Annotated in this window: 52 protein-coding genes and 1 tRNA gene (2 of these 53 cut by a window edge); 42 read left to right on the top strand and 11 right to left on the bottom strand. The window is 64.4% G+C overall.

Annotated elements, in window-relative coordinates; all coding sequences use genetic code 11:
* A protein-coding gene (gene argJ / locus AC1PQG_RS21085) for a bifunctional glutamate N-acetyltransferase/amino-acid acetyltransferase ArgJ (RefSeq protein WP_481119707.1) crosses the window boundary here: on the top strand, positions 1-375 show its final stretch. 864 nt of this gene lie to the left of the window's left edge; the window shows 375 of its 1,239 coding nt (coding positions 865-1,239); the start codon falls outside the window, past its left edge; it ends in the stop codon at positions 373-375.
* Between the two features lie 20 nt (positions 376-395).
* Here the strand turns inward: argJ and AC1PQG_RS21080 are convergent, their stop codons facing one another.
* From AC1PQG_RS21080 to AC1PQG_RS21070, 3 genes are all read right to left on the bottom strand, one after another.
* Positions 396-1,610: an ABC transporter permease gene (locus AC1PQG_RS21080; protein WP_481119706.1), complete on the bottom strand. Its 1,215-nt coding sequence runs from the start codon at positions 1,608-1,610 to the stop codon at positions 396-398.
* A gap of 9 nt (positions 1,611-1,619) precedes the next feature.
* Positions 1,620-2,855, bottom strand: coding sequence for an ABC transporter permease (locus AC1PQG_RS21075; RefSeq protein WP_481119705.1), 1,236 nt, complete (start codon positions 2,853-2,855; stop codon positions 1,620-1,622).
* 195 nt (positions 2,856-3,050) lie between these two features.
* Positions 3,051-4,085, bottom strand: coding sequence for a PEP-CTERM sorting domain-containing protein (locus AC1PQG_RS21070; protein ID WP_481119704.1), 1,035 nt, complete (start codon positions 4,083-4,085; stop codon positions 3,051-3,053).
* A gap of 486 nt (positions 4,086-4,571) precedes the next feature.
* Between AC1PQG_RS21070 and AC1PQG_RS21065 the strand changes: the two genes are divergently transcribed.
* Positions 4,572-5,264 carry an acyltransferase gene (locus AC1PQG_RS21065; protein ID WP_481119703.1) on the top strand — a complete coding sequence of 231 codons (693 nt, stop codon included), beginning with the start codon at positions 4,572-4,574 and terminating at the stop codon, positions 5,262-5,264.
* Positions 5,265-5,281: 17 nt separating this feature from the next.
* Here AC1PQG_RS21065 and AC1PQG_RS21060 read toward each other — a convergent pair whose 3' ends face one another.
* From AC1PQG_RS21060 to AC1PQG_RS21035, 6 genes are all read right to left on the bottom strand, one after another.
* Positions 5,282-6,478: a glycosyltransferase gene (locus AC1PQG_RS21060; protein ID WP_481119702.1), complete on the bottom strand. Its 1,197-nt coding sequence runs from the start codon at positions 6,476-6,478 to the stop codon at positions 5,282-5,284.
* A 125-nt stretch (positions 6,479-6,603) separates the two neighbouring features.
* A complete protein-coding gene (locus tag AC1PQG_RS21055; protein ID WP_481119701.1) occupies positions 6,604-7,119 on the bottom strand; it encodes a hypothetical protein in 516 nt (171 codons plus the stop codon).
* 71 nt (positions 7,120-7,190) lie between these two features.
* On the bottom strand, positions 7,191-8,693 hold the full coding sequence (locus AC1PQG_RS21050) for a hypothetical protein (RefSeq protein ID WP_481119700.1): 1,503 nt from the start codon (positions 8,691-8,693) through the stop codon (positions 7,191-7,193).
* A 2-nt stretch (positions 8,694-8,695) separates the two neighbouring features.
* Positions 8,696-9,901: a type II secretion system F family protein gene (locus AC1PQG_RS21045; RefSeq protein WP_481119699.1), complete on the bottom strand. Its 1,206-nt coding sequence runs from the start codon at positions 9,899-9,901 to the stop codon at positions 8,696-8,698.
* Positions 9,898-11,607: a GspE/PulE family protein gene (locus AC1PQG_RS21040; RefSeq protein ID WP_481119698.1), complete on the bottom strand. Its 1,710-nt coding sequence runs from the start codon at positions 11,605-11,607 to the stop codon at positions 9,898-9,900. The genes AC1PQG_RS21045 and AC1PQG_RS21040 overlap by 4 nt, the downstream gene beginning before the upstream one ends.
* A 10-nt stretch (positions 11,608-11,617) precedes the next feature.
* Positions 11,618-13,462 (bottom strand): type II secretion system protein GspD, encoded by a 1,845-nt coding sequence (locus tag AC1PQG_RS21035; RefSeq protein WP_481119697.1) that lies wholly within the window; start codon positions 13,460-13,462, stop codon positions 11,618-11,620.
* Positions 13,463-13,771: 309 nt separating this feature from the next.
* Here AC1PQG_RS21035 and acs point away from each other — a divergent pair, with 309 nt between their 5' ends.
* From acs to AC1PQG_RS20985, 10 genes are all read left to right on the top strand, one after another.
* Complete coding sequence (gene acs / locus AC1PQG_RS21030; protein WP_481119696.1) at positions 13,772-15,730, top strand: acetate--CoA ligase; 1,959 nt, start codon at positions 13,772-13,774, stop codon at positions 15,728-15,730.
* 345 nt (positions 15,731-16,075) lie between these two features.
* Entirely contained in the window at positions 16,076-16,267 is a 192-nt protein-coding gene (locus AC1PQG_RS21025; protein WP_481119695.1) for a hypothetical protein, read from the top strand.
* Positions 16,268-16,319: 52 nt separating this feature from the next.
* Positions 16,320-19,073, top strand: coding sequence for an ATP-binding protein (locus AC1PQG_RS21020; protein WP_481119694.1), 2,754 nt, complete (start codon positions 16,320-16,322; stop codon positions 19,071-19,073).
* A gap of 74 nt (positions 19,074-19,147) precedes the next feature.
* Positions 19,148-19,522, top strand: coding sequence for a response regulator transcription factor (locus tag AC1PQG_RS21015; RefSeq protein ID WP_481119693.1), 375 nt, complete (start codon positions 19,148-19,150; stop codon positions 19,520-19,522).
* Positions 19,523-19,566: 44 nt separating this feature from the next.
* Positions 19,567-21,732 (top strand): 3'-5' exonuclease, encoded by a 2,166-nt coding sequence (locus tag AC1PQG_RS21010; RefSeq protein WP_481119692.1) that lies wholly within the window; start codon positions 19,567-19,569, stop codon positions 21,730-21,732.
* A 10-nt stretch (positions 21,733-21,742) separates the two neighbouring features.
* Complete coding sequence (locus AC1PQG_RS21005) at positions 21,743-23,164, top strand: DUF294 nucleotidyltransferase-like domain-containing protein (RefSeq protein ID WP_481119691.1); 1,422 nt, start codon at positions 21,743-21,745, stop codon at positions 23,162-23,164.
* 78 nt (positions 23,165-23,242) lie between these two features.
* Positions 23,243-23,506, top strand: coding sequence for a DUF4212 domain-containing protein (locus AC1PQG_RS21000; RefSeq protein ID WP_481119690.1), 264 nt, complete (start codon positions 23,243-23,245; stop codon positions 23,504-23,506).
* Positions 23,507-23,518: 12 nt separating this feature from the next.
* The gene (locus tag AC1PQG_RS20995; protein ID WP_481119689.1) at positions 23,519-25,546 is read left to right on the top strand and encodes a sodium:solute symporter family protein; all 2,028 of its coding nucleotides are present in this window, start codon (positions 23,519-23,521) and stop codon (positions 25,544-25,546) included.
* 65 nt (positions 25,547-25,611) lie between these two features.
* Positions 25,612-25,702, top strand: a tRNA-Ser gene (locus AC1PQG_RS20990).
* Positions 25,703-25,764: 62 nt separating this feature from the next.
* Positions 25,765-26,220 (top strand): flagellar basal body-associated FliL family protein, encoded by a 456-nt coding sequence (locus AC1PQG_RS20985; protein ID WP_481119688.1) that lies wholly within the window; start codon positions 25,765-25,767, stop codon positions 26,218-26,220.
* A gap of 6 nt (positions 26,221-26,226) precedes the next feature.
* Here AC1PQG_RS20985 and AC1PQG_RS20980 read toward each other — a convergent pair whose 3' ends face one another.
* Positions 26,227-27,123, bottom strand: coding sequence for a LysR family transcriptional regulator (locus AC1PQG_RS20980; RefSeq protein WP_481119687.1), 897 nt, complete (start codon positions 27,121-27,123; stop codon positions 26,227-26,229).
* A 202-nt stretch (positions 27,124-27,325) separates the two neighbouring features.
* On the opposite strand from AC1PQG_RS20980, the gene AC1PQG_RS20975 reads away from it, so the two are divergent.
* From AC1PQG_RS20975 to AC1PQG_RS20945, 7 genes are all read left to right on the top strand, one after another.
* Positions 27,326-29,014: a DUF1302 domain-containing protein gene (locus AC1PQG_RS20975; protein ID WP_481119686.1), complete on the top strand. Its 1,689-nt coding sequence runs from the start codon at positions 27,326-27,328 to the stop codon at positions 29,012-29,014.
* A 27-nt stretch (positions 29,015-29,041) separates the two neighbouring features.
* Positions 29,042-30,394 carry a DUF1329 domain-containing protein gene (locus AC1PQG_RS20970; protein ID WP_481119685.1) on the top strand — a complete coding sequence of 451 codons (1,353 nt, stop codon included), beginning with the start codon at positions 29,042-29,044 and terminating at the stop codon, positions 30,392-30,394.
* A gap of 149 nt (positions 30,395-30,543) precedes the next feature.
* Positions 30,544-31,656 carry a WD40/YVTN/BNR-like repeat-containing protein gene (locus tag AC1PQG_RS20965; RefSeq protein ID WP_481119684.1) on the top strand — a complete coding sequence of 371 codons (1,113 nt, stop codon included), beginning with the start codon at positions 30,544-30,546 and terminating at the stop codon, positions 31,654-31,656.
* The gene (locus AC1PQG_RS20960) at positions 31,653-34,052 is read left to right on the top strand and encodes an efflux RND transporter permease subunit (RefSeq protein WP_481119683.1); all 2,400 of its coding nucleotides are present in this window, start codon (positions 31,653-31,655) and stop codon (positions 34,050-34,052) included. The genes AC1PQG_RS20965 and AC1PQG_RS20960 overlap by 4 nt, the downstream gene beginning before the upstream one ends.
* 10 nt (positions 34,053-34,062) lie before the next feature.
* Positions 34,063-35,094, top strand: a complete 1,032-nt coding sequence (locus AC1PQG_RS20955; protein ID WP_481119682.1) for a universal stress protein — start codon at positions 34,063-34,065, stop codon at positions 35,092-35,094.
* Positions 35,095-35,241: 147 nt separating this feature from the next.
* Positions 35,242-36,666, top strand: coding sequence for a methyl-accepting chemotaxis protein (locus AC1PQG_RS20950; protein WP_481119681.1), 1,425 nt, complete (start codon positions 35,242-35,244; stop codon positions 36,664-36,666).
* Positions 36,667-36,728: 62 nt separating this feature from the next.
* The gene (locus AC1PQG_RS20945; RefSeq protein WP_481119680.1) at positions 36,729-38,408 is read left to right on the top strand and encodes a sigma 54-interacting transcriptional regulator; all 1,680 of its coding nucleotides are present in this window, start codon (positions 36,729-36,731) and stop codon (positions 38,406-38,408) included.
* Between the two features lie 15 nt (positions 38,409-38,423).
* Here AC1PQG_RS20945 and AC1PQG_RS20940 read toward each other — a convergent pair whose 3' ends face one another.
* Entirely contained in the window at positions 38,424-39,605 is a 1,182-nt protein-coding gene (locus AC1PQG_RS20940; protein ID WP_481123039.1) for a sensor domain-containing diguanylate cyclase, read from the bottom strand.
* Positions 39,606-39,959: 354 nt separating this feature from the next.
* On the opposite strand from AC1PQG_RS20940, the gene AC1PQG_RS20935 reads away from it, so the two are divergent.
* The 23 genes from AC1PQG_RS20935 to dnaB form a co-directional block, all read left to right on the top strand.
* Positions 39,960-40,283 carry a 2Fe-2S iron-sulfur cluster binding domain-containing protein gene (locus AC1PQG_RS20935; RefSeq protein WP_481119679.1) on the top strand — a complete coding sequence of 108 codons (324 nt, stop codon included), beginning with the start codon at positions 39,960-39,962 and terminating at the stop codon, positions 40,281-40,283.
* Between the two features lie 38 nt (positions 40,284-40,321).
* Positions 40,322-41,251, top strand: a complete 930-nt coding sequence (locus AC1PQG_RS20930) for a catechol 2,3-dioxygenase (protein WP_481119678.1) — start codon at positions 40,322-40,324, stop codon at positions 41,249-41,251.
* Positions 41,252-41,260: 9 nt separating this feature from the next.
* Positions 41,261-41,518, top strand: coding sequence for a phenol hydroxylase subunit (locus AC1PQG_RS20925; RefSeq protein ID WP_481119677.1), 258 nt, complete (start codon positions 41,261-41,263; stop codon positions 41,516-41,518).
* 24 nt (positions 41,519-41,542) lie between these two features.
* Positions 41,543-42,535 (top strand): aromatic/alkene monooxygenase hydroxylase subunit beta, encoded by a 993-nt coding sequence (locus AC1PQG_RS20920; RefSeq protein ID WP_481119676.1) that lies wholly within the window; start codon positions 41,543-41,545, stop codon positions 42,533-42,535.
* A 9-nt stretch (positions 42,536-42,544) separates the two neighbouring features.
* Positions 42,545-42,814, top strand: coding sequence for an MmoB/DmpM family protein (locus AC1PQG_RS20915; protein ID WP_481119675.1), 270 nt, complete (start codon positions 42,545-42,547; stop codon positions 42,812-42,814).
* 14 nt (positions 42,815-42,828) lie between these two features.
* The gene (locus AC1PQG_RS20910) at positions 42,829-44,349 is read left to right on the top strand and encodes an aromatic/alkene/methane monooxygenase hydroxylase/oxygenase subunit alpha (RefSeq protein WP_481119674.1); all 1,521 of its coding nucleotides are present in this window, start codon (positions 42,829-42,831) and stop codon (positions 44,347-44,349) included.
* Between the two features lie 57 nt (positions 44,350-44,406).
* The gene (locus AC1PQG_RS20905) at positions 44,407-44,763 is read left to right on the top strand and encodes a phenol hydroxylase subunit P4 (protein ID WP_481119673.1); all 357 of its coding nucleotides are present in this window, start codon (positions 44,407-44,409) and stop codon (positions 44,761-44,763) included.
* 10 nt (positions 44,764-44,773) lie between these two features.
* Positions 44,774-45,829 (top strand): 2Fe-2S iron-sulfur cluster-binding protein, encoded by a 1,056-nt coding sequence (locus AC1PQG_RS20900; RefSeq protein WP_481119672.1) that lies wholly within the window; start codon positions 44,774-44,776, stop codon positions 45,827-45,829.
* A 162-nt stretch (positions 45,830-45,991) separates the two neighbouring features.
* On the top strand, positions 45,992-47,452 hold the full coding sequence (locus AC1PQG_RS20895; RefSeq protein WP_481119671.1) for a 2-hydroxymuconic semialdehyde dehydrogenase: 1,461 nt from the start codon (positions 45,992-45,994) through the stop codon (positions 47,450-47,452).
* A 23-nt stretch (positions 47,453-47,475) separates the two neighbouring features.
* A complete protein-coding gene (gene dmpE, locus AC1PQG_RS20890; RefSeq protein ID WP_481119670.1) occupies positions 47,476-48,273 on the top strand; it encodes a 2-oxopent-4-enoate hydratase in 798 nt (265 codons plus the stop codon).
* The gene (dmpH, locus tag AC1PQG_RS20885) at positions 48,270-49,073 is read left to right on the top strand and encodes a 2-oxo-3-hexenedioate decarboxylase (RefSeq protein ID WP_481119669.1); all 804 of its coding nucleotides are present in this window, start codon (positions 48,270-48,272) and stop codon (positions 49,071-49,073) included. The genes dmpE and dmpH overlap by 4 nt, the downstream gene beginning before the upstream one ends.
* Positions 49,074-49,089: 16 nt before the next feature.
* On the top strand, positions 49,090-49,308 hold the full coding sequence (locus AC1PQG_RS20880; RefSeq protein ID WP_481119668.1) for a tautomerase family protein: 219 nt from the start codon (positions 49,090-49,092) through the stop codon (positions 49,306-49,308).
* Positions 49,305-50,231 carry an acetaldehyde dehydrogenase (acetylating) gene (locus AC1PQG_RS20875; RefSeq protein ID WP_481119667.1) on the top strand — a complete coding sequence of 309 codons (927 nt, stop codon included), beginning with the start codon at positions 49,305-49,307 and terminating at the stop codon, positions 50,229-50,231. Before AC1PQG_RS20880 ends, AC1PQG_RS20875 begins: the two co-directional genes overlap by 4 nt.
* Positions 50,231-51,283, top strand: coding sequence for a 4-hydroxy-2-oxovalerate aldolase (gene dmpG / locus AC1PQG_RS20870; protein WP_481119666.1), 1,053 nt, complete (start codon positions 50,231-50,233; stop codon positions 51,281-51,283). Before AC1PQG_RS20875 ends, dmpG begins: the two co-directional genes overlap by 1 nt.
* 67 nt (positions 51,284-51,350) lie before the next feature.
* Entirely contained in the window at positions 51,351-52,286 is a 936-nt protein-coding gene (locus tag AC1PQG_RS20865) for a catechol 2,3-dioxygenase (RefSeq protein WP_481115808.1), read from the top strand.
* Between the two features lie 14 nt (positions 52,287-52,300).
* Positions 52,301-53,056 (top strand): SDR family oxidoreductase, encoded by a 756-nt coding sequence (locus AC1PQG_RS20860; protein ID WP_481119665.1) that lies wholly within the window; start codon positions 52,301-52,303, stop codon positions 53,054-53,056.
* A gap of 10 nt (positions 53,057-53,066) precedes the next feature.
* The gene (locus AC1PQG_RS20855) at positions 53,067-53,498 is read left to right on the top strand and encodes a tautomerase family protein (RefSeq protein WP_481119664.1); all 432 of its coding nucleotides are present in this window, start codon (positions 53,067-53,069) and stop codon (positions 53,496-53,498) included.
* A gap of 296 nt (positions 53,499-53,794) precedes the next feature.
* The gene (locus tag AC1PQG_RS20850; RefSeq protein WP_481119663.1) at positions 53,795-54,592 is read left to right on the top strand and encodes an aldolase/citrate lyase family protein; all 798 of its coding nucleotides are present in this window, start codon (positions 53,795-53,797) and stop codon (positions 54,590-54,592) included.
* Between the two features lie 156 nt (positions 54,593-54,748).
* Positions 54,749-55,132, top strand: a complete 384-nt coding sequence (gene rpsF / locus AC1PQG_RS20845; protein ID WP_481115804.1) for a 30S ribosomal protein S6 — start codon at positions 54,749-54,751, stop codon at positions 55,130-55,132.
* Position 55,133: 1 nt separating this feature from the next.
* The gene (priB, locus tag AC1PQG_RS20840; RefSeq protein WP_481119662.1) at positions 55,134-55,478 is read left to right on the top strand and encodes a primosomal replication protein N; all 345 of its coding nucleotides are present in this window, start codon (positions 55,134-55,136) and stop codon (positions 55,476-55,478) included.
* Positions 55,450-55,719: a 30S ribosomal protein S18 gene (gene rpsR, locus AC1PQG_RS20835; RefSeq protein ID WP_153162030.1), complete on the top strand. Its 270-nt coding sequence runs from the start codon at positions 55,450-55,452 to the stop codon at positions 55,717-55,719. The genes priB and rpsR overlap by 29 nt, the downstream gene beginning before the upstream one ends.
* A 15-nt stretch (positions 55,720-55,734) precedes the next feature.
* A complete protein-coding gene (gene rplI / locus AC1PQG_RS20830) occupies positions 55,735-56,184 on the top strand; it encodes a 50S ribosomal protein L9 (RefSeq protein ID WP_481115802.1) in 450 nt (149 codons plus the stop codon).
* Between the two features lie 99 nt (positions 56,185-56,283).
* On the top strand, positions 56,284-56,932 hold the beginning of the coding sequence (gene dnaB / locus AC1PQG_RS20825; RefSeq protein ID WP_481119661.1) for a replicative DNA helicase. Its footprint extends 755 nt past the window's final position; the window shows 649 of its 1,404 coding nt (coding positions 1-649); it begins with the start codon at positions 56,284-56,286; its stop codon lies off the right edge, out of view.

The raw sequence follows: 56,932 nt of genomic DNA, 5'->3' as shown, positions 1-56,932 counted from the left end.
ATCGAAGGAGGCAAGGACCGCGAAGAATGCCGCAAGGTGGGCTACGCAATCGGCCATTCGCCGCTGGTCAAGACCGCCTTCTTCGCGTCCGACCCGAATCTGGGCCGAATTCTGGCCGCCATCGGCTATGCCGGTATCGGCGATCTGGATGTGTCGTCATTGCGTGTCTGGCTGGCCAGCAACGGCGAGGAAGTGCTGGTGGCCGAAAAGGGCGGGCGCGCTGCAAGCTATCAGGAAGAAGCAGGCGCACGAGTCATGGCTGCAGCAGAGATCACCATCCGGGTCGATCTGGGCCGCGGAGAAATTGCAGCTACCCTTTGGAGCTGCGACTTCTCCTATGACTACGTGAAGATCAACGCGGATTACCGCTCTTAACCGTAGTTGACGGCCCCGCGTCAGACGTTCTGGCGCAGGGCATCGACGACCTGTAGTCGGGTTACCTTGAAGGCCGGCAGGATTGAGGCCAGTACGGTTCCAAGGAACCCGACGCAGCCCGATGTCAGAAGCGTCATCGGCACGATGCGGATGAACGCGGTATAGCCCACGTTGGCATTCGGAGGCGGTGGCATGGGGATGCCGATGGCGGAGATTCCCAGCGCCGCCATTACGCCGAGAAAAACCCCGATCACGGCACCTGCGAGACCCAGGATGGCACTCTCGGTAAGGATCAACTGAATGATGTCCCTTGAGCTGTTGCCGAGCGCCTGCATGGTGCCGAATTCGCCCTGACGCTCGAAGACGCTCATATTGACGCTGTTGGTCACCGACAGCAGTACCATCAACAAGATGATCAACTGCAGAACGCCGAACTGGCGATCGTAGAGTTGAACCGTCTTTTCGTAGAAATCGGACAGGTTTTTCCAGCTGCGAACGTCGTATGGGCTGCCTTGGAGTTCGGCGCTCAATTCGGCAAGGACCCGGTCAGTATCCTGGGTCTTGTGTAGCGACACCACGAGCATGTTGGCGCCCTTTGTGAACATCAGCTCCTGGGCGGCAGCCAGGGGAATGCGGACCGCCCGTGCGTCGAAGTCCTTGGAGAAGCTCTGGAACACACCAATGACTTCAAAGTCCTGGGTGTTCATTGCGCCTTCCGCCGCCGACAGGACGAGCGTGATGCGGTCACCGGGCTTCAGTCCCAGTGTTCTGGCGACACCTTGGCCGACGAGGATGCCTTCGTGATCGCTATCCTTCAGGTGGCGTCCCTCGGAGATCATGATGAAGCTGCCGAGCTTGGTTTCCTTGTCCGGCTCGACCCCTTCCCCGATGATCGAAAGATCCCGTTTGCCGTTGTTCAGCAGGCCTGAGAAATAGATGCGTCCCATGACCTGATCGACACCTGCATGTTTCTCGATGCTGGAGGCCAGTTTGGCTGGCGTGTCGATGAGGTAGCGTTCGGGGGAGCGGGTGCCCTTTTCCACGAAATCCTTCTTGAAAACCTGCAGATGCCCGGTTTGCGAGTGGATGATGACCTCGCCCAGTTGGATAAAGGTGTCTTGCACGAAGCCGCCCGCCAGGATCAGGCCGATGACGCCGAAAACAATGGCCGCAAGGGTCATCGCGGTGCGGGTTTTTTGTCGGAGTACGTTGCGGAGCGCGAGCTTGAGATACATAGGCGGCTCCTAGCGCTGGTGACGCAGCGCGTCCACGATGTTCATGCGTGATGCCTTCCAGGCCGGGACGATGCTGGCCAGCAGTGTGGTGAGAACGGCCATGGTCATCGCTTCAGCGAGGATTCTCGAGTTGATGTTGATCTGGGCTGTGAATCCGCGAGCCATCCCCGGTGCCGGTGGCATGGGGATCCCGAAGTGGGAAATGATGGCTGCAAGGGTGGAGCCGATGGCGATGCCGATCAGCCCCCCGATAACGCCAAGCAATAGGCCCTCGAGCAGGAATGTGCGCAGCACCCCGCTGGCTTTGACACCCAGGGCCATGACGGTGCCGATTTCGCCTGTCCGTTCGATCACCGCCATCGACAGGGTATTGCTGATCGACAGGATAATGATGAATGCGATCAGCAATTCCACACCGCCAATTTGCCTCGACATCAGGGCAACGCTCTTCTTGTAGAAGTCGGCCAGCTCATGCCAAGCCACGAATTGTATATCGTTGCGTTGGTGGGCGGCCTTGGCTTGACTGATGAATGAGTCGGTGTCGTCGGTGTGCTTCAGAAGGATGAGCCAATTGGTGGCTCCGGTGACTTTGGATAGTTGCTGGGCAATTGGTAATGGTGCGCGCAGGAAGGCATCGTCGTAAGCTTTGGTGGATGTCATGAACAGGCCGCGGATCCGGCATTCGACGGCGCTTAGACTCCCTTTCTTGCTGGCGCTCAGCAGCACCACCGTGTCTCCGGCCTTCACGCCGAGATTGGCGGCCAAGCCTTCTCCGACGATGATTCCCTTGGGCTCGTCCGCGGAAAGCGCTTCTCCTTCGACGATGTGCAGATCCTTGCTGAGATCCCGTTCTCGCACGGGATCCACGCCTTCACCCGAAAACCCGATGCTGGCGTCCCCATGGCTGATCAACCCTGTGAAGACGAGACGGGGTGTGACGGTCAGGACGCCAGGGGCTTGGCTGAGTTGCTCGAAAAGCGGGTCGTTCTTTGGAAGCAGGTAAGAGTATGGATCAGCGATGCCCTTCTCGAAATAACCTGGGCGTACCACCTGGACATGGCCTAATTGGGCCCGGATGGTGGTTTCACGGATGTTATCGAAGATCCATTGGACGAATCCGCCCGCCAGCATGAGCGCGATAACCCCCCCGGAAATGATCGCCAACGCAAACAGTGAGCGCCGACGCTGCCGAATGACATTTCGGGATGCAAGTGTCAGATCGCGAAGGTAGATATCTAGCGACATGTTGATCGGGTGCGGCTTGTCGAGACGGAGATCGCCATTGTATAGACTCTGTGCATGACCTGATCAACCGCTGGGCTTGGGGCTGAGTCTCTTGCGGAGCTCATGGAGCGACATAAATGAAAAAGCCGCCCGGTTTGAACCGGGCGGCTTTTGAACTGCAGGAGAAAGCTGCCCTAAGGGCTGCCGCGATCTCTCTTAGGCCTTGCGGCGGCGCAGGGCGCCAGTCAGAGCGAAACCAAGGCCAACCAGGGCCAGGGAACCGGGTTCAGGCACCTTGTATTGGAACGAGGTGACGTTGGTCGTCTGGAACTGGAAGTCGCTGTTGCGGCTAAAGGTCGTACCGTCGTTCGCAGCAATAACGCCGTTGGTGTCGCCGAGGGCGCCACCGTATTGCGGCGTGTAGCCGACGATTTGGTCGGACGGGTTGGCTTGCGAGAACGGATCAACCAGCTGGCCGGTATCACTCACGTCGCCGCCGTCAACAAGGGACATCGACGTGATGTTGGTCTTGAAGAAGTTGCTATCGATAAAGTCACCAACCGATGCGCCGATGTCTACCACCAGCGAGCTTTGACCGTTACCCTGGATCGACTTGATACCAGGGGCGTCGTTGGCGCCGAAATGGTCCAGGTCGGTGATCGGGGTCGGATTGCTCGGGATGAGACCCAGCGAAACCAGCAGATCATTGATGAAGGTGGTGTTCTGGAAAGTTCCGGAGCCGCCGACGATCGTGCCTTGCAGGATCTTGATGCCGTCACTGTAGCCGGTGCCGGTGATGTCGTTGGCCGTCTGGACAGCGTTGTAGTAAATGGAAACCGTGCCGCTGATCGGGCTCAGGGAAATGTTGGCCGCCCCCACGCTGGTGGCAGTCGCAGCTTCCTGGAAGCTGGCCTGGACGGTCCATTGGCCGACCGGAGTGTAAGTGCTGGAAGAGCCACCATTGTTATACACAAAGGTGTTCAGCTGGGCTTGGTAGTAGCTCTGGAAGACAGCGGTGCCGCTGGACAGGGAGCTGTTCAGGGATGCGATCGTTTGGCCCGTGGAGCCGCCGGCGCCAACGGTGACGGCGTTACCGGCCAGCCAGTTCAGGGAGGTGACGGAAATATCGCCGAACGCACCACCGGCCCCATCGGGGTCGATGGTGACGGTTTGAGCGGAAAAACCTGCGTGCGCTTGGGACGCGGCCCCGATGACAGCCAGGGCTGCTGCGATTTTAAGCATTTTTTTCATGGAAGCTCTCCAGTTGAAAACGGTGTTGCGTAAAAGTTAGGCAATCTCTTTTGTTCATCGCCTTGCAAAGACTTTAAGCGAGAGCCGTGCCAGAAAAAAAATTCCATTTGTTTACAGCTGTGTAGATGTTTTGGGAAGGTGCAAGAGCGTGTGTCCGACGGAGGTTTGTAAAATTTTTCGACATGCTGACGACGTGCTGCCGGGCTAACAGGGACTGACTGCGAGCCCGCACGCTGGCGAGGTGCACGTGGCCTTGTACTGCGCCGTCAGCCGTCGCTTGTTCCCATCGGCCAATAGTCATTGGTATGGGTCATTGGTATGGCGTGTGTGCAGCCTTGCCGGCATGCGCTATCCTGCATGCCAGCGTGCTTGGTGCGGCGGTCCGGAGGCTCGGATTACCCACTCGGGTGAGAATGTTGGTGATGGGGCAGGTCAATTCGCCCGTGGCTTGGCCTCGTCTGACAAAGTGGGGTGGAAAGGAAGGCGATGCGCAAAGTTACTGTTTTACCAATTTTGGTTTTCTTTGCCTTGTTGTCTTTCCCGTTGCTGCTGACCGGAGGCTGTGCATTCCTCCTGATGAAATGGCTTGATGGCCGTTTTGGGGGGGAAATACTGCTCGCGCTGTTGGTGGTGTTCGTGTTTCTTGTTCTGACTGTGGTGGTCTATCGGGCGTATATCAGTCTTTTCCCCTTTCCTGAGGGGGAACTCGCGGTTGGGTCCGCGGAAGAGTTTCGTTATCTCGTGTACATCATGTTCTGGCTGATGGTCTTCTTGCCTGTCCTGCGCTTGTGCATCATTCCCGTGCCGCTGTCGCGGCTGGTCCTGATTGCATTGGGCGGCAAGGTAGGAGAGGGGACGTATTCGTCAGGACTTGTCTTCGATCCCCATCTGGTCAGTATTGGCGCCGGAACCCAGTTGGGTATCGATTGCCTGATCATTCCCCATGCGCAGGCGGCAGGGAAGCTGGCCCACCATCGGGTGTGCATTGGCGACAATGTGACGATTGGCGGCCGTTCCGTAATCATGGCCGGGGCGGTCATCGAAGATGGTGCCGTCGTTGGATTTTGCTCCCTGGTCACCAAGGGTACCCATATCCGGAAGGATGAGGTCTGGGGCGGGGTGCCGGCGCGCTTGATCCGAGCGGCCGGTACTACTTCAGGGCCCCCTGCAGATGCTTAGGTGATGCTGGGCCGTGGTCATGGGATGAGTGTCCTGATGGCTGACGACAGCTGGGTTCTGGGGTTGTAGCGGCTGATGATCCTGGCAAAGGCGGAAGCGTTTGATGCCAGTTCCGGGGCCGCGAGCATCTGCTTGGCTAGCATGCCAAGTTGCCCCCGGACGAGTGCGTCGTTGCGGATGATGGACCCCAGCCCGTTCTTTTCCAGGTAATGCATATTGAGGAACTGGTCCAGGTTTCTCGGTATGCCGAGGACGGGGGTTCCACAGGCGATGGCTTGGTATGAAGTGGGGCTCCCGCCGTTGCAGACCACGAGATCGGCGCGTTTTGCGGCCAGAGTTCCAGGTAAATACTCGGCGCTGAATACATGTGGATGGCTGGGCAGGTGTTTGGCTCCGGCCGTGGCAACCATGATCTGTGCGTCGGTACTGGTTAGTTGCCTGACAATTTCCGGTAATGAATTTTCATCACCAGAGCTGCCCAGGGTGAGGTAGATGATTGGTCGCCCAACGTCCAACTCATCCCACCAAGGCGGTAAGGGTAGGTCGGGAGCCCACTGGATCGGGCCTAGAAAAACGCCATCGGGCAGGTTGGCATCGAGCCCGTACACTTCGGGAATATCGCTGAACAGGGCAAGGTCCGCATCCGTGTAGATGTTGCGGAGATCGTGACCGAGGGATGGCAGGCCGTAATGGCTGCGTAGCGCGTTCATTGGTCGGCAGTGATAGGCGAAGGCAAATGGCCGTGCGATGTCGAAGAGAAGTTGGGAAAGGCCTATACCCAGATACCTGACCATTGGCAGGTCAGGTACGACGAAGCGTGGCGAGAAGGCCGGGCTCCAGTAGGCGTTTGTGATGGTTGCGTAAGGAATGTGCAGGCGACGTGCCGAGATCGAGAGCGTGATCCGGAAGTCCCCGATCACCATATCGGGGCGGTAAGTTGACAGTACTTGTTCGTCTTCTTCCGCGTATTGCAGCAGAGTGGAGAAATCGAATACCGGGCGCCCTTTGGCCAGATTGTCGATGAACTTCGCCTTGCCGGTGGGTTTGAGAAGATGGGTTTGGCCGGGGAAATCGTGCAGGAAGCGGGCGGAGTCCGCAGAGGCCGCCAGGATGACTTGGTGGCCAGCCTCCTGGAGATAGTGCGCCAGCTGCAGGGGGCGGCCCAAATGCGCCAGCGTGACGTCATGGGCCATCAACAGGATCTTCTTGGGCATCACGGCATGTCCTGGAAAGAAGTGAGGCTTGTGAGCCGTCGGCAAAATTCTGCAGGCTTGCGGCGCCTGATGTCCAGCGGGAGCGAGCCGGGGTGCGCGGTTCTCGTCTTCAGCCTCGCCTGTTTTTATTGGGAGCGCAGGGAAACAAGCATGAACCGGCATTCGACGTCCAGGCCTTGAGCTTGGCGGGGCTTGACATCGCCCATGTCGGGGGAGGCAAGACTGCATTGTTGTACGCTGGCCTTTCCGGTCTTCCGGATGGCTGCCAGCAACTCGATGAATTTCTCTTCATGGTCCACCGTGGCATGGATGCGTAGAGGGGTCAGAGCGATCAGCGCTGGCGGTGCATTCCGTTGCCGTTCATCCCGAGCGACATCGGGGCTGAATTCATAGTCGGTGACATCCAATCCCGGTCGTGCCGCCAGGGATTGGATGCTTTCGATCCAGCCCACCCGGTCGGGTGTCGTCGAAAGCTCTCCATGTCGGTAACGGGCCCATGAAGCGAGTGCGTCGTCGGTCATCCGGTTTGTCTTCAGTACCTGCTGGTAACGGGCGTCGAGTTGGGCGAGGCGCGATTCTGCGGCAGTGCTTGCCTGCCGGGCTTCGGCGTACCACTGAAGGGTGGCGACCTGTAGGGCCATGCCTGTGGCAACGAGAAGGATTGCAACCGACACGGGGCGCAGGAGTGGTCGGAAGCGTGGTGGCAGTGACCTCATGGTTTGGGAGCCGGAAATTCCAGACGGATGACGAGACCGGCTGCTTGTGCGTTTTTCTCGAGTACGGCGGGGCTGAGAGGCTGACTGGTCATCATTTCAACGGGGACGTGTTCTGTGTGCAGGTGGGCGTGGGGAATCGTGCCGAGTGCGGTGAGAATGCGCCGCGCATGGCCTGTCCGCTCTCGCGTCCCTTCAGGGGGTAGGGCGAAGTCCAGGGTCAGCGTCTGGCCTGACGCCGACGCCCCCTTTGTGGGATCCGCATTGCCATTGGTGCTCCAGTCGATCCTGCGTAGCACGAAGTCGGGTATCGGGCTCAGGGCGGCGGCCAACTGGCGCAGGGCAGGTTCGGGGCCTGAACTTGCCGTGTCCAGATGTTGAAGTGTCTCCAGGGTGATCTGGAGCTGCTCCAGTCGATGGGGGGGCGTCGGACTGCTCGCCGCCAGTGTCGTCAGGGCTTGTTCGGCGGCGTCGCCGCGGGCTTTGGCGGCTGTGCTCCGTTGCTCCAAGGATTGGATTTCCCACATGTTGGCGATGGCAAGTGCCGCGCAGGCGAGCAGGATGACGACTGCGGTGGCCTGGAGTGCCAGGCCGATCTGGTGAAGCTGGTGGGTAAGCAGGAATCTGGCGGGAGTTGCCTGCACTAATCGGGAGTGCCGGTGGAGCAACTGCAGCAGCATGGGCAGGCAGCCTTCGGCACGAGAGGCGGATTGGGACGTGCCTGGAAGAAGGTGGGCAGGATCCTTCAGGATGAAATGCAGATCGCCGTGGGGAATGGCGGACTCCAGCGCCGGGCTCATATCGTCTTGCGGCGGTGCCAGCAGATAGCACGTGCATTGCGTGTCATGGGCGACGAGACGTTGGTTCAGTAGGTGGCGGTGAGCTTCCCGGGCCTCGGCCATCCATTCGGAGAGCGGTGGAGTGAGGTGGGAGGGCACAGGGTGCAATCGGCTGAGCAGGAGCTTGCGACCATCAAAGCATGAAATTCGAAGACCGGCGGGTGTCTGCAGGGCCAGCAGGAATGTCCCTGGCGTGGCAGGAAGGTGGGGGATGGCGGTGGCTGCGAGAAAGGGCATGGGAATGAGCCGTTTCAGGCGGTGGCCATGGCGTTCAAGGATGGCGAGCCAGGGATCGATGGCCGAGGGGCGGTTCAGGGCAGCGAACAGGACGCGCTCCTCTCGCCTCCCCGATGGTTCGGGGGCGAGGTACTGGTGGGCTACGTAAGGTGTGTCGGGGAATAGCTGCGCCTGCCGACGTTCCCGTAAGCGCCTGCGGTCAGGGCCGCGGACATGGGGCAGGGTTTCGATCCTGAAGCGCTCATCGGGCAGATCCACGAGGAGGGTGAATGCCGTATTCACCGCGGATTCTTCCAGCCACTGTGAAAAAGCCTCCTGGCCGATAGCGTCGGGCGCGAACTGTCCGACATGTTCTGTCGTTCGTCTCCGCAGGCGATAGCAGTGCAGGCCGTCGGGCGTGAGATAAAGGAGTGGCGGGCGGGCCATGGTCAGAATGGCATGTGGGTGATGATGTCGTACACCGGCATCAGGACTGCGCTCATGACGCCCAGGAGCAGGGCGCCGAGGACGAGCGTCAGTACCGGCTCTATGCTGGCCTCCAGACGCTGGATCGCTTCGCGGACGTCCCGGTCGTAGAAGTAGCTGACGTTGGCGAGGGCCGTGTCGATGGCGCCGGTGCTTTCTCCGACCCGCAGCATGCGGGTTACCAGGGGCGGAAACAGGCCAACGGCAATGAACGCCTCCGATACCTGCCGGCCATCCTCGATGGCCCGTCCGACCTCTTGCAACCCGCGTTGCAGGGCCGTGTTGCCGACAACGTCCTCGGCGGTCTTCAGGGCGTCGATGATGGTGATGCCGGATGCGTACATCATGGCGAACAGGCCGGTGAAGCGGGCCAGGATGATCTTGTTCAGGATGGTGCCGATGACGGGCAGGTGCAGGAGTGCGGCGTCGAAGCGCAGGCGCAGCCCGGCATGGGTGCGCAGCGCCAGCCGCACGCCCAGAACGCTGGCCGGTACGCTGCCAAGCAGCAGCCAGCCGTACTCGGAGAGCAGGCCCGACAGGAGGATGAGCTGGCGGGTCTGCCACGGCAGGGGTTGGCCGGTGCTGTGGAACAGGCGGGCGAGTTCGGGTACGACGTAGAGCAGCGCGACGCTGAGTGCGGCCAGGATGACTGTGGTGACGATGGCCGGGTAGATCGCCAGGCGGCGCGAATGGGAAGCCAGTTCATCGTCGCGCTTGAGGGCGTCGGCGAGGGTGTGGAGGATGTCCGGCAGGCGGCCGGACAACTCGCCGGCCCGGATCAGGTGGCAGAACACCGGATCGAAGACGCGGGGATGGCGGGCAAAGGCTTCCGACAGGGTGGCGCCACCTTCGATGGCCTGTACCGTGTCGGCGATGACCTGCCGGAATGGTGGGTGGTGGATGGCGTCCCGCAGGTCGGTCAGGCTTTCGATGATGGGTACGCCGGCACGCAGGAATTGCTCCAGATGGAAGCACAGTTTGATCAGTTCCCGGCGGGAGACGAGGGGCTGGCGACGAAGCGTGTGGGAGGCTGCGGCCGGCTTGCCGTGGAGGAGCTCGAGACCCAGCTCGCGCAGCCGTTGTTCGAGATCCGAAAGGTCGTTGGCCAGCAGGCGGCCTCGGGTCCGCCGTCCGTCTGCATCGAGGGCCCGATAGGTGAAATCGATCATGGCAGGGAGTGGGGGCTCAGGTCGATCACCCGGGCCAGTTCCGCGAGTGTGGTGCTGCCTTCCAGGACCCGTCGTGCGCCGTCTTCGGCAAGGCTGGCGAAGCCGTGTTCCCGAGCCATGGTGAGGATTTCCCGTGCGGACGCGCGACGGGTGATCAGTTCGTCCAGGCCGGCATCCATGCGCAGCAACTCGATGATCGCCAGCCGCCCGTGGTAACCCTGGAAGCCGCACTGGGCGCAGCCGGTGGCGCGGTACAGGATGGGGTAGGGCAGGCTTGGGACGAGGCCGAGCATACGTAGTTCGTGTGCTTCGGCGGGATGGGCTTCGCGGCATGCGGGGCACAGGCGCCGCACGAGCCGCTGGGCGACGATGCCGATCAGGCTGCCGGCCAGAATGTCCGGCAGGATGCCGATATCCAGCAAGCGTGGGATCGCGCCGACCGCCGAGTTGGTGTGCAGCGTCGAATAGACCTGGTGGCCGGTCATGGCTGCCTGCAGGGCCATGCGCGCGGTGTCGGCATCACGGATCTCGCCGACCAGGATCACGTCCGGATCCTGGCGCAGCATGGAGCGCACACCATTGGCAAAGTCCAGCCGGGCTGCGTCGGCAACGGCGGTCTGACGGATCATCGCCAGTGGGTACTCGACCGGATCCTCCAGCGTCATGATGTTGACGTGCTCGGTGTTGAGGTGATTGAGGATCGAATACAGCGTGGTGGTCTTGCCGCTGCCGGTCGGCCCGGTGACAAGGATCAGTCCCTCGGGGCGAGAGATCATCAGCTTCAGCTGCTCGAAGGCGGCTGGTGCCAGCCCCAGTTCATCCAGGCTGACAATGCCTTTTTGGCGGTCGAGGACGCGCAGCACGATGTTCTCGCCGTGGATGGTGGGTTGGCTGGCGACGCGAAAGTCCACCGGGCGTCCGCTGACCTGCAGGGAGATGCGCCCGTCCTGGGGCGCACGGGTTTCGGCGATGTTGAGGCCGGCCATCACTTTCAGGCGGACAGCCATGGCGGGCCAGTGGGATTTGTGCAGGGCGCGGATCTGCCTCAACAGGCCGTCCAGGCGATAACGGATGCGCAGGAAACCGGCTTCGGGTTCGAAATGAATGTCCGACGCACCGCGCTTGACAGCGTCGGTCAGCAGGGAGTCGACGAGCCTTACCACCGGCTGGGCGTACTCCCCGCGGCTGTTGCTCCGGCTGCGCTCGTCCCGGGTGCCGGTCTCGATCTCGTGCAGGATGCCGTCGATGGACAGGGTGTGGCCGTAGAACTGGTCGATGGCACGGGCGATTTCCGATTCGCCGGCGAGGCGCGTCTCAATGGTCGTGCCAGGGGGAAGGATGCCGAGCAACGGATCATGCGTGGACATATCGTTGCTGTTGCCGGTGGCGATGAGCAGGTGGCGACGGGCCGCGTCATAGCTGAGGGGCATCAGCTTGAAGCGGCTGGCCAGCGTGTGGGGGATCAGGGCCAGGGCTTCTCCGTCCGGGATCTGGGTGCTCAGGTCGACGCTGGTCTGTTCCAGTGCGTCGGCCAGAGCATCGCGCAACACGGCCTCGGACAGAAAGCCGAGGCGCACGAGGTGCTGGCCGAGGAGGCCGCTGTCACGGCGCTGTTCGTGCAGTGCGATCTGGAGCTGGTCCTGGCTGATCAGGCCGAGTTGGACGAGCGTCGCCCCGATGGGCCGTGAAATGGCGTCCGGTTTCATCGTGTGCGGCTCATGGTTGCGTTGCCGGCCCAGTAACTTCGGATGGAAAGTTGCGTTCGCCGGGACGGGGCGACTCCCTGAGGAAGTTCTCGTCGGGGAGCAGGCGTCGCAGGTGTCCGGTGGTGGCAACGACGTCGGGGCCGCGCATGACGACCGGCCGCAGAAAGATCACCAGTTCGGTCTTCTGGATGCCGTTGTCCCGGTTGGTGAACAGCTCGCCCAGCAGGGGGACGTTGCCGATCAGCGGCACCCGGCCGGTCTTGTAGTCGATGCGGTCTTCCATCAGGCCGCCGAGAATGGCGGTTTCGCCGTTGGCGACGCGCAGGACGGACTCGATCTCGCGGGTCCTGATCTGCGGGACCAGGTTGGCGATGCCGGTCGGGATGTTGGGGTTCGGGTCACGCCGGAAATCGGAAATGCTGGAAATCGTCGGGCGGACGTTGAGGATGACTTCGCCGCTTTCGCTGACCTGGGCGGTGACGGTCATCACGAGGCCGACGGACACCGCCTGGGGCGTCGTGCTGACGGTGGTCAGCGCACCGGCGTTGGTGGTCTGCGTGGTATCGGCCTTTACGTTGAAATAGACGTATTCCTCGACGACTTTCAGTGCTGCGGTCTGGTTGTTCAGGACCGACAGCTTGGGGCTCGACAGCACCTTGACGGTCCCGAAGCCTTCGAGGAGCTTGACCGCCGCATCGACGCCGCCCGCGCTCGAGTAGGCGGCGCTGAAGGGCGTGACTGTATTGCCGGCACTGCTGCCCAGGTTCGGGCCGGTGATGCCGAAGCGGGTGCCGCTGGCCAGGATCCGGCTCCATTCGATGCCTTGCCGGAAGGTGTCCGACAGGCTGACCTCCAGGATGGTGGCTTCGATGAGCACCTGCCGGCGTGCGGCGCCCATCACCTGCTCGATGAATTCTCGGACCTTTTCATGCTGACGCCCTGTGGCCCGTACGCTGAGAATGCCGCTTTCCCGGTGGGCAACCACCGAAGCGGCCTCGCGAAAGGTGGTCTTATGGACCAGTGTCGTACTGCTGTTCTGCGTTGCCGCCGGTCCCGGAGTGGCGTTGATGCGCACACTGTTGCGTGATGGCTGTGTCGCTGTGTTCCGTGTGCGGGAGACGGGTGGGGGGCTTGCCGCGGCGGCTCCGGTAGTGGTGCTCGTCTCGGTGTTTTCGATCAGGGTGTCGCTCGAGCCTGGTGGCAGGACCTTGTCGGTCTCGTGCAACAGATCGCGGATGTTCTTCTCGACAGACTCCCAGAACTGGTTGCGGGAGGTGTTCTCGATGCGTGTGGCTGAGACGTTGCCGCCACCGACGAGCGCGGGGCCGGGCGTGGCGGTGCCGCCAGCCTGGGCGACGCCGCTGGCGCTGGTGGCGATCTGGGTGTTGGTGGAGACGGTGCCGGAAACCGTGCGGCTGAGATTGACGTAGTCGAGGCGGTAGTGGTGCAGGTAGGGAGCGTCGGGCATCACCAGCAGGGTCTGGTCATCGAGTTCGAAGCGCATGTCCACCTGTTTGGCGATGCGGGTGAGCAGCTGTGGCAGTGTCTGGTTGATCGCGTTGAGGGTGACCGTTCCGTTCAGTCCCGGGTGAATGTCGATGTTGATGCGGGCATCCCGCGCGAGGGCGAACAGCAGATCCTGGACCCGTACGTTGGTGACGACGACCGAGTAGGTCTCCTGTCGTTGGGGCCGTGGTGGTGATACGGCCGGTATGGGCGGTGCCGCAGTTGCGTCGCGGGGTTGCCCCAGGCTGGCTGCACCGATGTGTGTGCCGGCGTGTTGTTCCGGTGGAACGGAAGTGCAGGCGGCGAGGAGCAGGGCGAACGCCAGGAACGGGCTGGAACGACACGGCATGGTTGCAGGGCTGATAATTTATGTCGTTCGAGTTTATGACAAAAGTATTTTGTTGCAAATGGGGGCGCGGGTCTGAAGCATTTGTTGCGGGAGGAGGGCGCTGAATGGGCGGTGGCCGTGCCAACTCGGGCCGGAGCGGGTGTAAGTCATGTGTAAGATTGATAACTTCTAATGGCGCCCGGAACCAGGATCGGCCCGCCAGAAAAAGCCATTAGAAGCAGGCGCAGCCCAACGGTCTTGCTCCCCACCCAGCCAAGGTTTTATCGCAAGCTAAGTTGCACACTCAATAACACGAGGAGAGGTGAAAAAATGACGAGCGAAACCACCCAGAAGTTCTACTATCCGTCCGAAGAGGTGGTAAAGAACGCTGCCGTGTCGGGCATGGAAGCGTACAAGGCGCTGTGCGCCGAGGCCGAGCAGGACTACGAGGGCTTCTGGGGCAAGCGCGCCAAGGAGCTGATCGAATGGCAGACTCCCTTCACCCAGGTTCTCGACGAGAGCCAGGCTCCGTTCTTCAAGTGGTTTGCCGACGGCAAGCTGAACGTCTCCTACAACTGCCTCGACCGTCAGGTCAAGAACGGTCTCGGCGACAAGGTCGCGCTGATCTTCGAAGGCGATAAGGGCGACATCACCAAGGTCACCTACTCCGACCTGCTGGGCCGCGTCAGCAAGTTCGCCAATGCGCTGAAGAGCCAGGGCGTCAAAAAGGGTGACCGTGTCGTCATCTACCTGCCGATGTCCATCGAGGGCGTCGTCGCCATGCAGGCCTGCGCCCGTATCGGCGCCACCCACTCCATCGTCTTCGGTGGCTTCTCCGCCCAGTCCCTGGCCGACCGCATCAACGATGCCGGCGCCGTGTTGCTGATCACCTCCGACGGCCAGAACCGTGGTGGCAAGGCCCTTCCGCTCAAGTCCATCGCCGACGAAGCGCTGGCCAGCGGCTGCCCGACCATCAAGAGCGTACTGGTCGTGAAGCGTACCGGCGGCGAAACCGCCATGGTCGCCGGTCGCGACATCTGGGCCGATGACCTGCTCGCCCTGCAGTCCGACGTCTGCGAACCGGAATGGGTCGAAGCTGAACACCCGCTGTTCCTGCTCTACACCTCCGGCTCCACTGGCAAGCCGAAGGGCGTCCAGCACTCCACCGGCGGCTATCTGCTGCACGCCATCCTGACCATGAAGTACACCTTCGACATCAAGCCGAACGATGTCTTCTGGTGCACGGCGGATATCGGCTGGGTCACCGGTCACACCTACATCACTTACGGCCCTCTGGCCTGCGGCGCTACCGAAGTCGTCTTCGAAGGCGTTCCGACCTACCCGGATGCCGGCCGCTTCTGGAAGATGATCCAGGACCACAAGGTCAGCGTCTTCTACACCGCGCCGACCGCCATCCGCTCCCTGATCAAGGCTGCGGACAACACCCCGGCCGTGCATCCCAAGAACTACGACCTGTCCAGCCTGCGCCTGTTGGGTTCCGTCGGCGAGCCGATCAACCCCGCCGCCTGGGAGTGGTACTACGAGAACGTCGGTGGCAGCCGCTGCCCGATCGTCGATACCTTCTGGCAGACCGAAACCGGCGGCCACATGATCACCCCGCTGCCCGGCGCCACCCCGTTGATCCCCGGTTCCTGCACGCTGCCCTTCCCGGGCATCCAGGCCGCGGTGGTCGATGAGACCGGTACCGAAGTGCCTTGGGGCCAAGGCGGCATCCTGGTCGTCAAGCGTCCGTGGCCGTCCATGATCCGCACCATCTGGGGCGATCCGGACCGTTTCGTGAAGTCCTACTATCCGGCTGACTTCCAGGGCAAGCTGTACCTGGCGGGCGACGGCGCGATCCGCGACAAGGACACCGGCTACTTCACCATCACCGGCCGTATCGACGACGTGCTGAACGTCTCCGGTCACCGCATGGGCACGATGGAAATCGAATCCGCCCTGGTGGCCCACGAGAAGGTGGCCGAAGCTGCAGTGGTTGGCCGTCCGGACGATCTGACCGGCGAAGCCATCGTGGCCTTCGTGGTGCTCAAGGGGGCCCGCCCGACCGGCGACGAAGCTGCCAAGGTGGTCAAGGAACTGCAGAACTGGGTTGGCCAGGAAATCGGCCCGATCGCCAAGCCGAAGGATATCCGCTTCGGTGAGAACCTGCCGAAGACCCGCTCCGGCAAGATCATGCGCCGTCTGCTCCGCCAGTTGGCCAAGGGCGAGGAAATCACCCAGGACACCTCGACGCTGGAGAACCCGGCGATCCTCGAGCAACTCAAGTAATTTCAGGCCCGGCGATTGCTGGGCACGACATCCCCGGCCGCGAGGCCGGGCAGTCCGCAACAGGTGGCCCACAGGCTGTCGCAAAACTAAATACATGGAGACCGCGGACTGGTCGAAGAAAAACAGGGGAGGAACCCGGTGCTGTTCGACCGGGGGTTGAGGGGGAGAAAAAGGCGCGTTCATCGCGCCTTTTTTTCGTCCATTGGTTTCATGTGTGCGGGACTGTGCCGGTCGCCGCCGGGGCCGCATCGCGCCGTGCCGCGATGCGGCCCGAAACGCTCGCCAAGCCTGGTGTTTCGGTTTATAAAACGATCACAAGCACAACGGCAGCATCGGGGAGGGGAGATGATCAAGGCGACGTTGACCGCGCAGCGCCTGGTGGCGCTATTCCTTTTCGGCTGCATGGCGATCAATTACCCGATACTGGCCATTTTCGATATGCGAGCCAGTCTGGAGGGTATTCCCGTCCTCTACCTTTATGTGTTCGGGATCTGGGCCGCGCTCATTGCGCTGATGGCCTGGATCATTGAACGTTAGCCGGACAAACGTCGATGTACGCGCCAGGCTTGTTTGTCGTGGGGGAGACGCCATGACTGGCACCATGATCGTCGTCGTGTCCTTCTTGTACCTGCTGCTGTTGTTCGCGGTGGCCTATGCGGGGGACAAGCGTGCTGACGCCGGGCGTTCGATCATTGCCAATCCGTCCATTTACGCCCTGTCCCTGGCGGTGTATTGCACGACCTGGACATACTACGGCAGCGTCGGGCGGGCCGCCTCGTCGGGGCTCGGCTTCGTGCCGATCTTCTTGGGACCGACCCTGGTCGTCGGACTGTGGTGGTTCGTGATGCTGAAGATGGTGCGAATCAGCAAGACATTGCGGATCACGTCCATCGCCGACTTCATTGCGTCCCGCTACGGCAAGAGCCAACTGCTCGGTGGCTTGGTGACGGTCATCGCTGTGCTCGGCGTGATCCCCTACATCGCGCTGCAGTTGAAGGCGGTGTCGACCAGCTTTGCGATCCTCATGCAGTATCCGGCGATCGTCATGCCGGCGAAGACGGCAAACCTGCCGTGGCTGACGGACACGACGCTGTACATCGCGCTGATCATGGCCGCCTTCACGATCCTCTTCGGTACCCGTCACCTGGATGCCACCGAGCGCCACGAAGGCATGGTGGCTGCGGTGGCCTTTGAATCCCTGGTCAAGTTGCTGATCTTCCTGGCCGTTGGGGCTTACGTCACTTTCTGGATCTTCGACGGTTTTGACGATCTGTTTTCCCGGGCAGCCGACTATCCCGAACTGGAACGCCTGATGACCATGGGGGCCAGCGGCAACAGCTATGGCAGCTGGTTTGCGATGACGCTCCTGTCCATGCTGGCGCTGATGTTCCTGCCGCGGCAGTTTCAGGTGGGCGTGGTCGAGAACGTCAATGAAAACCACCTGCGCCGGGCGATCTGGCAATTCCCGCTGTACCTGCTGCTGATCAACATCTTCGTGCTGCCCATCGCGCTGGGCGGGCTGATGCATTTCGCGGGACAGGACGTGGATGCCGACACCTTCGTGCTCACCTTGCCGATGTCCTTCGGGGATGGCTGGCTGGCGTTGCTGGTCTTCATCGGCGGCCTGTCGGCGGCGACCGGTATGGTGATCGTCGAGACAATCGCGTTGTCGACGATGGTCTGCAACGACCTGGTGATGCCCTTTCTGCTGCGCTATCGCTGGTTGCCGCTGCAAGGGGAGGGGGATTTGTCCGGCTTCCTGCTGGGAATCCGGCGCCTGGCGATCGTGCTGATCCTGCTGTTGGGCTATCTGTATTTCCGCTTTGCCGGTGAGGCTCATGCGCTGGTGAGCATCGGACTGATCAGTTTTGCCGCGGTGGCCCAGTTTGCGCCGGCCATGCTGGGCGGCATGTACTGGCGGGGGGCCACCCGGGACGGGGCGCTGGCGGGGCTGTCCTGCGGTTTTGCGGTGTGGCTGTATACGTTGTTGCTGCCGTCCTTTGCCAAATCGGGCTGGCTGCCGGCCGATTTCCTGCACACCGGATTGTTCGGCATCGAGGATCTGCGTCCGCAGGAACTGTTCGGCTTGCAGGGCATCGATCCGATCGCCCATAGCCTGTACTGGAGCTTGCTCGCCAATATCGGCGCCTATGCCTGGGTTTCCCTGCGGCGGCGTCCGAATGCGGTGGAAGCGGGGCAGGCCACATTGTTCGTGGACGTCTTCAAGCAGTCCAGGCCCGACGGTGAGGCGTTCTGGCGAGGTCGTGCGCAGGTTGATGACCTGCTGCCGCTGATCGGGCGCTTCATCGGACGGGAGCGTGCCTACAAGGTTTTCGCGGACTACGCGGAGAGTCGCGGAGTTGCCGGAGTGGAGGCTCTGCAGGCGGACGCGGGGCTGGTGCACTTTGCCGAAACCACGCTGGCAGGGGCCATCGGCAGCGCATCGGCACGGGTCATGGTGGCTTCGGTCGTTCAGGAGGAACCGCTGGGTCTCGACGAGGTGATGGACATCCTCGACGAAGCATCCCAGATCCTGGCTTATTCCCATCGGCTCGAGCAGAAGTCGCAGGAGCTCGAGGCCGCTACGCGTGAGCTGCGCGCCGCCAACGAACGTCTCAAGGAAGTGGACCGCCTGAAGGACGATTTCATGTCGTCGGTAACCCATGAGCTGCGCACGCCGCTGACCTCGATCCGGGCCTTTTCCGAGATGCTGCTGGAAGATCCCGACATCGACGTGGCCGACCGGACCCGTTTCCTGGGCATCATCGTGAGCGAGACCGAACGCCTGACGCGTCTGGTGAATCAGGTTCTCGACATGGCCAAGCTGGAGTCCGGTCACGCCGAATGGCACAACGGAGAGGTCAATCTGGTCGACGTCGTCAAGCAGGCTGTCGCTGCCACCAGCCAGCTGTTCAAGGACAAGAAGGTCGAACTCGAAGTGCAACTGCCTGTCCGGGTGCCGCTCCTGCTGGCGGACAGGGATCGTCTCGTGCAGGTTGTGCTCAACCTGCTGTCCAATGCGGTGAAGTTCGTATTGCAGGGCAAGGGACGGGTAGCCGTCGTGCTATGCGAGACGGCAGAAGGCTTGCGTGTCGATGTGCGCGACAATGGGCCGGGGCTGAGTCTCGAAGAACAGGCCATCGTTTTTGAGAAGTTCCGTCAGGGAGGAGACGCGATGACGGACAAGCCCCAGGGAACCGGCCTTGGTCTGCCGATCAGCCGACAGATCGTCGAGCACTACGGCGGCCGGTTATGGGTTGAGAGTTCGCTGGGGGCGGGCGCATGTTTCTCGTTTCTGTTGCCTTGCGGCAAATCAACAGAAACGAAAGATGAGGCAAGATAAACTACAAAGGCTCGCACCCGGCCGGAGCCGCGCGTCTGCGCTTCCAGCCGGGACGACGAAGAGGGAGGGGATAGATGACTAAAAAAATACTGATTGCCGATGACGAACAGAACATCGTCATTTCTCTGGAATTTCTGATGAAGCGCGAAGGCTTCACGGTGTGCATCGCCAGTGACGGGCAGGAGGCCCTCGATCTGGTGCGCCGCGAAGCGCCCGACCTGGTGCTGCTCGACGTGATGATGCCGCGCAAGAACGGCTACGAGGTGTGCCAGGAAATCCGTGCCGAACCTGCGCTGCAGGGGACACGCATCCTGATGCTGACCGCCAAGGGGCGCGAGACCGAGGTGGCCAAGGGACTGGCGATGGGCGCCGATGCCTACATGACCAAGCCGTTCTCCACGCGGGAACTGGTGACCAAGGTCAAGGCCCTGCTGGAGCTCCCGGCTTGAGCCCCGTCGAAGGGGACAAGGCGCGTCGTTCGGGAGGTTCCATCGTGAGTGTCAAATCCAGGCAGGGGCTGGTGATCCTGGCCGCCTGCGCATTGGTCGTGGGCGTTCTTGCGGTGACCGGCGTCGCCCTGTGGCGCGATCTCGCGCCCGCCGAGCGTGAAGTGCTGGAGCCCATCCTCAACCCCCGCATCGGCCTGCTGATCATGATCGGGCTGGTGGGTGCCGGGGCTGCTGCTGCGCTGATGAAGTCCTTCGCCGAGGAGGCCTTCGTGGTGCCGGCCAAGCTGGCCGACGAAGTCGGGTTGATCGTCGGCACCGATCCAGCCCGCCGCGTCAAGCCGATGGGTTCGCCGGAGCTGCAGCGTATCGCCGAGTCGGTCAATCAACTGGCGGACCAGCGGCGTAGCCTGCAGGAGGACGTCGAAGCGCGCATCGTCGAGGCCCGTCGCTCGGTGGAGGAGGAGCGCAACCGGCTGGCGGCGCTGATGTCCGAGCTCAACCAGAGCGTCGTCGTCTGCAATCTCGACGGCCGCATCCTGCTCTACAACAACCGTGCTCGCCTGCAGTTCAAGGCCATGTCGGACACCCCGACGGCGGCGGGGGGCGGGGAGATCATCGGGCTCGGCCGCTCGATCTACATGGTCTTCGAGCGCAGCCTGATCGCCCACGCCCTTGAAAGCGTGCAGGAGCGCATCCGCCAGCGCAGCGCCCAGCCGGTGGCGAATTTCGTGACCACCACCCGCGCCGGTCAGCTGCTGCGCGTGCAGATGGCGCCGGTGCTGGGCAGCGGGGAGGTGGAGGGCGAGCCGACCGTTTCGGGCTTCGTGCTGATGCTCGACAACATCACGCGCAACTTCGAGGTGGAAACCCGCCGCGACCAGATGCTGCATACCCTCACCGAGGGCAGCCGCTCGGCGCTGGCCAACCTGCGGGCGGCGGCGGAGATGCTGGAATATCCGGACCTAGACGCCGAACTGAAGGACCGCTTCCTGAAAGTGATCCGCGACGAGGTGCAGGGCATGAGCATGCGCCTCGACGAGACGGCCAATGCCTTCGCCGACTCCCTCAAGACCCGCTGGCCCCTCGACGAGATGCTGGGGGCCGATCTGATCGCTGCGGCCCAGCGGCGCATCGAGAAGAAGCTGGGGCTGCCGACCAAGCTGGAGGATGTGGACCCGCAGGTGTGGGTGAAGGTGGACAGCTTCTCGCTGCTGCAGGCCATCGGCTACCTGGCCAGCCGCCTGTCCGACGAGTTCGAGGTGCGCGAGGTGCGTTTCCGCCTCAGCGCCGCCGGGCGCCTCGCCCATCTGGACCTGATCTGGTCCGGCCAGGCGATGAGCACCGAGACGGTGATGGCCTGGGAGCTGGAACCGATGACCTTCGCCGGCGAGAGCTCGCCGCTGACGGTGCGCGACGTCATCGAGCGCCACGACGGCGAGATCTGGCTGCAGCGGGAGAAGACCCAGCACCGCGCCTTCTTCCGCCTGCTGCTGCCGTCGGCGATCCCCCAGGAGCAACTAGAGGCCGCGGCCTACCTGAAGGGCGACAGCCGGCCCGAATACTATGATTTCGACCTGTTCAAGCAGACGCCGGCGAGCCACGAGTTGGATGACTGCCGGCTGTCGGAACTGACTTTCACGGTCTTCGACACGGAGACCACCGGGCTCAATCCTTCGGAAGGCGACGAGATCATCCAGATCGGCGCGACCCGAATCGTCAATGGCAAGCTGCGCAAGTCGGAATCCTTCGACCAGCTGGTGGACCCACAGCGCGAACTGCCGGAGGCGTCGACCCGGATCCACGGCATCACGCCGGACATGCTTGTCGGCCAGCCGACGATGGGCAAGGTGCTGCCGGCCTTCCATGCCTTCGCCGAGGATACGGTGCTGGTGGCCCACAACGCGGCCTTCGACATGCGCTTCCTGCAATTGAAGGAAGTCAGCACCGGTATCCGCTTTGCGCAGCCGGTGCTCGATACGCTGCTGTTGTCGGCGGTGCTGCACCCGTCCCAGGAGTCCCACCGCCTCGAGGCGATCTCCGAGCGCATGGGGGTCAGCGTGATGGGGCGGCACACTGCGCTGGGTGATGCGATCGTCACCGGCGAAGTGTTCCTGCGCATGATTCCGCTGCTGGCGGAAATGGGCATCCGGACCCTCGGCGAAGCCCGCCGTGCGTCCGAGAAGACCTATTACGCGCGGGTCAAGTACTGAGGCCATGGAGATGTCCGGGGCTGTGACGGACGTGCGTACCGACAGCCTGGCGGCCCTTCTGCGCCGCGTGCCGGTGGCGGTATCGCCCGAGACCAGTGTCCGCGATGCCCTCGGCCGTATGTGCGCTGAGCGCGTCGGTACTGTGGTGGTGACCGATCCACTGCGCGGCCTGCCGCTGGGCATCCTGACCCAACGCGATGCGCTGCAGCGGGTGGCGCTGCCGGCCGGTGACCTCGACGAGGCGGTGGCGGGCGTCATGACGGGCGGCGTGGTCGCGCTGCCGCTCGACGCCAGCATGCATCAGGCCCGGCTGACCCTCGCGCGCCATGGCCTGCGGCACCTGGTGGTGGTGGATGACGAGGGGCGTTTTGCCGGTGTGCTGTGCAGCGGTGACCTCTATGCGCGCGGGCGGCGGGTAACCGATGACCTGATCGAGACGATCCACGCCGTCGACGGCCCCGAGGCCCTCGCGGAGGCGGCCCAGCGCTTGCGCGCGGAGGCCGCCGGGCGCGTCGATATGGGCGAGGGGGCGCAGCAGTTGGGGGAGTGGATCTCAATCCTCAACGATCTGATCGTACAGAAGGCCATCGAACTGACCGAGGGCGAGTTTGAGCTACCGCCTGTACGCTGGTGCTGGCTGGGTTTCGGTTCGGAAGGGCGGCTTGAGCAGACGCTGTCCACGGATCAGGACAACGGTCTGGTCTTCCTACCGGAAGGGCGGGACGACACCGATGCGCTGCGTGGTCGTTTTCTGCCATTTGCACAGCGCATCAATGGGCTGCTCGATGCCTGCGGCTATCCTTTGTGCCGGGGCGAAATCATGGCCGGCAACCCGCGCTGGTGCCTGTCGGTGGACGAATGGCGGGGGCAGTTCGCCGAGTGGGTGCGTGCAGCCAGCCCCGAGAGCCTGCTCAATGGCACGATCTTCTTCGATCTGCGCGCGCTGGCCGGCGACGCCGCGCTGGCATCCGGCCTGATGCGCTGGTTGCTGGAGGGCGCCGCCGATAATGGACTGTTCCTGCGCTTCATGGCCACCAACGCCCTGAGCGGCGGGCTACCTCTCGGCCGTCTCCGGGATTTTGTCGTTGATCGCCGCAGCGGCCTGCTCGATCTGAAGCGCGATGGCAGCCGGCCCTTCGTTGATGCCGCGCGCATCCTCGCCTTGTCCCTGCGGGTCGGCGATACCTCGACGGTCGGGCGCCTGCGCGCAACGGGGACCGCGCTGGGCTGGGCGCCACGGGATGTGGAGGCCTTCGTGGAGGCCTTCGACTTCATCCAGCTGTTGCGCTTGCGTCGCCAGCGGGCGGCAACCCGTCCACCGAATCAGGTAGCGCCGGCCGAGCTCAACGAGATGGAGCGAGCACGCCTGAAGGAGTCTTTCCGTCAGGGGCGTCGCCTGCAGCAGTTGCTTGCGCTGCGCTACCAACTATAAGCCATACGGCCGGACGCTATACTCGGGCCTTGTTCGGGCCCGCCAGCCAGACGCCGTCGCCGCACAAGGGAGTGATGCATGAGTGATACCGACACGAGAAGGCAGGCCTACTGGAGGGCCACGCTGCGCCTCACCGGCGCCTTGCTGCTGCTGTGGGCAGCAGTGAGTTTCCTGCCGGCCTGGTTCGCCGGGGAGCTGAATACCGTCGATTTCATGGGCTGGCCGCTCGGCTTCTATATGGCCGCCCAGGGCGCCTTGCTGGTGTTCCTGGCGATCGTCTGGTTCTATGCGCAGTGGATGGACCGGCTCGATCGCCGGTTCGGCGTGCGCGACGATCGCTGAGGCCTCTGCCGGATGACATCCCTTGTTGCTTTTTCCCGCCGCCTGCGTCGTTATTACCTGCTCTATTCCCTCGGTTTCGTGGCCTTCGTCGGCTTGCTGGCGGTGGGGGAGCGTTTCGGGCTGACGCCCCACTGGATCGGGCAGATCTTCCTGTTCGCGACGATCGCCATCTATGCGTCGATCGGCGTGATGAGCCGCACGTCCGATGTGTCGGAATACTACGTCGCCGGCCGGCGCGTGCCGGCGGTGTTCAACGGTATGGCTACAGCGGCGGACTGGATGAGCGCCGCGTCCTTCATCGGCCTGGCGGGCACCCTGTATTACGCCGGTTTCGAAGGTTTGGCCTTCGTGGTCGGGTGGACTGGAGGCTATGTGCTGGTGGCGATCCTGCTGGCGCCGTACCTGCGCAAGTTCGGTCAGTTCACCATCCCGGATTTCCTTGGTGCTCGCTACGAGGGGCATTTCGCACGGGTCGTCGGCGTGTTTGCCGGCGTGCTGGCTAGCTTCGTGTATGTCGTCGCGCAGATCTACGGCGTCGGCCTCATCACCAGCCGTTTCATCGGCATCGAGTTCGAGATCGGCGTGTTCGTCGGCCTGGCCGGCGTGCTGGTGTGCTCCTTCCTTGGCGGCATGAAGGCGGTGACCTGGACCCAGGTCGCCCAGTACGTGATCCTGATCGTCGCCTACCTGGTGCCGGTGACCATCCTGTCCTACAAGATCACCGGCGTGCCGGTGCCCCAGGCGGTGTATGGCCGGGTGCTGCAGGAGCTGGGTGTCAAGGAACTCGAGCTGTTCTCCGAGCCGCGGGAGAACGCCGTGCATGCCCAGTACCGGGCACGGGCCGACGAGTACGCGCGGAAGATCGCCGATCTTCCGGAGTCGCTGGTAACCGAGCGCATCACCCAGGTCCAGCGCGTGAATGAGCTGCGCACCAGCGGTGCGTCGGCGCGGGAGATCTCCGTCGCCGAACGGGCTCTGCGCGATCTGCCGCACTCGCCCGAGGAGGCGCGCCTGAAGTGGGAGAAAGTCCGCCAGGACAGCCTTGCGAGATCAGTCAATCCGGTGGCCCATGCGGAGGCCTTTCCCGGCAACGATGCACAAAGCAAGGCCAGTGCACGCAACAATTTTCTTGCGCTGGCTTTTGTTCTGATGGTGGGTACGGCGGCGCTGCCCCACATCCTGACCCGCTACTACACTACGCCGACGGTCCGTGAGGCGCGCCATTCGGTATTCTGGTCGCTGTTCTTCATCTCCCTGCTGTACCTGACGGCACCGGCCTACGCGGTCCTGGCGAAGTGGGAGGTCTACAGCAACCTGGTCGGATCCAGTATCGCGACCTTGCCCCATTGGGTGGCATCGTGGGCACGCACGGGCCTGGTGCGGGTGGAGGACATCAACGGCGACGGCATCCTGCAACTGGCCGAGCTGTCCATCAACAGCGATGCGATCCTGCTGCTGGTGCCCGAGATCGCCGGCCTGCCTTACGTGGTGTCGGGCCTGGTGGCGGCGGGCGGGCTCGCTGCGGCGCTGTCCACGGCCGATGGGCTGCTGCTGACGATCTCCCACGCCCTGTCCCACGATCTGTACTACCAGATGGTCAATCCCCACGCGTCCACCCAGCGCCGCCTGGTGATCACCAAGTCGCAGCTGCTGGTGGTGGCGGTGGTCGCTGCATGGGTGGCGTCGATGCGGCCGGACAGCATCCTGTTCATGGTCGGCCTGGCCTTCTCGATTGCCGCGTCGGCCTTTTTCCCGGCGCTGGTGTTGGGCATCTTCTGGAAGCGTGCCAACAAGTGGGGGGCGGTGGCCGGCATGGTGGCCGGGCTGGGCGTGACGCTGTTCTACATCGCGCGTACTCACACCTTCTTCGGCGGCAGCATGGATGCGGCCTGGTTCGACATCAATCCGATCTCCTGCGGGGTTTTTGGCGTGCCTGTGGGGTTCATTGTCACCGCTGTCGTCAGTCTGCTGACACCGCCGCCGTCGGCGGAGGTGCAGGCCTTGGTGGACTTCGTGCGATTGCCGGACGGGGAGGGTTGATCAAGAAGATTTCAAAAAAGGCTTTGACTTTTTTGAAATCTAATATATAGTGCCGCCTCCACTTAGGAGAGGTGGATGAGCGGTTTAAGTCGCACGCCTGGAAAGCGTGTTCAGGGTAATACCCTGACGCGGGTTCGAATCCCGCCCTCTCCGCCAAATTCAGAAAACGCCCCGGAAGGGGCGTTTTTGCTATGTACCGACCGAAGAGGCTTCCGTCCATGCTGAGCGTCCGTGCGATCCTTCAAGCTTTGCTGCTGTGTGTGTTCATATCGGGAACTGCAGTGCCGGCGTTCGCCAACGAACATGGTGGAGGAGAGGGAGGGGGCGGTGAGTTCGTGGCGCTGGAGGTGATCACCACCAATCTGGCGTCGGATCCTGGCGGGGAAAGCCATTTCATCCAGATCGCGATCACCCTCCGCCTCAGCGATCCGTCGATGGGGTCGGTCGTCACCGCCTACATGCCGATCATTCGCCACAAGATCCTGCTACTGCTCGGCTCCCATTCGGGGGCGGAGCTGAAGACGACCGAGGCTCGCGAAGACCTCGTCGAAGAGGTCAAGGATGCCGTGAACTCCACCATCGGCACTCCGGGCAGGATCGACAAGCAGGGGCGCCGCAAGCCGGCGGAAGGCCCGGTCAAGCACGCGCTGTTCACGTCCTTCATCATCCAGTAAGCGGTTTCAGGTCGTCTCTTCCCGGTAGCGCTCCGCGGTATCGAGGAAGGCCGCCAGGATCGGCGACTGGTCGTCCTTGCGGTAGATGCAGCTGAGGTCCACGTAAAAATTCGGCGGCGTGTCGGTGATCCGGCGGTAGACCACGCCGGGAAACTGCAGCGTGGTCGCCGAGTCCGGCACCAGGCACACGCCGAAGCCGCCGGCCACCAGCGCCACGCCGGTGACCGCATCGCCGACTTCCTGCGAGATCAGCGGCTGGAAGCCGCTGTCTGCACATAAGCCGATCACCTTGTCGATGAAGCTCGGCCGCGCACCGGTCGGGAATAGCACCATCGGGTGGTCCTGCAACTCGGCGAAGCGGATCACCGGCTGGGCGGCCAGTGGATGTTCGGCCGGAACGGCCAGCAGCAGGGCTTCGGTGGTGACCTGCTTGATCTCCAGGTCGGCCAGCGGCGACAGCATGCGGTTGAAGCCCACCGAGATGCGGCGCTGGCGCAGGGCCTCGATCTGCTCGGCCTTGGTCATCGTGTGCAGCACGACCTTCACGTCCGGATAGCGGTTGCGGAAAGCCAGCAGCAGCTTGGGGATCGCGTCCAGGATCGCCGATCCGAAGATCCCCACGTCCAGCCGCCCGAGCTTGCCCTGGCCAGCGCGCTGGGTGCGCTCGGTGGCCTGTTCCACCAGCGCCCGGATGTTGCGCGCTTCCTCCAGGAACAGCTCTCCCGCCTGGGTCAGCTCCATGCCGCGCGGCGTGCGGGTGAATAGCGTGACGCCCAGTTCCTCCTCCAGCTGCTGGATCTGGCGCGTCAGTGGCGGTTGCGAGATGTGCAGCCGCGCCGCGGCGCGCCCGATGTTCTCCTCCTCGGCCACGGCGACAAAGTAGCGCAGGTGACGTAGATCCACGTTTCGATTCTCCTTTGTCATGTGCCGGCCGGCATGCCCTGCCGATGATACCTGTAGGGTATCGAGAAGGGGAAATAATGGTATTGGACGGTAATCCTCCCGCTCGATAACTTGCGCATCAACCCGCTGCGATCCAGGCCCGCGGCCTTCGCCATCAGACGGGCAAGCAGACGCAAGACACATCACGCATGAGGAGGAAGACATGAACAAGCGTCCTTTCCGGACCGCCGACGCGGCCCCGTTTCGCCTGCGCCAAGCCAGGCTGCACCTCGCCACGGTGCTGGCGCTCACGCTGTTGGGCAGCGGCGGGGCGGTGGCGGTGGCCTTCGACACCGGCAACCCGGACGTCGCCCTGAGCTGGGACAACACCGTCAAGTACAGCGCCGCCTTCCGCGTGCGCAACGCCAACCCGTCGGTGGCCGACAACTCCATCGGCCCGCAGGCCAACACCAACGATGGTGACCTCAACTTCGGCAAAGGGCTGATCTCCAATCGCTTCGACCTGCTGTCGGAACTGGAGATGCGTTACAAGAAGGACTTCGGCTTCCGCCTCAGCGGTGCGGCCTGGTACGACGACGTCTATAACCGCGGTAACGACAACCCTGGCGCGCTGGGCGGGGCCTTGGTCAATTCCCGTTCCGTCCGCTACGACGAGTTCACCCGCGGCACTGAGCAGCTGCACGGCCGCAAGGCCGAGCTGATGGATGCCTTCGGCTACATCAACTTTGCGCCCGGCGACATGAACGTCAATGTGAAGGGCGGCCGCTTCACGCAGCTCTACGGCGAGAGCCTGTTCTTCGGCAATAACGGCATCGCCGGCGCGCAGACGCCCCTCGACCTGATCAAGGCCCTGTCGGTCCCCAACTCCCAGTTCAAGGAAATCGCCCGTCCGGTCGGCCAGCTGTCCACCCAGGTCCAGCTCAGCCCGACCGTATCGATCGGTGCCTACTACCAGCTCGAATGGCGCAAAACGCGCCTGCCGGCGGCGGGCAGCTACTTCAGCTTCGCCGACTTCGTGGACGTAGGGGGTGAGTCCCTGATCCTCGGCCCCGGCGCGGTGCTTTACCGCAGCCAGGACATCGAGCCGCGCAACTCCGGGCAGGGCGGCTTCCAGATCAAGTTCAAGTCGGGCGATGCCGAGTACGGTTTTTACGCTGCCCAGTTCCACGACAAGCTGCCCCAGTTCTACGCGCGCCCCGGTGTCAATGTGCGGCCCGGCAGTGTCGGCGACTATGTGATGGTTTTTGGCGAGAACATCCGCACCGTCGGCGCCAGCGTCAGCACGCTGGTCGGCGAGACCAACGTGGCGGCCGAGCTGTCCTTCCGCGACAACATGCCGCTGGTGGCCTCCGGCAACGCCGTCATCACCAATGCCGACTCCAACGGCAAGAGCCGCGCGGCTTATCCGGTCGGCAAGACGATGCACCTCAACATGTCGGCGATCAGCGTGTTCGGCGCCAGCGCCCTGTGGGAAGGCGCGTCCTTCCTTGGCGAGCTGGCCTACAACCGCCGCCTGTCGATCAGCGACAACGCCGACCAGCTCGACCCCCTGGCCACCAAGGACGCCAGCGCGCTGCAGTTCATCTTCCAGCCCGAGTACTTCCAGGTGGTGCCTGGCGTCGATCTGCAGGTGCCGATCGGCATGAGCTACGGCATCAGCGGACGCTCGTCGGTGAATGGCGCGCTGTTCCCGTCCGAGCACGGCGGCAACGTCAGCATCGGCGTGAAGGCCGACTACCAGAAGACCTGGCAGGGCAGCCTCAACTACACCCACTACATCGGATCGGCCGGCTCGGTGGTGCGCTACGGCACCGCGGTGCCCGAGCTGTCCTACCAGAACTTCCATGGCGACCGCGACTTCGTGTCCCTGTCGATCCAGCGCAGCTTCTGATTCGCATCAAGCAACGAGGAGACACACATGAACCAGACCAAGATTCTCGCCACCGCGCTGGTGGCCCTGCTGGCCGGCGGCCAGGCCGCCCACGCCGCGGTGAGCGCCGACGAAGCTGCCAAGCTGAAGAGCACGCTGACCCCGCTGGGCGGCGAGAAGGCGGGCAACAAGGACGGCAGCATCCCGGCGTGGAACGGCGGCATCACCAAGCCGTTGCCGGGCAAGAAGCTGGGTGTGATCCCGACCCAGATCTTCACCGACGAAAAGCCGGTCTTCCAGGTCACCGCCAAGAACGCCGCCCAGTACGCCGACCTGCTCTCCGACGGCACCAAGGCGCTGCTCGCCAAGTACCCGGACAGCTTCCGCGTCGACGTCTATCCGTCCCACCGCACCGCGGCGGCGCCGCAGGAGGTGTACGACAACGTCTTCAAGAACGCCACCCGCTGCAAGACCAAGGACGGTGGCTATTCCCTCGAAGGCTGCATCGGCGGCACGCCCTTCCCGATTCCGAAGGAAGGCGTCGAGGTGATGTGGAATTACCTGATGCGCCTCGAAGCCGAGTCCATCGAATACCGCTTCAAGAACATCGTCGGTAACGCGGACGGCAGCAAGACCCTGGCCACCCGCAACGAGATCGCCTTCCAGTATCCGCAGTACTACAAGGACGCCACGCCCGAGAGCTGGTCCGGCGAGTACGCGATGTTCCGCTTCAACACGCTGGAGCCGCCGTTCAAGGCCGGCGAGTCGCTGGTCATCCGCGACAGCATCGACATGAAGCAGTCCCGCCAGGCCTGGCAGTACCTGGTCGGCCAGCGCCGCGTGCGCCGCGCACCGACGGTGTCCTACGACACGCCCGACTTCGTGGCTTCCGGCGCCAACTACTTCGACGAGGTGCAGGGCTTCTTCGGCGCCCTCGACCGCTTCCAGTGGAAGCTGATCGGCAAGAAGGAACTGCTGATCCCCTACAACGACAACGGTTTCATCGGCGCCAAGCTGGACGACGCGATCGGCAAGCACCACCTCAACCCGGACCACGTGCGCTGGGAAAAGCACCGCGTGTGGGTCGTCGAGGCCACCGTGGCGGCGGGCAAGCGCCATGCGGTGCCCAAGCGTCGCTACTACCTGGACGAGGACACCTGGCTGATCGCGCTGGCTGACGGCTTCGACGCCGAGGGCAAGCTGTGGCGCACCACCCAGGTCACCCCCTTCGTGGTGCCGGCGCTGCCGGGTACGATGATGAAGACCGCCACCGTCTTCAACCTGCAGGCCGGCACGATGAGCGTGATCCAGGCGCTCAACGACGAAGACTTCAAGATCGTGCCGCGCAAGAAGGAAACCTACTTCACCGGCGACGCGGTGGCGGCCGAAGCGGCCCGCTGAGTTCTCCCTCCCCAGGAAGGCCGGCCCGGCGCGCAGCCCGCGCCGGGCCCGGCCGACCCCGGTTCTTCCCTTGGTTTTCCGGCGGCCTGCCGTGGCCGGTGTCGCGAACACCGGTGCCGCGCGGCGGTGCTGCGGAACAGGTGTTCAAGATGCGATCCTCTCTCTCCGGTCGTCGGTCGCTGCGCCTCGCCGCGACCTTCTCCTTGCTCGCGCTGCTGGCGCCGGCCGCCAGTGCGGCTGACAGCCGCGCGGTGCCGGACCTGTTGGTGCAACCGGCCCAGCTCAATGCCCGCGCCGCCCATTCCCTGCAACTCTCCGTCGGCCGGGCCGGCAAGCGCCTGGTGTCGGTCGGCGAACGTGGCCTGGTACTGCTGTCCGACGACGATGGGCGCAGCTGGCGGCAGGCCAAGGCGGTACCGGTCAGCGTGGCGCTGACGGCGGTGCATTTCGTCTCCGACAAGCTCGGCTGGGCGGTCGGCCACAGCGGTGTGGTGCTGGGCAGCACGGACGGCGGCGAAACCTGGCAACGCCAGCTCGACGGCCGCCAGGCCGCGCAGATCGTCGTCGACAATGCCCGCGCGCAGCTCGCCGCCGGCGGTGACGCGGCGGCCCGCCATCTGCGCGAAGCCGAAGGCCTGCTGCAGGACGGGCCGGACAAGCCTTTCCTCGGTGTGTTCTTCGCCGATGCCCAGCACGGTTGGATCGTCGGTGCCTACGGCCTGGCGCTGGCCACCGCCGACGGCGGCAAGAGCTGGCAGTCCCTGATGACGCGCATCCCCAACCCGGGCGGCAAGCACCTCTATGCGGTCGGCCAGGACGCCGGCGGCCTGCTGATTGCCGGCGAGCAGGGCGTGCTGTTCCGCTCCACCGACGGCGGCGCCAGCTTCGTGCGCCTGCAGACGCCTTACGCCGGCACCTTCTTCGGTGCCTTGGGCCTCGGCGGCCAGGGCGTGCTGGCCTACGGCCTGCGCGGCAACGTATGGCGTGGCGACGGCGCCAGCTGGGCGCAGGTCGAACTGGCCCAGCCCGTCACGCTGACCGCCGGCCTGAAGCTGGCCGACGGCGCCGTGCTGCTGGCTGACGAAAGCGGCCGCCTGCTGCGCGGCGACGCGGCGGCAAGCCGCTTCACGCCGCTGGCCGCGTCCTTGCCCACCGGTCTCACCGGCATGGTCCAGGCCGCCGACGGCGCCCTGGTCGTTTCCGGCACCCGCGGTTTGAGCCGCGTGGAGCCCGCCACCCTCACTGCGGAAGCAAAGAAATGAGTCACGCCCACGATATCCCGGACGGCGTGGTGATCCGCGACCTCACGGCCTTCGATCCCCGCTCCGGCTCCCTGCCCGAACGCCTGCTGTTCAACAACCGCCTCGTCATCGTCGTCCTCTGCGCGCTGGTCAGCGTCTTCCTCGGCTACAAGGCCTTCGGCCTGTCGCTGAACGCGGCCTTCGAGAAGATGATCCCGACGAAGCACCCTTACATCGTCAACTTCCTGGAGAACCGCAGCCAGCTAGCCGGCATGGGCAACAGCCTGCGCATCGCGGTGGAGGCCAAGGACGGCACGATCTTCGATGCCGACTACCTCGACACGGTGAAGAAGATCTCCGACGAGCTGTTCCTGCTGCCCGGCGTGGACCGCCCCTACATGAAGTCCCTGTGGGCGCCGTCGGTACGGTGGACCGGCGTCACGGAGGACGGCCTCGACGGCGGTCCGGTAGTGCCCGACGACTACGACGGCTCCGCCGAGAGCCTGGCCCAGGTGCGTCTCAACGTCGAGCGCTCCGGCGAGGTCGGCCAGCTGGTGTCGGCCAACTACAAGTCGAGCATCGTGCTGGTGCCGCTGCAGGACAAGGTTGCCGAGACCGGCGCGCGCATCGACTACCACGAGCTGTCCCAGCGCATCGAGGCGCTGCGCGCCAAGTACGAGTCGGACAAGATCGCCATCCACGTGACCGGCTTCGCCAAGGTGGTCGGCGATCTCATCGAAGGCCTGCAGCAGGTGCTGCTGTTCTTCGCCGCCGCCATCGCCATCTGTACCGCGGTGCTGTACTGGTACACCCGCTGCCTGCGCAGTACGCTACTGGTAGTGCTGTGCTCGATGATCGCGGTGGTGTGGCTGCTCGGCCTGTTGCCGACCCTCGGCTACGAGCTGGACCCGTACTCGGTGCTGGTGCCCTTCCTGGTCTTCGCCATCGGCATGAGCCACGGCGCCCAGAAGATGAACGGCATCATGCAGGACGTGGGCCGCGGCACCCACAAGCTGGTCGCCGCCCGCTACACCTTCCGCCGCCTGTTCCTGGCCGGCATGACGGCGCTGCTCGCCGACGCGGTCGGCTTCGCGGTGCTGATGGTGATCGACATCCAGGTCATCCAGGATCTGGCCATCACCGCCAGCATCGGCGTGGCGGTGCTGATCTTCACCAACCTGGTGCTGCTGCCGATCCTGCTGTCCTACACCGGGGTCAGCCCCGAAGCGGCCCGCCGCAGCCTGCAGGCGGAGATCGCCGAGGCCGGCGACACGGCGCACCGCAAGCATCCGTTCTGGGCCTTCCTCGACCTGTTCACCCAGCGCAAGTGGGCCACCATTGCCGTGCTGGCCGGTATCGCGATGGGCCTCGCCGGCCTGGTGGTGAGCTTCCAGCTGAAGATCGGCGACACCGACCCCGGCGCGCCGGAGCTGCGCGCGGACTCCCGCTACAACCGGGACAACGCCTACATGGTGGCCAACTACGCGGCCAGCAGCGACGTGTACATCGTGATGGTGAAGACGCCCCAGTACGCCTGCGCCCACTACGACACGCTGACCGCCGTCGATGCGCTGGAGCGCGAGCTGCAGCAGCTGCCCGGCGTCGAGGCCACCAGCTCGCTGGCCGGCCTGGCCAAGGTCGCCAACGCCGGCATGAACGAAGGCAGCCTGAAGTGGTTCGAGATTCCCCGCTCCCAGGACAACCTCAACGCCATCATCACCCGCGCCCCGCGGGAGATGTTCAACCAGAACTGCGACCTGCTGACGGTGTACGCCTACCTCAAGGACCACAAGGCCGACACCCTCGCCAGCGTGGTGAAGGTGGTCGAGGACTTCGCAGGGCGGCACGCCACCGACGACCTGCGCATCCTCAACGCGGCCGGCAACGCCGGCATCGAGGCGGCCACCAACATCGTCGTCAAGAAGGCCAACGTGGAGATGCTCGGCCTGGTCTACCTGGCCGTGGTGGTGCTGGCCTTCATCACCTTCCGCTCCTGGCGGGCGGTGATCTGCGCGGTGTTGCCGCTGATGCTCACCTCGGTGCTGTGCGAGGCGCTGATGGTGGCGCTCAACATCGGTGTCAAGGTCGCGACCTTGCCGGTGATCGCGCTGGGCGTCGGTATCGGCGTGGATTACGCGCTGTACATCATGACCGTCACGCTGGCCCGCCTGAAGGGCGGCATGAGCCTGTCGGAAGCCTATTACAAGGCGCTCACCTTCACCGGCAAGGTGGTGGTGTTGACCGGCATCACGCTGGGTATTGCCGTCGCCACCTGGGCCTGGTCGCCGATCAAGTTCCAGGCCGACATGGGCATCCTGCTGGCCTTCATGTTCATCTGGAACATGCTCGGCGCGCTGATCCTGTTGCCGGCGCTGGGGCACTTCCTGCTGCGCCCGAAGAAGACCGCGATCGTCTAGGAGAACCGTCATGTACACGCATCTACTCGTACCCCTGGACGGTTCGGAACTGTCCGCCAGCCTGGTGAGCCAGGCCGTCGATTTCGCCCGTGCGCTGAAGGCGCGGATCACCTTCTTCACCGCCCGCGAGGACGTGGGCGGCAGCGGTGACGGGGCGCTACTGCGCACCCTGGCGCCGGAGGACTTTGCCGCGGCGGCGGCCGGCGAGGCCAGCGCGATCCTGGCCAAGGCGCTGGTGGCGGCGCGGGCCGTCGGGCTGGACTGCGAGGCGCTGGCCCGCACCGGCGCGCGGCCCTACGAACTGATCCTGTCCGTTGCCGCGGAGCGCGGCTGCGACCTGATCTTCATGGCCTCCCACGGCCATCGCGGCCTACGTGGGCTGATGCTCGGCTCCCAGACTCAGAAGGTGCTGGCCCACAGCAGCCTGCCGGTGCTGGTGGCCAGCGTCGAGAGCAACGTCGCCAACGACGCGGCCCGCGCGGCCATCGACATCATCAAGGACGAGCACCGCGCCATCGCCGCCGTCGTCAATGGCCTGCGCCGCCAGGCCGCGCGCCTGAAAGGAGAGGGCGCCGAAGCGCCGGATCTGGATTTCGTCGCGGGGCTGCTGCATTACCTCCGCGCCTTTCCCAACGTGCTGCATCACCCGAAGGAAGAGCGTCATCTGTTCAGCCGGCTGGCCCAGCGTGACGGCGGGCTGGATGCGCTGCTCGCGACGCTGGAGCAGGAACACCGGGACGGCGGCGCCCAGCTGGCGGCCATCGACGCACTGCTGGAGGAGGCGCGCCAGAACGTTGCGCGACAGGGTGAGCTGGCCGTGGCGATCGAGCGCTTTGCCGACGCCCAGTGGCAGCACATCAGCACGGAAGAGAAGCTGATCCTGCCGGCCGCGCGCCGTCTCCTCGGTGACGAGGACTGGCATGCCATCGAAGACGCCTTCCGCCAGAACGGCGACTGCCGCGTCGGTGGCGAGCAGGACCTGGCCTTCCGGCAGCTGTTCGTGCGATTGATGAACGACGAGGCCGGCGGCGCGACGCCTTGAAGAGCCGCCAGGCAAGCTCTCGCTGAGTGTGTTCAGGAAGATCGCGTGGGGGCGGGTGTATTCGCTCCCGCGCGCCGTTCCTCTGTCCCCAGGCTCTTTCAAAGAGGCGGTCTGCCTCGAACGAAAGCGAAGGGCGAAAGGCTTTTCATGACGATTGAAATTCTCTCCGCCGGGATCGGCCTGATCCTGATGGTGGCCGTTGGCGGGCTGGTGTTCGTGCTGGCGCGCCGTCCGCTGCGCCAGGTGCAGCACCAGCTCGACGCCATCCGCGGCGTGCTCGACGATAAAAGCGTTGCGCGCAACGCGGCGGACTCTGCGCGCAAGCTCGAAAGCCTGCTCCACGACAAGGTGAGCGCGGCGCGCCGCATGGGCGAGCTTGCGCGCAACCTGATGGTGTCCTCCGGCACGCTGGTGTCGTCCTTCACCGACGTTGTGCAGACTGCGGACGAGCAATCGGAGCTTGCGCTCGCCGCTTCGACCGCTGTCGATGGCATGGCGTCGGGCATTGCCGACGTGTCGAGCGAGGCGACCAAGCTGTTGAGTGTTGCGGCCGACGCCCACGACCGGGCGTCCAAGGGCGGGGGACGGGTGGCCGAGATGTCGGACAGCGTGCGCGAGCTGGCGGGTGTCGTGGGCGCGGTGGGCAGCGAGTTTGCCGGTGTGCATGCGCACATCGAGCAGATCGGCAAGATCGTGCAGATCATCCAGGGCATCGCCAGCCAGACCAACCTGCTGGCCCTCAACGCGGCCATCGAGGCGGCGCGGGCCGGCGAGCAGGGACGCGGCTTCGCGGTGGTGGCCGACGAGGTGCGCAAGCTCGCCGAGCGCACCAGCGAGGCGACGGTCAGCGTTGGCGAGATCATCGCCGCCATCGAGAGCGGCAGTGAGGGGCTCAACGTCTTGCTGGCGCGTGTGAAGGCGCAGGCCGGCGCCAGCGCCGACAGCACCGGCGAGGCGGCCCAGACCCTGGCGGCGATCGCCGACGGGGCCAGCCAGACGATGGCGGCGGTGGAGAACATCGTCAGCCGCGCCAACGGCGAAGCGGCCTCCGGCGGCCGCCTGGTGGACGAGATGGGCGGCGTGGCCGGCCTGGCGCGCACGCTGGATGAGCGCGTCAATGGCTGCGATGCCGGCCTGCGCCAGCTGATGACCGGGCTGGTCGAGCTGAACGGCCTCAGCGTAGCCATCGACGTGCGCCGCGATGCGCTGGTGGCGCTGCTCGATGCCATCGAGGAGACGCGCACCAACAGCATCCTGGTGGTCAATTCGCGCAACCGCGAGCAGGCGCTGCCGCACGTGGAGCGTATCGAGGCGCTCGACGGCGTCGTCGATGGCCAGCTGGCGCAGATCGAGCGCAGCGTGCAGGACGCGCCCGGGCGGCAGGCGGTGCAGGCCTTCAAGGCTTGTCTGCAGGATTACCGCCGTGCCCGCAGCGGCATGCTGGAGCGGGCCCGGGCTGGCGATCTGGCGTGGATCCGCACGCAAGGTATCGAGCGCGTGCGCCCGGCCTACCGGGCGCTGAAGGAAGCCTACGGGGCGCTGGCCGCCGGCCGGACCGCCGGCATCGCCTAGCCGGGGAAGGGGCGGAGTACAGTACACCCACGAACGGCACGTCCGATGCCGCGGAGAGGGGAATGACGAAAACCAGACTGATCGAGCAGTTCAACCTGCGCTCGCGCCTGCGCTTCAACCTCGAGCAGGGGGAGATCTGGCTCGACGAGAACCGCATGCTGCTGTTCCACGCCCGTGCGATGGGGGCGCTGCGCCGGGAGCTGTTCGACTCCCTCGGCGTTGAGCGGGCCCGCGGCCTGCTGATCCGCATGGGCTTCGCGTCCGGCCAGCAGGACGCGGAGCTGGCCAAGAAGCTGTTTGGCAGCGGCGATCCCGATGACGTCTTCCGCATCGGGCCGGAACTGCACGCCTTCGAAGGGCTGGTGCGCTCCAACATCGTGCAGTCCGACCTCGACTGGGAGCGCGGCAGCTTCGCCGGCGAGGTGGACTGGGACAATTCCTGGGAAGCCGACTCCCACCTGCAGCAGTTCGGCATCGGTGGGGACCCGGCCTGCTGGACGCTGGTCGGCTATGCGTCCGGTTACGTCACGCAGTTCTTCAACCGTCTGATCGTCTTTCGCGAGACCACCTGCACCGCCTGTGGCGACGCCCATTGCCACATCGTCGGCAAGCCGGCCGAGGAGTGGGGCGACGACGGCTACCTGGACTACTTCAAGCCCGACAACCTGCAGGGCCAGCTGGAGGAGATGCGCGAGGAGATCAGCCGCCTGCGCAAGACCCTCTGTGCGTCCCGACCGGCGGGCAACCTGATCGGCGCGTCGCCGGGCTTCAAGGCGGCCTTCGACCTGGTCGGCAAGGCAGCGGCCAGCCCGATCACCGTGCTGCTGCTCGGCGAGACCGGCGTCGGCAAGGAGATGTTCGCGCGCTGGATCCACGACCACGGCAGCCGCTCCGACAAGCCCTTCGTGGCCGTCAATTGCGCCGCGATCCCCCACGACCTGCTGGAGTCCGAGCTGTTCGGCGTGCAGAAGGGCGCCTACACCGGCGCCCAGACCTCGCGGCCGGGGCGTTTCGAGCGGGCCCACGGCGGTACGCTGTTCCTCGACGAGGTCGGCGACCTACCGCTGGCGGCCCAGGTCAAGCTGCTGCGGGTGCTGCAGACCGGCGAAGTGGAGCGCCTCGGCGACGATCAGGTCCGCAAGGTGGATGTACGCCTGGTGACGGCCACCAACGTGGACCTGCAGCAGGCTATCGCCGCCGGGCGCTTTCGTGCCGACCTGTATTACCGGCTGGCGACCTACCCGGTGCTGATTCCGCCGCTGCGCGAACGGCGCAGCGACATCCCGCTGCTGGCGGCGGCGTTGATCGAGAAGTACGAGGCGTCGTACCACAAGAAGCTGCAGGGCATCAGCGACCGGGCCATGCAGGCGCTGATGGGCTACCAGTGGCCGGGCAATGTGCGCGAGCTGCAGAACCTCATTGAGCGTGGCGTGCTGCTGGCGCCCAGCGGCGGACTCATCGAGATCGAGCACCTGTTCGCCGGCGGCGCGCCGGTGACGGCACCGGGGGCCGAGGTGGACCGGGCCGGCGTGGTCGGCAATGAACGGGACGACAGCCGCAACCGCCTGTACGAGGCAATTCTCAACGAAGGCTTCGACCTGGAGCGGCACGAGGCCAGATTGCTGGAGCTGGCGGTGCAGCGCGCCAACGGCAATCTCACCCATGCCGCGCGCCTGCTCGGCATCACGCGGCGTCAGCTGGCCTACCGGTTGCGCCAGGGGACGGTGGCGGCGGAAGGCTGACGCATCCGGGGCAGATCAACCCGCGACGGGCTGCGGTGCTGGCATGGCCGTTGCCGACTCGGTCGGGGCGTGGATCACCACCCGGTTGCGGCCGCCGGTCTTGGCCTTGTAGAGCGCCTGGTCGGCGACGCGGAGCAGGGTCTCAGGATCGGCGCCATGGGCTGGGAACAGCGCCACGCCGATCGACAGGCTCAGTGGGCCCGGCAGATCGTCACGGGCCTGACCCAAGTCGGAAAAGCCCTGCCGCCATTGCTCGGCCCGTTCGTGGGCGGCCGATTCCGGCAGGCCCGGCAGCAGCATCACGAACTCCTCGCCGCCGAAGCGGCAGGCCACGTCTTGCTGGCGTGCCTCGCGGGCCAGCAGGCGGCCGAGTTCCTGCAGCACCAGGTCGCCGATCTGGTGTCCATGTCCATCGTTCACCTGCTTGAAATGGTCCACGTCGATCAGCATCAGACACAGGGGCTGGCCCTGGCGGGAGCAGCGGGCCAGCTCGCGCTCGAAGGTGTCGATCAGGTAGCGCCGGTTGAACAGGCCGGTGAGGGCGTCCCGGTTGGCCTGTTCATGCAGGTTGCGCTGTAGCGCGAGGTTCTCGGCCAGTTGCTGCTGCAGCGATTCGTTGGCCTGGCGCAGCTCCTGTTCCCGCTGCTTGAGGTTCTCGCGCACGGCGCGCAGCAGCAGCGCACGGGTGTGGGCGATCCGGCCGATGCCCAGCAGGTACCAGCTGAGGCCGAACACGCACAGGCCGGTGATCCACGGGTTGTCTTCAGGAACGAACTGGAAACCGCCGATGCCGATGCCGAGCAAGGCGCCCAGCCCAAAGGCGCCGAAGGCCAGGAAGATGCCGCGGTAGCCCTGGCTGATGGCGTTGTTGATTGCTGTGCTGATGAGCAGCGTGAAGGTGATCCACAGCGGAAAGCCGGTCGCGGAAACCCAGATGGCGACCAGGATGCAGTCAAGAACCAGATTCTGCAGTTCCGCCCGTTGGGAGTTTTCCGCATGGCAGGCGCGCCGGTAAATCAGGTGCGGATAGACCAAGAACTGCAGGGTCAGCAGTAACCACACCCAAGCCGCGTACCCCCGGCCGGCCAAGTGGAGAGAGAAGAACGCGAAGGCATTGACGAAGGATATCGAGCGCATGACCCAGTGCGCCCTGACGATCCAGTGGGGGTGGCGAGAGGCGGTCGGGGACGGTGGCATCACGCGATTATCCCCGTGGCCTTATGCCAATGTGTGTGTACGTCATGTCAATTTGCATGCTGGTGTGACAAAGCACCGGAGTGGACTGCGATTGGGGCTTGCCGTTTGCGCCGGAATTTTCATTTTTTCGCTTGCTGCAGCGCAGCTTGACGCTTTTGTCAGGCAAAAAAAACCCATCGACAAAAGCGTCAGGTGCCCCCAAAGGGCGGCAGCGCCGTTTTTCTAGCGAGGCCTTAATAATCAGATGTTTAGCGGAGTGGCACGGCATCTGCATTAGATGAGTTAAGCGCGGCATAAATGAAGTTGATCAAAGCCGCCGATTGACGAAAACGTCGATACACATCTGGAGGAGCCATGGCCCACACCGTAAGCATCGAAGACGCGGACGTCCGCTACGCCTGCGCACCGCAGGAATCCCTGCTTTCCGGCCTGCACCGGCTGGGCCTGCGCGGCATTCCGGTGGGCTGCCGCGGCGGCGGCTGCGGCGTCTGCAAGGTCGAGATCACCGAAGGCGAGTTCAGCACCCGCACGATGAGCCGGGATCACGTCTCCGACGATGACTTGGCGCACCGCCGGCTGCTGGCCTGCCGGGTGTACCCCTCCAGCGACCTTTCCCTGAAGGTGATCGGCAAGTTGCAGAAGAAGGTCTGCACGCCTGCGGATCGCCCGCTTCCCTGAAAAACCGTTCGATACATCCATATAAAAGGAGACGAGATATGGCGCTTACCGGTGTTCTTCGTCCTGGCCATGCCCAGGTTCGTGTGCTGAATCTGGAAGAAAGCGTGCGCTTCTACCGTGACGTGCTGGGCTTGGTGGAAACCGGCCGTGACGCCCAGGGGCGGGTCTATTTCAAGTGCTGGGACGAGCGTGACCACAATAGCTACGTGATCCGCGAGGCGGATCGGGCCGGCATCGACTTCTTCGGCTTCCGCGTGCTGGACAAGGCGACCCTCGACAAGTTCGACGCCGACCTGCGCGCCTACGGCCTCTCCACCGAGCGCATCCCTGCCGGCGAGATGCTGGAGACCGGTGAGCGGGTGCGTTTCACGCTGCCCTCCGGCCATGTGATGGAGCTGTTTGCCGACAAGACCAAGGTTGGCAACGGCATCCCCCTCGTCAATCCGGCCCCGTGGTGCAAGGCCCGCGACCATGGTATCGCCCCGATCCGCCTCGACCACGCGCTGCTCTATGGGCCCAACGTGGCGGAAGTGCAGAAGATCTTCACCGAAGTGCTCGGTTTCTACCTCGTCGAGCGGGTGCTGACGCCGGACGGCAACGCCAATGCGGCGATCTGGCTGTCCTGTGGGCAGAAGGTGCACGACATCGCCTTCGCCGAGTACCCGGAGCCGGGCAAGCTGCACCACTGTTCCTTCCTGATGGAGAGCTGGGATCAGGTGCTGCGCGCCGGCGACATCATGTCCATGAACCAGGTGGCAGTGGACATCGGCCCGACCCGCCACGGCGTGACCCGTGGCTGCACGATCTACGCCTGGGACCCGTCCGGCAACCGTTTCGAAACCTTCATGGGCGGCCACCTGCCGTATCCCGATTACGAAACGATGACCTGGACCTTCGACAACTTCGGCCAGGGCCTCGACTACCCGCAGCGCAAGCTGCACGAGACCTTCCTGTCCGTCGTCAGCTGAGCGCCGGCCATGACGAGCATCCACCCGCCGCTGGACACCGCCCGGCGCTTCGTGCGCCTCAGCGGCGAGCGTCCCAATGGTTTCGTCGAGTTCGAGTTCGCCATCGGCGAGCCGGAGATCTTCGTCGAGATGATCCTCGGCCGCGAGGCCTTCGCCGAGTTCTGCACGGCCAACCGGGTGGAAATGCTGCCGCCGCGGGACCCCGATGCGCCCGCGGACGACTGGGACTGGCGCCTCACCGACGCCACCCACACCCGCTTCAAATAATCCGAATACCCGGAGACACACAACATGCAGATCGACCTCCGCACGGTCGCCATCCAGCCCCAGCGCCAGGCCTTCGACCACTTGGTGCGCCGCTTCGGCGACAAGCCGGCTTCCCGCTACCAGGAAGGCAGCTACGACATCCAGGCTGCCGAAAACCTGCACTACAAGCCCACCTGGGCGCCCGAAAAGGAACTCTACGATGCCAGCCTGACCCGCATCGTGATGCAGGACTGGTATGCGCTGAAAGACCCGCGCCAGTTCTACTACAGCACCTACACGCTGACCCGTGCCCGCCAGCAGGAGACTGCCGAGGCCAACTTCGCCTTCGTCGAATCCCGCGGCCTGGCCGACATGCTGCCTGACGAGCTGCGCGACGTTGCCCTCAAGGTGCTGGTGCCGCTGCGCCACGCCGCCTGGGGAGCCAACCAGCACAACACCTTCATCTGCGGCTACGGCTACGGCACCACCTTTACCCAGCCGTGCATGTACCACGCGATGGACAACCTGGGCATCGCCCAGTACCTGTCGCGCCTCGGGCTGCAGCTCGGCGACACCGACGCGCTGGAGGCCGGCAAGCAGGCCTGGCTGGACGATGCCGCGTGGCAGCCGCTGCGCCGCTACGTCGAAGATTGCCTGGTGCTGCGCGATCCGTTCGAACTGTTCGTCGCCCAGAACGTGGCCCTCGACGGTCTGCTGTATCCGCTGGTGTACGAGCGCATCGTCGATGAGCACCTGTCGGTGCGCGGCGCCTCCGCGGTGGCGATGCTGACCCAGTTCATGAGCGACTGGTTCGACGAGACCCGCAAGTGGGTCGATGCGGTGCTCAAGGTGGCCGCCGCCGAATCGGAGCACAACCGCGACGTGCTGCAGGACTGGACCCGCAGCTGGAGCGCCCGCGCCGCGTCGGCGATGGTGCCCATCGTCGAGCTGGCCCTCGGCGCCGAAGCCGACGAGGCGGTCGGCCAACAGCTCGCCGCGCTGACCGCGCGCATCCAGAAAACCGGCATTCCGCTCTGAGAGGTTTACATGTCTACCGTATTCATTGCCCTCCAGGCCAACGAGGAAACCCGCCCGATCATCGAGGCCATCGAGATCGACAACCCCCAGGCAGTCGTCAATCGCCAGCCGGCGATGGTCAAGATCGATGCCCCGGGACGCCTGGTGATCCGCAAATCGACGATCGAAGAGCAGCTCGGCCGCGAGTTCGATCTGCAGGAACTGCACATCAACCTGATCTCGCTCACCGGCAACGTGGTTGAAGACGACGAAACCCTGACCCTGAGCTGGAACAGCTGAAAGAGGAGACCGCCATGGATATGAAAGTCGCCAAGAAGAAGCTTGGTCTGAAAGAGAAGTACAAGTTGATGACCCGCGACCTGGGTTGGGATACCACCTACCAGACTAAGGAGGACGTGTTCCCCTACGTCGGCTACGAGGGTATCAAGATCCATGACTGGGAAAAGTGGGAAGACCCCTTCCGCCTGACCATGGATGCCTACTGGAAATATCAGGCCGAGAAGGAGCGCAAGTTCTACGCGATCATCGACGCCCACGCCCAGAACAACGGCCACCTGAACCTCACCGACGCGCGCTACCTGTCGGCGCTGAAGATCTTCCTGCAGGCCATCAGCCCCGGCGAATACGCCGCCCACAAGGGCTTCGCCCGCGTCGGCCGCGAGTTTCCCGGCGTCGGTACCCAGGTTGCCTGCCAGATGCAGGCCATCGACGAGATCCGCCACGCCCAGACGCAGATCCACGCGATGTCCAACTACAACCGGTATTACAACGGTTTCCATGCCTTCGCGGACACCCGCGACCGCATCTGGTACACCTCGGTGGCGCGCTCCTTCTTCGACGACGCGATGTCGGCCGGGCCCTTCGAGTTCATGATCGCCATCGGTTTCAGCTTCGAGTATGTGCTGACCAACCTGCTGTTCGTGCCCTTCATGTCGGGCGCGGCCTACAACGGCGACATGGCGACGGTGACCTTCGGCTTCTCGGCCCAGTCCGACGAAGCCCGCCACATGACGCTGGGCCTGGAGTGCATCAAGTTCATGCTCGAACAGGACCCGGACAACCTGCCCATCGTCCAGAACTGGATCGACAAATGGTTCTGGCGCGGCTTCCGCGTGCTCGGCCTGGTCAGTACGATGATGGACTACATGCTGCCCAAGCGCGTGATGTCCTGGCGCGAAGCCTGGGACATCTACGGCGTGGAGAACGGTGGCGCGCTGTTCAAGGACCTGGCGCGCTACGGCATCAAGCCGCCGAAGGGCTGGGACGACGCCGAGAAGGCCATCGACCACATGTCCCACCAGTTCATGCTGGGCCTGTACCAATGGAGCTTCGGCACCGCCTTCCACAGCTGGATTCCGTCCGAGGACGACATGAACTGGCTGTCCGCCAAGTATCCGGACACCTTCGACAAGTACTACCGCCCGCGCTGGAAGCACATCAAGAAGCTGGCCGACGCCGGTACGCCGTTCAAGAACTACGGCCTCGCCAAGCTATGCCAGTGCTGCCAGCTGCCGACCGTGTTCACCGAGCCGGACGACCCGACCCTGACCTGCCACCGGGAGAGCGTTTACAACGGCCAGAAGTACCACTTCTGCTCCGACGGCTGCAAGAACGTCTTCGACAACGAGCCGGAGAAATACGTGCAGGCCTGGCTGCCGATGCCGCAGCTGTTCCAGGCACCGATCAACGGCGATCTGGGTGCCTGGATGGAGTGGGTCAGCTTGCGCGATGGCAAGGACAACGGCGACTACGCCGGCTCCGAGGACCAGCAGAACTTCGAAGCCTGGCGCGGCCTGGCCACCACCAACCAATAAGACAGACCGCTCGGGGCGGCCGGCCCCGGCCCCCCCCGACGCGACGAGGAGACTCAAATGACCGTAGCTGCAATCCGTGAATACATCGGCGTGCCGCGCGACAGCGTGGAAAATTTCGGCGGCAAGCAGATCGTGTACGCCAGCTGGGACCGCCACCTGCTGTTCGCCGCGCCCTTCCTGCTGTGCCTGCCGCCCGAGACGCGCTTCCGCGACCTCGTCGAAGGCCCGCTGACGGCCTTGGTGCAGGCTGACCCGGACGCCGCGGCCCTCGACTGGACGAAGGTCGAATGGCTGAAGGACAACCAGCCGTGGACGCCGGATTTCGACGCCAGCCTGGCGGACAACGGCATCGGCCACAAGGACCAGCTGCGCTTCCGCACGGTCGGCCTCAACAGCCTGTCGGCGGCGGCCTGAGGAGTGCGTAATGAGCTATGAGCTGACCATCGAACCCCTCGGTCAGACCATCGAGATCGAGGAGGGGCAGACCATCCTCGATGCCGCACTGCGCGCCGGCATCTATCTGCCCCACGCCTGTTGCCACGGCCTGTGCGCCACCTGCAAGGTGCAGGTGAGCGACGGCGAGGTGGAGCACGGCGAAGCGTCCAGCTTCGCGCTGATGGACTTCGAGCGGGACGAGGGCAAGTGCCTGGCCTGCTGCGCCACGGCCCAGAGCGACCTGGTGATCGAGGCGGAGATCGAGGAAGATCCGGACGCCGAGAACCTGCCGGTGCGGGATTTCGACGGCACCGTGACGCGCATCGAGTCCCTCACGCCGACCATCAAGGGCGTGTGGATCAAGCTCGACGAGCCGATGCGCTTCCAGGCTGGCCAATATGTGAACCTCGAGCTGCCCGGCGGTCTCGGCAGCCGGGCCTTCTCCATCGCCAGTGCGCCGTCGTCGGACGGCGAGGTGGAGCTCAATATCCGCATCGTGCCGGGCGGGCAGGGCACCACCTATGTTCACGAGAAGATGCAGGCCGGCGAGAAGGTCCGCATCAGCGGGCCTTACGGGCGCTTCTTCGTGAAGAAGTCGGCCCAGGTGCCGGTGCTCTTCATGGCCGGCGGTTCTGGCCTGTCGAGCCCGCGCTCGATGATCCTCGATCTGCTGGAAGAGGGCTTCGAGCTGCCGATCACGCTGGTGTACGGCCAGCGCACGCGGGACGAGCTGTACTACCACGACGACTTCCTGGCGCTGGCCGAGAAGCATTCCAACTTCCGCTACGTGCCGGCCCTGTCGAACGAACCGGAAGGCTCCGGCTGGAGTGGTTTCCGCGGCTTCGTGCATGAGGCCGCCAAGGCCGCCTTCGACAACGACTTCCGCGGCAACAAGGCCTATCTATGCGGCCCGCCGCTGATGATCGAGGCCTGCATCACCACGCTGATGCAGGGGCGTTTGTTCGAGCGGGATATCTACACCGAGAAGTTCATCTCCGCGGCCGACGCCCAGCAGGTGCGCAGCCCGCTGTTCAAGGCGATCTGAGTGGATCGGCGCGTGGGGCGCCGATTTCTCGCGCCGATTTTGATACCTAAAAGGTATTCGATACTCAGAACTAAAGTATTGGACGGTATAGGGTGCCATTCTTAGACTGGCTTCCATACCGGCTCAGCCCGGATGGCATCCAGACAACATACCGAGGTAAGCATGCGTCTCATCGAGAATTTCATCGGCGGCGAATACACCGCCGGCCTCAGCGGCAAGACCTTCGAGAAGCGCTCGCCGGTGGACAACCGGGTCATCGCGCGGATCAGCGAGGCTGGCCGCGGCGAGGTGGATGCGGCCGTGCAGGCCGCGCGGGCGGCCCTCCACGGGGAATGGGGCGGGCTCACGCTGGAGCAGCGCGTCGACCTGCTGTACGGCGTGGCCGACGAGATCACCCGCCGCTTCGAGGACTTCGTCGCCGCCGAGATGGCCGACACCGGCCAGCCGTCCCACGTCATGCGGCAGGTGTTCATTCCGCGCGGCGCGGCCAACTTCAAGGTCTTCGCCGACATGGTCAAGAACGTGCCGGCGGAGTCCTTCCAGATGTCCACGCCGGACGGCCGCGGTGCGCTGAACTACGCGATCCGCGTGCCCAAGGGCGTGATCGGCGTGATCAGCCCGTGGAATGCGCCTTTCCTGCTGATGACCTGGAAGGTCGGTCCGGCGCTGGCTTGTGGCAACACGGTGATCGTCAAGCCGTCCGAAGAGTCGCCGCACACGGCGGCGCTGCTCGGCGAGGTGATGAACGCGGTGGGCATCCCGAAGGGCGTCTACAACGTGATCCACGGTTTCGGGCCGGATTCCGCTGGTGAATTCCTGACCCAGCATCCGGGCGTCGACGCGATCACCTTCACCGGCGAGACGCGCACTGGCTCGGCGATCATGAAGGCCGCCTCGAACGGCATGCGCGACGTGTCCTTCGAGCTCGGCGGCAAGAACGCCGGGATCGTCTTCGCCGACGCGGATTTCGACGCGGCGGTGGACGGCATCTTCCGCTCGGCCTTCCTCAATACCGGGCAGGTCTGCCTGGGTACCGAGCGGGTGTATGTGGAACGGCCGATCTTCGACAAGTTCGTCGCGGCGCTGAAGACCAAGGTCGAGGCGGTCAAGTTCGGCCGCCCGGAGAACCACGACGCCAACTACGGCCCGCTGATCAGCCAGGAGCACCGCCAGAAGGTCCTGTCCTACTACCGCAAGGCGGTGGAGGAGGGGGCCACCGTGGTGACCGGCGGCGGCGTGCCCGACATGCCCGCCGAACTGGCCGAAGGTGCCTGGGTGCAGCCGACGATCTGGACCGGCCTGCCGGAAAGCGCAGCGGTCGTGCAGGAGGAGATCTTCGGCCCGTGCTGCCACATCCGCCCATTCGACAGCGAGAACGAGGTCGTGCAGCTCGCCAATGCCACCGACTACGGCCTGTCCACGACGATCTGGACCACCAACCTGGCCCGTGCCCACCGTGTGGCAGCGCGCGTCGAGGTGGGCATCACGTGGATCAACAGCTGGTTCCTGCGCGACCTGCGCACGCCCTTCGGCGGCTCCAAGCAGTCCGGCATCGGCCGCGAGGGTGGTGTGCATTCGCTGGAGTTCTACACCGAGACCAGAAACATCTGCGTGAAGCTCTGACGCACTCCCCACAGGACAGAGAGATGAACGAAGAACAAATCCAACGCTACGGCGACGCGCTGTACGACGCGTGGCGTGAGCGCCGCACGATTGCGCCGCTGCTCGAGCAGGAGCCGGACATCACCCTTGCCGACGCCTACCGCATTCAGCTGCGCTATATCGAGCGCCGCGTGGAGGCCGGTGAGACCATCGTCGGCAAAAAGATCGGCGTGACCAGCAAGCCGGTGCAGGACTTCCTCGGCGTGTTTCAGCCGGATTTCGGCCAGCTGACGTCGGGCATGGTCTATCAGGAAGGCGACGTGATCGACCTGGGTACGCTGATCCAGCCCAAGGCCGAGGCCGAGCTGGCCTTCGTGTTGAAGGAAGACCTGCGGGGGCCGGGTGTCACCGCGATGGACGTGATCCGCGCCACCGACTACGTGGTGCCGTGTTTCGAGATCGTCGATTCGCGCATCCGCGACTGGAAGATCAAGATCCAGGACACCGTGGCAGACAACGCCTCCTGCGGCGTGTATGTGCTCGGCAAGACCAAGGGCGACCCGCGCAAGCTCGACATCACGCTGGCCGGCATGGTGCTGGAGAAGAACGGCGAGCTGCACTCCACCGGCGTCGGTGCGGCGGTGCAGGGCTCGCCGGCCAACGCGGTGGCCTGGCTGGCCAACACCCTCGGCGAGCTGGGTATTCCCTTCAAGGCCGGCGAGGTGATCCTGTCCGGTTCCCAGTCGGCGCTGGTGCCGGTCGTCGATGGCGACGAGTTGGTGTGCACGGTCGGCGGCCTTGGCAGCTGCCGCGTCAAATTTTCCGGCAGGAGCGCCGTATGAGCATGGAAATCACCCTGTCCCGCGAGGACATCGTCCGCCTGTGCGAGCGCGTCGAAGGTGCGCAGACCCGCGCCTACGCCATCCCCAAGCTGACCGACGAATATCCCGGCATGACCATCGGCGACGGCTACGCCGTGCAGCTGGAGCTGCGCCGGCGCTTCCTCGCCCGTGGCCACAAGCAGGTCGGCTGGAAGGCCGGCCTCACCTCCAAGGCCAAGATGAAGCAGATGGGCGTCGACGTGCCGTCCATCGGTTTCCTCACCGACCGCATGGCGCGGCCGGAGAACGCTGCCATCTCCACCTCCGACCTGGTCCATCCGCGCGTCGAGTGCGAGGTCGCCTTCGTGATGAAGGACGAGCTGACGGGGCCGGGCTGCACCGCCGCCGCCGTGCTGGCGGCGACGGATTACGTGTTGCCGGCGGTGGAGATCATCGATTCGCGCTTTTCCGGCTTCAAGTTCGACCTGCCCAGCGTGGTGGCGGACAACGGCTCGTCGGCCCGCTTCGTCGGCGGCGGCCGCGCCCGCTACGCGAAGGACCTGGACCTGCGGACCCTCGGCGTGGTGCTCGAGAAGAACGGCGAGATCGTCGCCATGGGCGCCTCCGCCGCGGTGCTCGGCCACCCGGCCGAGGCCATCGCGATGCTGGTGAACATCCTCGCCGAACTCGGCGAGAGCCTGCCCGCCGGCAGTTTCGTGATGAGCGGCGGCATCACCGAGGCCATCGCGGTCAAGCCGGGCGACAGCGTGATCGCCCGTTTCCAGGAACTGGGCAGCGTGTCGATGCGCTTCGTCGAATAAGCCCGAGGAGAACCCCATGCCAATTATCGAAATGCACATGATGGTGGGCCGCACCACCGAGCAGAAGCACAAGGTTGCCGCGGCGGTGACCGAGGCGGTGGCGAAGAGCCTCGACTGCAGCGCCGACACCGTCCGCATCCTGATCACCGAACACGCCACCGACGGTTTCTACGTCGCCGGACAGACCATGGCCCAGCGCGCCGCCGCGCGGGCCGCCCAGGAGCAGAACGCATGAAGAAGATCCGCTGTGCCTTGATCGGCTCCGGCAACATCGGCACCGACCTGATCTACAAGATCCAGCGCAGCCCGGTGCTGGAGCCGGTGTGGATGGTCGGCATCGACCCCGAATCCGAAGGCCTCGCCCGCGCCCGCAGCATGGGCCTGAAGACCACAGCCGAAGGCGTGGACGGCCTCCTGCCCCACGTGATGGAAGACAACATCCAGATCGCCTTCGACGCCACCAGCGCCTATGTGCATGCGGAGAACAGCCGCAAGCTCAACGAGCTGGGCGTGCTGATGATCGACCTGACGCCGGCCGCCATCGGCCCCCTGTGCGTGCCGCCGGTGAACCTGCGCGAGCACGCCGACAAGCTGGAGATGAACGTCAACATGATCTCCTGCGCCGGCCAGGCGACGATTCCCATCGTCAATGCGGTGTCGCGCATCCAGAGCGTCGGCTACGCCGAGATTGTCGCCAGCCTGGCCTCCAAGTCGGTCGGCCCGGGTACCCGCGCCAACCTGGACGAATTCACCTACACCACCTCTAACGCCATCGAGGTCGTCGGCGGCGCCCGCAAGGGCAAGGCGCTGGCCATCATCAACCCGGCCGAACCGCCGCTGATCATGCGCAACACCATCTACTGCCTCACCGACGAGGCGCCGGACGAGGCGCGCATCACCGCCTCGGTGCTGGAGATGATCAAGGAAGTGCAGAAGTACGTGCCGGGCTACCGGCTGGTGAATGGCCCGGTGTTCGACGAGACGCCGAAGGGGCACCGCGTGTCGGTGTTCATGGAAGTGGCCGGCCTCGGCGACTACCTGCCCAAGTACGCCGGCAACCTGGACATCATGACTGCGGCGGCGACCCGCACCGCCGAGATGTTCGCCGAGGAGATCCTCGCCGGAAAGATCAAGCTGCAAGCCATGGAGGTGGCGTGATGAGCGCATCCAGCCTGAAGGGCCGCAAGGTCATCCTGCACGACATGTGCCTGCGCGACGGCATGCATGCCAAGCGCGAACAGATCAGCGTCGACCAGATGGTCAAGGTCGCCACTGCCCTCGACGGCGCCGGCGTGCCCTACCTGCAGGTCACCCACGGGGCGGGGATGGGCGGCAACTCCCTGCAGCACGGCTTCGCACCCCACAGCAACGAGGAATACATCTCGGCGGTGGCCTCGCGGATGAAGCAGGCCAAGGTGTCGGTGCTGCTGATTCCCGGCCTCGGCACGATGCGCGAGCTGCAGTCCGCCTACGACTGCGGCGCCCGCAGCGTGCATGTGGCAACCCACTGCACCGAGGCCGACACCTCGCCGCAGCACATCGCCTTTGCCCGCAAGCTGGGCATGGACACCACCGGCTTCCTGATGATGGCCCACCTCAACGACCCGGCCGGCATCGCCAAGCAGGGCAAACTGATGGAGGACTACGGCGCCCACACGGTGTACGTCACCGACTCGGCCGGCTACATGCTGCCGGAGGACGTGAAGGCCCGCGTGCAGGCCCTGCGCGACGTGCTCAAGCCGGAGACGGAGATCGGCTTCCACGGCCACCACAACCTGGGCATGGGCATCGCCAATTCCATCGCCGCCATTGAGGCCGGCGCGATCCGCATCGACGGTTCGGTGGCTGGCCTCGGCGCCGGCGCCGGCAACACGCCGTTGGAGGTGTTCGCCGCCGTCTGCGAGCGGATGGGCATCGACACCGGCGTGGATCTGTTCAAGCTGATGGATGCCGCCGAGGACATCATCGTGCCGATGATGGACCACATGGTCCGCGTCGACCGCGAATCCCTGACCCTCGGTTTCGCCGGCGTCTATTCGACCTTCCTGCTCCATTCCAAGCGGGCAGCCGAGCGTTTTGGCGTGCCGGCGCGGGACATCCTGGTGGAGCTGGGCCGCAAGAAGATGATCGGCGGCCAGGAGGACATGATCATGGACACCGCGATGACCATGGCCAAGGAACGCGGCCTGCTGAAGGAAGTTGCCGCCTGATACCCGCCACGACGGGGCGCCCACGCAGGCGCCCCGCAATCCACACCTTTCAACGGAGACAAAAAACATGGCACTCAGAGGACTGCTGCGCATGGGCGAGGTCGCATTGCGCGTGCTCGACATGGGCGAAGCGCGCGAGCACTACGGCAAGCGCATGGGGCTGCACGAGGTGATGACCGACGCCGCCGGCCAGGTGTACTACAAGGCCTGGGACGAGCACGACCACCATTGCCTGGTGCTGCGCGAGGCCGACTCGGCCGGCATCGACTACTTCGCCTTCAAGGTCTTCGACGATGCGACGCTCGACACGCTGGAACCAAAGATCCGCGCTTTCGGCCTGCAGGTGGAGCACATCGAGGCCGGCGTCTACCCGAAGAGCGGGCGGCGTCTGCAATTCACGCTGCCCAGCGGCCACGTGATGCAGCTCTATGCCCATAAGGAGCAGACCGGCAACAGCATGCCGCTTCTTAATCCCGGGGTCTTGCCGGACGAGGGCGTGATCCGCGGCTTCCGCATCAACCGTCTCGACCATGCGCTGCTCGGCGGCGTGAACATCGACGAATCAGCGCGCCTGTTCACCGAGGTCTTCGATTTCGACCTCAGCGAGCGCCTGATCGACGCCGAGAGCGGCCAGTCCCTGGCGCTGTTCCTGAGCTGCACCACTACGCCCCACGACATCGCCTTCGTGCTGCAGCCGACGCCGGGGCGCTTCCACCATGTGTCCTTCCTGCTCGAATCGGTGACCGACGTGATCCACGCGGCGGACCTGATCGGCAAGTACCGCATTCCGGTGGACGTGGGCCCGAACCGGCACGGGGTGACCCGCGGAGCGACGATCTACTTCTTCGACCCGTCGGGCAACCGCAACGAAGTGTTTTCCGGCGGCTACGTGCATTACCCGGATACGCCGACCCTCACTTGGGACACCACCGAACTGGGCCACGCGACCTTCGCGCAGGACAACGTGGTGCGTGAGAGTTTCCTTACGGTGCTGACGGGTTGAAAGGACCCCTGAACATGAATACGGCAGAAGAACTGGCCATCGTGGTCGGCGCCACCGGCGCCTTCGGCAATGCAATCGTGGACCGCCTGACGGCTGCCGGCCTCGGCGTGGTAGCGGTCGCCCGCAGCGCTGATTCGTTGGCAGCCCTGCAGGACCGGGTGCCCGGCCTGACGGCCTGTGTGGCCGACATCGGTGACGATTCGGCGATCTCGGCCATCGCCGCGGCCGTCAACCGGCCGGTGCGGATGGTGGTGCATGGCCCCGGCGTGGCGGTGGCGGGCGGCATCCTCAGCGCGCCGACGGCGAGCATGGTGGATGCGGTGAACATCAAGGTCGGCGGCCTGCTGCGCCTGACGCGGGCGGTTGATGGTTTGCTGTCGGCGGGCTCGCGGATTGTCGCCATTGGCGGCCATTACGGCTTCGAGCCGACGGCCTATGCAGCAGCGGCCGGCGTGGCCAACGCGGCGCTGGTGAATGTGGTGCGCCAGCTCAGCCTGGCCTACGGTGCGCGGGGCGTGACGGCGCACTTGATTGCGCCGGGGCCGGCCGACACCGAGCGCCTGCGCCGGGTTGCCGCCGACCGTGCCGCGCTGCGCGGCATCACGGTGGACGAGGTGCTGGCCGAGATGCTCGCCGATTCGTCCATCGGCCGTTTCACGACGCCGGAGCAGGTGGCCTGGGCGGTGGCGCTGCTGCTCGCCCCCGAGGCGGATTCCATGACCGGCTCCAGCCTGATGCTCGATTCCGGCCGTCGCCGCGGCCTGCCTTAGGAGACTCCCGATGCCGATCGTCAATTTCCATCTCGTCGAAGGCATGAGCACGCCCGAGCAGGACGAACGCCTGCTCATCGGCGCTTGTCGCTTCTACGCGGAAGTACTCGATGCGCCGGTGGACCGGGTGCGTGCCTTCATCACGCCCCATCGGCCGTCGCAGATGGCGGTGGCCGGCGATCTGGTGGCGCACAACGGGCTGCATGCGCCGTGGTTCGACTGCATCGTGCTCGAAGGGCGCTCGCTGGAGCAGCGCCAGCGCCTGCTGAGGGGCTTCACCGATCTGCTCGTGGATGTGCTCGGCGTGCGCCGTGAGCTGGTGCGCGGTTGCTGCCGGCGCGTCCCGCCCGAGGATTGGGCCATCGGCGGCGAGCCAGCCAGTGTGTTGCGCAAGGACGAGGTTGAAGCGCGAGCCCGGGCGGCGGCCTCGGGCGCCGCGTGAGTTTCGGGCCTCACCCTTGCGTTTCCCGCGACCGACTTTATTCCTCTCCTCCCTGAATTTGTCGGTCGTTGCTTGACCCCCGCGCGGCCCGTCGCCGCGCGGGGGATTTTTTTATGGTGCCGGACGTGGCTTATGATGTGCCGAATCAGCCAGGAAGCACATGCCGGGATACAGCTGGGCTGGCGCGGCCTCTGCCGAAGCTGGAGGGGCAAGCCTTGCTGCGATCTTTTTGCGCCGGGCGGTAAAGCTGCCGGGCAGGCTGGATTAGACAACAACGTGTGAAGGATGGGGACCGCATGGAATTACAGAACAACCGCTTCAAGCAGCGCCTGCTGGCGGGTGAACTGCAGTATGGCCTGTGGCTCGGGCTGTCGGAGATCTTCAGTGCCGAGATCTGCGCCGGCGCCGGCTTCGACTGGCTGCTGATCGACGCCGAGCACGGCCCGAACGATCTGCGCTCGATCTTCGCGCAATTGCAGGCTATCGCGCCCTACGATTCGCAGCCCGTCGTACGGCCGCCGCAGGGCGACCACGTTTTGATCAAGCAGTTGCTGGAAACCGGCGTGCAGACCTTGCTGATCCCGATGGTCGAATCGGGCGAGCAAGCCCGACACCTGGTCGAGGCGATGCGCTATCCGCCGGAAGGCATCCGCGGGGTCGGCAGTTCGATCGCCCGCGCTGCGCGCTGGGGGCGGATCACCGATTACGCTGAGCGGGCCAACGACCAGATGTGTCTGCTGGTGCAGGTGGAGACCCGTACTGGCCTGGAGAATCTCGATGCGATCCTGGCGGTGCCGGGCGTCGACGGGGTGTTCTTTGGTGCTGTGGATCTGGCCGCGTCCTTCGGCCTGCTTGGCCAGCCGAATCACCCGGACATTGTGGCGCGCATCGAGGACGGTCTGCGGCGTACCGCGGCCTGTGGCAAGGCCGGCGGCGTGCTGTGTGGCAATCGGGAGCTGGTTGCCCGCTACCGGGATGCCGGAGCACGCTTCATTGCCGTCGGTGTCGATGGAATGTTGTTGGCGGCGGCTACGTCCGAGCTCTGCGCTTCCTTCAAGGGCGGCGGTTTTGGCGGGGTGGGCGGCTACGGCTGAGCCCGCGTTGGCCTGGGCGGGTCTTGCAAAATGCCCGCTAATGTGCCAACATCGCCGGCTCCCTCGGGATAGGAAAGGGTTTTCTTACTATCCGCCGACGGGCAACCTTGTCCTACCGTTCGCATGACGGAGGGCTTTTATCCACAAGGAGATTCCATGCGGCATTACGAAGTCGTATTCATCGTTCACCCCGATCAGAGCGAGCAGGTTCCTGCCATGATCGAGCGTTATCGTTCCCTCGTGACCTCCCAGAACGGCCAGATCCATCGTCTGGAAGACTGGGGTCGTCGTCAGCTGGCCTACCCGATCCAGAAGATCCACAAGGCTCACTACGTGCTGATGAACATCGAGTGCGATCAGTCCACCATTGCTGAGCTCGAGCACGGCTTCAAGTTCAACGACGCCGTCCTGCGTTACCTGTCCATCCGCACCAAGCGCGCCGTGACCACCCCGTCGCCGATGATGAAGGAAGAAAAGGCTCGTTCCCTGACTTCCGGTGCTGATGAGGCCAAGCCGGCTGCCGAGCAGCCCGCTGCCTGAGTTGCAGGAAGCGCAGCGCAACAGTTTTGAGATTGATGGCGTCCTGACCGAGATCGGCGCCTTGCGTTACTCCCCCGGCGGTGTGCCGGTGCTGGCAGGGCGCTTGGAACACCGGTCCCGGCAGGTCGAAGCAGGTGTGGAGCGGGATGTAAGCCTCGAGCTGCAGGTTGTGGCTCTGGGGGACAAGGCGAAATTGCTCGCCAGTGCCCGTCTAGGATCTCCGGCGCATGTCGTTGGATTTCTCGCCGCCAAAAGCCTGCGTAGCCGGACGCCTGTATTGCACATCGATACGATCGAATTTTTGGAAGGAATGAATCATGGCATTCAAGCCAGCAATGAAGCGTAAGGACGACCGTGGCGGTCGCAGCCTTTTCAAGCGTCGCAAGTTCTGCCGTTTCAGTGCAGAGAAGATTGAAGAGATCGATTACAAGGATGTGGACATCCTGAAGGATTTCATCACCGAAAACGCCAAGATCATGCCGGCACGCATCACCGGCACCAAGTCTGGTTACCAGCGTCAGCTGTCCACCGCGATCAAGCGTGCCCGCTTCCTCGCCCTGCTGCCCTACACCGACCTGCATCAGTAATTCCGGAGAGACAGCATGCAAATCATTCTTTTGGACAAGGTTGTCAATCTGGGTGGCCTCGGTGACGTGGTCAAGGTCAAGGATGGTTACGCTCGTAACTTCCTGATCCCGCAAGGCAAGGCCAAGCGTGCCAACGCCGCTAACCTGGCTGAGTTCGAAGCCCGTCGTGCCGAGCTCGAGCGCATCGCTGCCGAGCAGCTGGCTGCCGCTCAGGCTCGTGGCGAAAAGCTCGAAGGCTCTGTCGTGACCATCTCCCGCAAGGCAGGTGTCGATGGCCGTCTGTTCGGTTCCGTGACCAACGCTGACATCGCTGAAGCGCTGAAGGCCCTGGGTTTCGAAGTCGAGAAGTCTGCCGTCCGCATGCCGGAAGGCCCGCTGAAGGTTGTCGGCGAGTTCCCGCTCGTCGTCTCCCTGCATACCGACGTGACTGCTAACATCGCTGTCACGGTGGTTGGCGAGAACTGATCGTCAGGAGAGCTTCTGCTCCCCATGAAAAAGGCTGCCTCGTGCAGCCTTTTTTGTTTTCTGGCCAGCCTGACTGGTTTCCTGTGTTGTTGAAGACCCATGCGCAAATCCGATAGCCATTCCGAAGATCCCGTGATGTCCTCCCTGCGGCTGCCGCCGCATTCCATCGAGGCGGAGCAGTCGCTATTGGGCGGCCTGCTGATCGACAACTCAGTGTGGGAGCGTGTTGGCGACATCGTCAATGAAGCCGATTTCTACCGGGACGATCACCGGCGCATCTTCCGCCATATCGCCAAGCTGGTGGAGATGGGCAAGCCGGCCGACGTGGTGACGGTGTTCGAGAGCCTTGAGAAGAATGGTGAGGCTGAGCATGTCGGTGGCCTTGCCTATCTCGGTGAGATCGCCAACAGCACGCCGTCGGCGGCGAACGTGCGGCGCTATGGCGAGATCATTCGGGAGCGGGCGATCCTGCGCAAGCTGGTTTCCGTGGGTGACGATATTGCCGCCAGTGCGCTGACGCCATCGGGCAAGGATGCCAAGACCCTGCTCGATGAGGCGGAAGCCAAGGTGTTCGAGATCGCAGAAGCTGGCGCGCGGACGGTCAGCGGTTTTCAAGCCATTCAGCCGATCCTGGGGCAGGTGGTTGATCGCATTCAGGAGCTGTATGACCGTGATTCGCCGGCGGGCATTACGGGCGTACCGACGGGGCTGGCCGATCTGGATGAGAAGACCTCAGGCCTGCAACCGT

This window comes from Zoogloea sp. GDB6, assembly GCF_056724105.1.
Note: the sequence above shows the minus strand (reverse complement) of the source record. Positions and strands in the feature narration are given on the sequence as shown.

Excerpts from the sequence above, each read along its gene's own strand:
- AC1PQG_RS21080 (WP_481119706.1), bottom strand. The coding sequence starts at position 1,610 with ATGTATCTCAAGCTCGCGCTCCGCAACGTACTCCGACAAAAAACCCGC.
- AC1PQG_RS21075 (WP_481119705.1), bottom strand. The coding sequence starts at position 2,855 with ATGTCGCTAGATATCTACCTTCGCGATCTGACACTTGCATCCCGAAAT.
- AC1PQG_RS21070 (WP_481119704.1), bottom strand. The coding sequence starts at position 4,085 with ATGAAAAAAATGCTTAAAATCGCAGCAGCCCTGGCTGTCATCGGGGCC.
- AC1PQG_RS21065 (WP_481119703.1), top strand. The coding sequence starts at position 4,572 with ATGCGCAAAGTTACTGTTTTACCAATTTTGGTTTTCTTTGCCTTGTTG.
- AC1PQG_RS21060 (WP_481119702.1), bottom strand. The coding sequence starts at position 6,478 with ATGCCCAAGAAGATCCTGTTGATGGCCCATGACGTCACGCTGGCGCAT.
- AC1PQG_RS21055 (WP_481119701.1), bottom strand. The coding sequence starts at position 7,119 with ATGGCCCTACAGGTCGCCACCCTTCAGTGGTACGCCGAAGCCCGGCAG.
- AC1PQG_RS21050 (WP_481119700.1), bottom strand. The coding sequence starts at position 8,693 with ATGGCCCGCCCGCCACTCCTTTATCTCACGCCCGACGGCCTGCACTGC.
- AC1PQG_RS21045 (WP_481119699.1), bottom strand. The coding sequence starts at position 9,901 with ATGATCGATTTCACCTATCGGGCCCTCGATGCAGACGGACGGCGGACC.
- AC1PQG_RS21040 (WP_481119698.1), bottom strand. The coding sequence starts at position 11,607 with ATGAAACCGGACGCCATTTCACGGCCCATCGGGGCGACGCTCGTCCAA.
- AC1PQG_RS21035 (WP_481119697.1), bottom strand. The coding sequence starts at position 13,462 with ATGCCGTGTCGTTCCAGCCCGTTCCTGGCGTTCGCCCTGCTCCTCGCC.
- acs (WP_481119696.1), top strand. The coding sequence starts at position 13,772 with ATGACGAGCGAAACCACCCAGAAGTTCTACTATCCGTCCGAAGAGGTG.
- AC1PQG_RS21025 (WP_481119695.1), top strand. The coding sequence starts at position 16,076 with ATGATCAAGGCGACGTTGACCGCGCAGCGCCTGGTGGCGCTATTCCTT.
- AC1PQG_RS21020 (WP_481119694.1), top strand. The coding sequence starts at position 16,320 with ATGACTGGCACCATGATCGTCGTCGTGTCCTTCTTGTACCTGCTGCTG.
- AC1PQG_RS21015 (WP_481119693.1), top strand. The coding sequence starts at position 19,148 with ATGACTAAAAAAATACTGATTGCCGATGACGAACAGAACATCGTCATT.
- AC1PQG_RS21005 (WP_481119691.1), top strand. The coding sequence starts at position 21,743 with ATGTCCGGGGCTGTGACGGACGTGCGTACCGACAGCCTGGCGGCCCTT.
- AC1PQG_RS21000 (WP_481119690.1), top strand. The coding sequence starts at position 23,243 with ATGAGTGATACCGACACGAGAAGGCAGGCCTACTGGAGGGCCACGCTG.
- AC1PQG_RS20995 (WP_481119689.1), top strand. The coding sequence starts at position 23,519 with ATGACATCCCTTGTTGCTTTTTCCCGCCGCCTGCGTCGTTATTACCTG.
- AC1PQG_RS20985 (WP_481119688.1), top strand. The coding sequence starts at position 25,765 with ATGCTGAGCGTCCGTGCGATCCTTCAAGCTTTGCTGCTGTGTGTGTTC.
- AC1PQG_RS20975 (WP_481119686.1), top strand. The coding sequence starts at position 27,326 with ATGAACAAGCGTCCTTTCCGGACCGCCGACGCGGCCCCGTTTCGCCTG.
- AC1PQG_RS20970 (WP_481119685.1), top strand. The coding sequence starts at position 29,042 with ATGAACCAGACCAAGATTCTCGCCACCGCGCTGGTGGCCCTGCTGGCC.
- AC1PQG_RS20965 (WP_481119684.1), top strand. The coding sequence starts at position 30,544 with ATGCGATCCTCTCTCTCCGGTCGTCGGTCGCTGCGCCTCGCCGCGACC.
- AC1PQG_RS20960 (WP_481119683.1), top strand. The coding sequence starts at position 31,653 with ATGAGTCACGCCCACGATATCCCGGACGGCGTGGTGATCCGCGACCTC.
- AC1PQG_RS20955 (WP_481119682.1), top strand. The coding sequence starts at position 34,063 with ATGTACACGCATCTACTCGTACCCCTGGACGGTTCGGAACTGTCCGCC.
- AC1PQG_RS20950 (WP_481119681.1), top strand. The coding sequence starts at position 35,242 with ATGACGATTGAAATTCTCTCCGCCGGGATCGGCCTGATCCTGATGGTG.
- AC1PQG_RS20945 (WP_481119680.1), top strand. The coding sequence starts at position 36,729 with ATGACGAAAACCAGACTGATCGAGCAGTTCAACCTGCGCTCGCGCCTG.
- AC1PQG_RS20940 (WP_481123039.1), bottom strand. The coding sequence starts at position 39,605 with ATGCCACCGTCCCCGACCGCCTCTCGCCACCCCCACTGGATCGTCAGG.
- AC1PQG_RS20935 (WP_481119679.1), top strand. The coding sequence starts at position 39,960 with ATGGCCCACACCGTAAGCATCGAAGACGCGGACGTCCGCTACGCCTGC.
- AC1PQG_RS20930 (WP_481119678.1), top strand. The coding sequence starts at position 40,322 with ATGGCGCTTACCGGTGTTCTTCGTCCTGGCCATGCCCAGGTTCGTGTG.
- AC1PQG_RS20925 (WP_481119677.1), top strand. The coding sequence starts at position 41,261 with ATGACGAGCATCCACCCGCCGCTGGACACCGCCCGGCGCTTCGTGCGC.
- AC1PQG_RS20920 (WP_481119676.1), top strand. The coding sequence starts at position 41,543 with ATGCAGATCGACCTCCGCACGGTCGCCATCCAGCCCCAGCGCCAGGCC.
- AC1PQG_RS20915 (WP_481119675.1), top strand. The coding sequence starts at position 42,545 with ATGTCTACCGTATTCATTGCCCTCCAGGCCAACGAGGAAACCCGCCCG.
- AC1PQG_RS20910 (WP_481119674.1), top strand. The coding sequence starts at position 42,829 with ATGGATATGAAAGTCGCCAAGAAGAAGCTTGGTCTGAAAGAGAAGTAC.
- AC1PQG_RS20905 (WP_481119673.1), top strand. The coding sequence starts at position 44,407 with ATGACCGTAGCTGCAATCCGTGAATACATCGGCGTGCCGCGCGACAGC.
- AC1PQG_RS20900 (WP_481119672.1), top strand. The coding sequence starts at position 44,774 with ATGAGCTATGAGCTGACCATCGAACCCCTCGGTCAGACCATCGAGATC.
- AC1PQG_RS20895 (WP_481119671.1), top strand. The coding sequence starts at position 45,992 with ATGCGTCTCATCGAGAATTTCATCGGCGGCGAATACACCGCCGGCCTC.
- dmpE (WP_481119670.1), top strand. The coding sequence starts at position 47,476 with ATGAACGAAGAACAAATCCAACGCTACGGCGACGCGCTGTACGACGCG.
- dmpH (WP_481119669.1), top strand. The coding sequence starts at position 48,270 with ATGAGCATGGAAATCACCCTGTCCCGCGAGGACATCGTCCGCCTGTGC.
- AC1PQG_RS20880 (WP_481119668.1), top strand. The coding sequence starts at position 49,090 with ATGCCAATTATCGAAATGCACATGATGGTGGGCCGCACCACCGAGCAG.
- AC1PQG_RS20875 (WP_481119667.1), top strand. The coding sequence starts at position 49,305 with ATGAAGAAGATCCGCTGTGCCTTGATCGGCTCCGGCAACATCGGCACC.
- dmpG (WP_481119666.1), top strand. The coding sequence starts at position 50,231 with ATGAGCGCATCCAGCCTGAAGGGCCGCAAGGTCATCCTGCACGACATG.
- AC1PQG_RS20865 (WP_481115808.1), top strand. The coding sequence starts at position 51,351 with ATGGCACTCAGAGGACTGCTGCGCATGGGCGAGGTCGCATTGCGCGTG.
- AC1PQG_RS20860 (WP_481119665.1), top strand. The coding sequence starts at position 52,301 with ATGAATACGGCAGAAGAACTGGCCATCGTGGTCGGCGCCACCGGCGCC.
- AC1PQG_RS20855 (WP_481119664.1), top strand. The coding sequence starts at position 53,067 with ATGCCGATCGTCAATTTCCATCTCGTCGAAGGCATGAGCACGCCCGAG.
- AC1PQG_RS20850 (WP_481119663.1), top strand. The coding sequence starts at position 53,795 with ATGGAATTACAGAACAACCGCTTCAAGCAGCGCCTGCTGGCGGGTGAA.
- rpsF (WP_481115804.1), top strand. The coding sequence starts at position 54,749 with ATGCGGCATTACGAAGTCGTATTCATCGTTCACCCCGATCAGAGCGAG.
- rpsR (WP_153162030.1), top strand. The coding sequence starts at position 55,450 with ATGGCATTCAAGCCAGCAATGAAGCGTAAGGACGACCGTGGCGGTCGC.
- rplI (WP_481115802.1), top strand. The coding sequence starts at position 55,735 with ATGCAAATCATTCTTTTGGACAAGGTTGTCAATCTGGGTGGCCTCGGT.